The sequence below is a fragment of the Streptomyces sp. NPDC056503 genome (assembly GCF_042794995.1).
In the GTDB taxonomy this organism is placed as follows: Bacteria; Actinomycetota; Actinomycetes; order Streptomycetales; family Streptomycetaceae; genus Streptomyces.
This window is the reverse complement of sequence record NZ_JBHTST010000014.1, coordinates 1-57,671: the sequence shown is the minus strand read 5'-3', so window position 1 is coordinate 57,671 and position 57,671 is coordinate 1. Positions and strand designations below refer to the sequence as shown.

The 57,671-nt window shown below is 72.9% G+C and carries 41 protein-coding genes and 2 pseudogenes (1 of these 43 running past the window's edge); 20 read left to right on the top strand and 23 right to left on the bottom strand.

Features of this window, described 5'->3' with window-relative positions:
* Positions 1-244 carry the 3' end of an FG-GAP repeat domain-containing protein gene (locus ACFQ8C_RS06670; protein WP_383452943.1) on the top strand. 1,562 nt of this gene lie to the left of the window's left edge, so 244 of the gene's 1,806 nt are visible here — the last part of the coding sequence; its start codon lies beyond the left edge, outside the window; its stop codon occupies positions 242-244.
* A gap of 311 nt (positions 245-555) precedes the next feature.
* Here the strand turns inward: ACFQ8C_RS06670 and ACFQ8C_RS06665 are convergent, their stop codons facing one another.
* Complete coding sequence (locus ACFQ8C_RS06665; RefSeq protein WP_383452942.1) at positions 556-939, bottom strand: hypothetical protein; 384 nt, start codon at positions 937-939, stop codon at positions 556-558.
* 502 nt (positions 940-1,441) lie between these two features.
* Here ACFQ8C_RS06665 and ACFQ8C_RS06660 point away from each other — a divergent pair.
* From ACFQ8C_RS06660 to ACFQ8C_RS06650, 3 genes are all read left to right on the top strand, one after another.
* Complete coding sequence (locus ACFQ8C_RS06660; protein ID WP_383452940.1) at positions 1,442-1,876, top strand: ATP-binding protein; 435 nt, start codon at positions 1,442-1,444, stop codon at positions 1,874-1,876.
* A 161-nt stretch (positions 1,877-2,037) separates the two neighbouring features.
* Complete coding sequence (gene sigK / locus ACFQ8C_RS06655; protein ID WP_383452938.1) at positions 2,038-2,604, top strand: ECF RNA polymerase sigma factor SigK; 567 nt, start codon at positions 2,038-2,040, stop codon at positions 2,602-2,604.
* Entirely contained in the window at positions 2,601-3,362 is a 762-nt protein-coding gene (locus tag ACFQ8C_RS06650) for an anti-sigma factor domain-containing protein (RefSeq protein ID WP_383452936.1), read from the top strand. The genes sigK and ACFQ8C_RS06650 overlap by 4 nt, the downstream gene beginning before the upstream one ends.
* Before the next feature lie 252 nt (positions 3,363-3,614).
* Here the strand turns inward: ACFQ8C_RS06650 and ACFQ8C_RS06645 are convergent, their stop codons facing one another.
* Positions 3,615-4,760, bottom strand: a complete 1,146-nt coding sequence (locus tag ACFQ8C_RS06645; RefSeq protein ID WP_383452934.1) for a ricin-type beta-trefoil lectin domain protein — start codon at positions 4,758-4,760, stop codon at positions 3,615-3,617.
* A 497-nt stretch (positions 4,761-5,257) separates the two neighbouring features.
* Between ACFQ8C_RS06645 and ACFQ8C_RS06640 the strand changes: the two are divergent.
* Positions 5,258-5,993: pseudogene (locus ACFQ8C_RS06640) on the top strand (PP2C family protein-serine/threonine phosphatase).
* A 14-nt stretch (positions 5,994-6,007) separates the two neighbouring features.
* On the opposite strand, the gene ACFQ8C_RS06635 reads toward ACFQ8C_RS06640, so the two are convergent.
* Positions 6,008-6,196 (bottom strand): LapA family protein, encoded by a 189-nt coding sequence (locus ACFQ8C_RS06635; RefSeq protein ID WP_383452932.1) that lies wholly within the window; start codon positions 6,194-6,196, stop codon positions 6,008-6,010.
* Positions 6,197-7,022: 826 nt separating this feature from the next.
* Here ACFQ8C_RS06635 and ACFQ8C_RS06630 point away from each other — a divergent pair.
* From ACFQ8C_RS06630 to ACFQ8C_RS06620, 3 genes are all read left to right on the top strand, one after another.
* Positions 7,023-7,889: a thermonuclease family protein gene (locus ACFQ8C_RS06630; RefSeq protein ID WP_383452930.1), complete on the top strand. Its 867-nt coding sequence runs from the start codon at positions 7,023-7,025 to the stop codon at positions 7,887-7,889.
* Positions 7,890-8,605: 716 nt separating this feature from the next.
* A complete protein-coding gene (locus tag ACFQ8C_RS06625) occupies positions 8,606-9,037 on the top strand; it encodes an HIT family protein (RefSeq protein WP_383452928.1) in 432 nt (143 codons plus the stop codon).
* Between the two features lie 130 nt (positions 9,038-9,167).
* A complete protein-coding gene (locus ACFQ8C_RS06620) occupies positions 9,168-9,773 on the top strand; it encodes a dihydrofolate reductase family protein (RefSeq protein WP_383452926.1) in 606 nt (201 codons plus the stop codon).
* On the opposite strand, the pseudogene ACFQ8C_RS06615 reads toward ACFQ8C_RS06620, so the two are convergent.
* The 4 genes and pseudogenes from ACFQ8C_RS06615 to ACFQ8C_RS06600 form a co-directional block, all read right to left on the bottom strand.
* Positions 9,754-10,175: pseudogene (locus ACFQ8C_RS06615) on the bottom strand (aldo/keto reductase); the annotation flags it as partial. The gene ACFQ8C_RS06620 and the pseudogene ACFQ8C_RS06615 overlap by 20 nt on opposite strands.
* Before the next feature lie 61 nt (positions 10,176-10,236).
* A complete protein-coding gene (locus ACFQ8C_RS06610; RefSeq protein WP_383452924.1) occupies positions 10,237-11,895 on the bottom strand; it encodes a multicopper oxidase family protein in 1,659 nt (552 codons plus the stop codon).
* Between the two features lie 314 nt (positions 11,896-12,209).
* A complete protein-coding gene (locus tag ACFQ8C_RS06605; protein WP_383452923.1) occupies positions 12,210-13,247 on the bottom strand; it encodes a hypothetical protein in 1,038 nt (345 codons plus the stop codon).
* 222 nt (positions 13,248-13,469) lie between these two features.
* Positions 13,470-14,258 (bottom strand): ArsR/SmtB family transcription factor, encoded by a 789-nt coding sequence (locus ACFQ8C_RS06600; protein WP_383452922.1) that lies wholly within the window; start codon positions 14,256-14,258, stop codon positions 13,470-13,472.
* A 65-nt stretch (positions 14,259-14,323) separates the two neighbouring features.
* Between ACFQ8C_RS06600 and ACFQ8C_RS06595 the strand changes: the two genes are divergently transcribed.
* Positions 14,324-15,796, top strand: coding sequence for an MFS transporter (locus ACFQ8C_RS06595; protein WP_383452920.1), 1,473 nt, complete (start codon positions 14,324-14,326; stop codon positions 15,794-15,796).
* A 58-nt stretch (positions 15,797-15,854) separates the two neighbouring features.
* On the opposite strand, the gene ACFQ8C_RS06590 is transcribed toward ACFQ8C_RS06595, so the two are convergent.
* A complete protein-coding gene (locus ACFQ8C_RS06590) occupies positions 15,855-16,787 on the bottom strand; it encodes a hypothetical protein (RefSeq protein ID WP_383452918.1) in 933 nt (310 codons plus the stop codon).
* A gap of 514 nt (positions 16,788-17,301) precedes the next feature.
* Between ACFQ8C_RS06590 and ACFQ8C_RS06585 the strand changes: the two genes are divergently transcribed.
* Positions 17,302-17,787 (top strand): DUF1269 domain-containing protein, encoded by a 486-nt coding sequence (locus tag ACFQ8C_RS06585; RefSeq protein ID WP_383452916.1) that lies wholly within the window; start codon positions 17,302-17,304, stop codon positions 17,785-17,787.
* 436 nt (positions 17,788-18,223) lie between these two features.
* A complete protein-coding gene (locus ACFQ8C_RS06580; protein WP_383452914.1) occupies positions 18,224-20,065 on the top strand; it encodes an alkyl/aryl-sulfatase in 1,842 nt (613 codons plus the stop codon).
* 191 nt (positions 20,066-20,256) lie between these two features.
* Here ACFQ8C_RS06580 and ACFQ8C_RS06575 read toward each other — a convergent pair whose 3' ends face one another.
* Together ACFQ8C_RS06575 and ACFQ8C_RS06570 are read right to left on the bottom strand one after the other, a co-directional pair.
* The gene (locus ACFQ8C_RS06575; RefSeq protein WP_383452912.1) at positions 20,257-21,573 is read right to left on the bottom strand and encodes a TerD family protein; all 1,317 of its coding nucleotides are present in this window, start codon (positions 21,571-21,573) and stop codon (positions 20,257-20,259) included.
* 265 nt (positions 21,574-21,838) lie between these two features.
* On the bottom strand, positions 21,839-22,507 hold the full coding sequence (locus ACFQ8C_RS06570) for a hypothetical protein (protein ID WP_383452910.1): 669 nt from the start codon (positions 22,505-22,507) through the stop codon (positions 21,839-21,841).
* A 562-nt stretch (positions 22,508-23,069) separates the two neighbouring features.
* On the opposite strand from ACFQ8C_RS06570, the gene ACFQ8C_RS06565 reads away from it, so the two are divergent.
* Both ACFQ8C_RS06565 and ACFQ8C_RS06560 read left to right on the top strand, forming a co-directional pair.
* Complete coding sequence (locus ACFQ8C_RS06565; RefSeq protein ID WP_383452908.1) at positions 23,070-23,666, top strand: sugar O-acetyltransferase; 597 nt, start codon at positions 23,070-23,072, stop codon at positions 23,664-23,666.
* Complete coding sequence (locus ACFQ8C_RS06560) at positions 23,666-24,211, top strand: TetR/AcrR family transcriptional regulator (protein ID WP_383452906.1); 546 nt, start codon at positions 23,666-23,668, stop codon at positions 24,209-24,211. Before ACFQ8C_RS06565 ends, ACFQ8C_RS06560 begins: the two co-directional genes overlap by 1 nt.
* Before the next feature lie 468 nt (positions 24,212-24,679).
* On the opposite strand, the gene ACFQ8C_RS06555 is transcribed toward ACFQ8C_RS06560, so the two are convergent.
* Positions 24,680-26,248, bottom strand: coding sequence for a long-chain fatty acid--CoA ligase (locus ACFQ8C_RS06555; protein ID WP_383452905.1), 1,569 nt, complete (start codon positions 26,246-26,248; stop codon positions 24,680-24,682).
* A gap of 334 nt (positions 26,249-26,582) precedes the next feature.
* Between ACFQ8C_RS06555 and ACFQ8C_RS06550 the strand changes: the two genes are divergently transcribed.
* The gene (locus ACFQ8C_RS06550) at positions 26,583-27,980 is read left to right on the top strand and encodes a sulfatase (RefSeq protein WP_383452904.1); all 1,398 of its coding nucleotides are present in this window, start codon (positions 26,583-26,585) and stop codon (positions 27,978-27,980) included.
* Positions 27,981-28,191: 211 nt separating this feature from the next.
* Positions 28,192-28,986 carry a formylglycine-generating enzyme family protein gene (locus ACFQ8C_RS06545; protein ID WP_383452902.1) on the top strand — a complete coding sequence of 265 codons (795 nt, stop codon included), beginning with the start codon at positions 28,192-28,194 and terminating at the stop codon, positions 28,984-28,986.
* 189 nt (positions 28,987-29,175) lie between these two features.
* Here the strand turns inward: ACFQ8C_RS06545 and ACFQ8C_RS06540 are convergent, their stop codons facing one another.
* From ACFQ8C_RS06540 to ACFQ8C_RS06505, 8 genes are all read right to left on the bottom strand, one after another.
* Positions 29,176-31,017, bottom strand: a complete 1,842-nt coding sequence (locus tag ACFQ8C_RS06540) for a N,N-dimethylformamidase beta subunit family domain-containing protein (RefSeq protein ID WP_383452991.1) — start codon at positions 31,015-31,017, stop codon at positions 29,176-29,178.
* Positions 31,018-31,082: 65 nt separating this feature from the next.
* Entirely contained in the window at positions 31,083-32,483 is a 1,401-nt protein-coding gene (locus tag ACFQ8C_RS06535) for a condensation domain-containing protein (protein ID WP_383452989.1), read from the bottom strand.
* 71 nt (positions 32,484-32,554) lie between these two features.
* Positions 32,555-32,860, bottom strand: coding sequence for a phosphopantetheine-binding protein (locus ACFQ8C_RS06530; RefSeq protein ID WP_383452900.1), 306 nt, complete (start codon positions 32,858-32,860; stop codon positions 32,555-32,557).
* Positions 32,857-33,081 carry an MbtH family protein gene (locus tag ACFQ8C_RS06525; protein WP_383452899.1) on the bottom strand — a complete coding sequence of 75 codons (225 nt, stop codon included), beginning with the start codon at positions 33,079-33,081 and terminating at the stop codon, positions 32,857-32,859. Before ACFQ8C_RS06525 ends, ACFQ8C_RS06530 begins: the two co-directional genes overlap by 4 nt.
* Positions 33,078-36,167, bottom strand: coding sequence for an amino acid adenylation domain-containing protein (locus ACFQ8C_RS06520; RefSeq protein WP_383452897.1), 3,090 nt, complete (start codon positions 36,165-36,167; stop codon positions 33,078-33,080). Before ACFQ8C_RS06520 ends, ACFQ8C_RS06525 begins: the two co-directional genes overlap by 4 nt.
* Positions 36,164-37,741 carry a class I adenylate-forming enzyme family protein gene (locus ACFQ8C_RS06515; protein WP_383452895.1) on the bottom strand — a complete coding sequence of 526 codons (1,578 nt, stop codon included), beginning with the start codon at positions 37,739-37,741 and terminating at the stop codon, positions 36,164-36,166. Before ACFQ8C_RS06515 ends, ACFQ8C_RS06520 begins: the two co-directional genes overlap by 4 nt.
* Positions 37,738-43,401: an amino acid adenylation domain-containing protein gene (locus ACFQ8C_RS06510; protein WP_383452893.1), complete on the bottom strand. Its 5,664-nt coding sequence runs from the start codon at positions 43,399-43,401 to the stop codon at positions 37,738-37,740. Before ACFQ8C_RS06510 ends, ACFQ8C_RS06515 begins: the two co-directional genes overlap by 4 nt.
* A complete protein-coding gene (locus ACFQ8C_RS06505) occupies positions 43,398-46,655 on the bottom strand; it encodes an amino acid adenylation domain-containing protein (protein WP_383452891.1) in 3,258 nt (1,085 codons plus the stop codon). Before ACFQ8C_RS06505 ends, ACFQ8C_RS06510 begins: the two co-directional genes overlap by 4 nt.
* A gap of 872 nt (positions 46,656-47,527) precedes the next feature.
* Here ACFQ8C_RS06505 and ACFQ8C_RS06500 point away from each other — a divergent pair.
* Positions 47,528-48,931 carry a hypothetical protein gene (locus ACFQ8C_RS06500; protein WP_383452889.1) on the top strand — a complete coding sequence of 468 codons (1,404 nt, stop codon included), beginning with the start codon at positions 47,528-47,530 and terminating at the stop codon, positions 48,929-48,931.
* 244 nt (positions 48,932-49,175) lie between these two features.
* On the opposite strand, the gene ACFQ8C_RS06495 is transcribed toward ACFQ8C_RS06500, so the two are convergent.
* A complete protein-coding gene (locus tag ACFQ8C_RS06495; RefSeq protein WP_383452887.1) occupies positions 49,176-50,105 on the bottom strand; it encodes an AraC family transcriptional regulator in 930 nt (309 codons plus the stop codon).
* Between the two features lie 110 nt (positions 50,106-50,215).
* Here ACFQ8C_RS06495 and ACFQ8C_RS06490 point away from each other — a divergent pair, with 110 nt between their 5' ends.
* Positions 50,216-50,896: an NAD(P)H oxidoreductase gene (locus ACFQ8C_RS06490; protein WP_383452885.1), complete on the top strand. Its 681-nt coding sequence runs from the start codon at positions 50,216-50,218 to the stop codon at positions 50,894-50,896.
* A 111-nt stretch (positions 50,897-51,007) separates the two neighbouring features.
* Here the strand turns inward: ACFQ8C_RS06490 and ACFQ8C_RS06485 are convergent, their stop codons facing one another.
* Together ACFQ8C_RS06485 and ACFQ8C_RS06480 are read right to left on the bottom strand one after the other, a co-directional pair.
* Positions 51,008-52,627: a sulfatase-like hydrolase/transferase gene (locus ACFQ8C_RS06485; protein WP_383452883.1), complete on the bottom strand. Its 1,620-nt coding sequence runs from the start codon at positions 52,625-52,627 to the stop codon at positions 51,008-51,010.
* 307 nt (positions 52,628-52,934) lie between these two features.
* Positions 52,935-54,302, bottom strand: coding sequence for a glycosyl hydrolase family 28-related protein (locus ACFQ8C_RS06480; RefSeq protein ID WP_383452882.1), 1,368 nt, complete (start codon positions 54,300-54,302; stop codon positions 52,935-52,937).
* 422 nt (positions 54,303-54,724) lie between these two features.
* On the opposite strand from ACFQ8C_RS06480, the gene ACFQ8C_RS06475 reads away from it, so the two are divergent.
* Together ACFQ8C_RS06475 and ACFQ8C_RS06470 are read left to right on the top strand one after the other, a co-directional pair.
* Complete coding sequence (locus ACFQ8C_RS06475; protein WP_383452880.1) at positions 54,725-55,090, top strand: DUF1330 domain-containing protein; 366 nt, start codon at positions 54,725-54,727, stop codon at positions 55,088-55,090.
* A 363-nt stretch (positions 55,091-55,453) separates the two neighbouring features.
* Entirely contained in the window at positions 55,454-55,759 is a 306-nt protein-coding gene (locus ACFQ8C_RS06470) for a hypothetical protein (RefSeq protein ID WP_383452878.1), read from the top strand.
* A gap of 25 nt (positions 55,760-55,784) precedes the next feature.
* Here ACFQ8C_RS06470 and ACFQ8C_RS06465 read toward each other — a convergent pair whose 3' ends face one another.
* Positions 55,785-55,922, bottom strand: coding sequence for a hypothetical protein (locus ACFQ8C_RS06465; RefSeq protein ID WP_383452876.1), 138 nt, complete (start codon positions 55,920-55,922; stop codon positions 55,785-55,787).
* A gap of 383 nt (positions 55,923-56,305) precedes the next feature.
* Here ACFQ8C_RS06465 and ACFQ8C_RS06460 point away from each other — a divergent pair, with 383 nt between their 5' ends.
* Positions 56,306-57,403: a M23 family metallopeptidase gene (locus ACFQ8C_RS06460; RefSeq protein ID WP_383452874.1), complete on the top strand. Its 1,098-nt coding sequence runs from the start codon at positions 56,306-56,308 to the stop codon at positions 57,401-57,403.
* Positions 57,404-57,671 lie beyond the last annotated feature (268 nt).

Here is a 57,671-nt window from a genome sequence, read left to right as displayed (position 1 = left end):
CTACCTCGGCAAGGGCGACGGCACCTTCGCGGCCCGCAAGCTCATCGGGGGCGGCTGGCAGGTCTACGGCCAGCTCACCGGCGCCGGGGACGTGAACCACGACGGCCGGGTCGACCTCCTCGCCCACGACCCGGTCGCCCACCGGGTCTACCTCTACACCGGGACCGGCGACTGGCACACCCCCTTCGCCAAGAGAGCCCTCACGGACCTCCACGCGGGGTCTGCGTACGACCACATCGCCTGAACGACCCGGACGGCGGCGCAGTGAGGTGAGGCGCGACGCGCCGGAGGCGACGCGGTACCCCCGGCCTCCGGCTCACCGCCCACGGGGACGGGGCCGAGCACCAGGGCGTCCAGTACGTCGCGGGTGGGCCTCTGTCCTGGCGGTGGGCGCGATCACGTTCCGGTCCGGGGCCACGTCCGCGACGGCCGGCGCACCGTCGACGTGAGCGCCGCCCCGCGCCAGGGCGATGCGGTCCCCCTCCGCTCGCGGGCCGCAGTGAGGACCAGGCCCGGGGGCCTGGTCCTCAGCGGTAGGGATCCCGGGTCCGCCGTTCACCGGTGATGGCAGTCCCAATGGCCCTTCACCCAGTGGTGATCCCAGTGAGCGGGGACGTACACCCACTTGTACTGGCGGTCGTGACTCCAGTGGCCCTTGTGCCAGTCACCGTGCTTGTCGTGGTGGCCGGGGTGCCACGTCTTGTGGTGGGTCCACTTCTTCTCCCAGTGGCCCTTCACCCACTTCTTCTCCCAGTGCCCCTTCTTCCACTCGCACCGGTCGTGACGGTCGTGGTGGTCACCAGCCACGACGGTCGAGACGGATGTGGGCGCGGGTGCCGCGGTGGCCGTGCCGGACATGCCGAGCGCGGTGCCGCCGGCCAGCAGTCCCGTCGCGGCGGCGCTTGCCACCAGACGACGGACGCGCATGGACGCGGTCATCGGACGCACCTCCCTCGATTGATCGATTTCCGTGAGCACGTCGAGCGATGCCGTGCGGTTCGGACGGCTGCTTCGCCGTGCGGGGTCATGAGGGATTCGGAGCCGACCCATCGGCAGATGAAAAGCGCCGGAAATCGTCTTCATCCGATGCGAGTAGTCGCAGGGTGGACGAAACCCGCGGGGAGTCGGACCGCAGATCCGAGCCCGAGAAGGGGTGGGTCTGAGAAGGGCGGGCCGAGAAGGGTGCAGCCGAGAAGGGTGCAGCCGAGAAGGGTGCAGCCGAGAAGGGACGGGCCTGAGAAGGGGCGCGGCCGAGAAGGGGCGCGGCCGGCGGGTGGTGGCACGGTGACGGGCCGGGCGGGCGAAGACCCCGCTGCCGGGCACCGCCGAGTTCGGGACGAACGGGCTCTGACGCGGGGCACACCCCTGACCGGTCCGTCATCCGTGCTCGGAGCGGCTACGAATCCCTCACACAGGAAGCCCTCGTCTCCAGGGAGTGGCCATGACCATCACCACATCGCCTTCGACGTCGAGCGCGGCGTGCCTTGTCGTGGCGCTGCCCGGGCGGCTGCGGAGCCCGGCTGCCGCCCGCCGCATCGCCGCCGGATGGCTGGAAGCGGCCGAATGCGCCCGAACGGCCGACGCCGTCCTGATCGTGTCCGAGCTCGTCACCAACGCCATCCGCCACACCCGCGGCCCATGCCTCCTGACCTTGGCCGAACACGCCGGGTCCTTGGACATCGCGGTCACCGACCGCAGTGAGGAGATGCCCGATCTCCACCGGCCCGCGGGTGGCGACCACAGAGGCGGATTCGGCCTGGAGATCGTGCACCACCTAGGAGATTCCGTCAGGGTGGCCCCCCGGATCGGCGGCAAGACCGTGCACGTCGCACTGCGGCTCCACGCACCGGCACACGACCGCCGGAGGCCACCGTGAGGGACCCCGGCCCCGGCCCCGGACTCACCCGGCTGGCACGGCCACGCGGCACGACCCCGCCAAAGACGGCAGAGTCGAACAAGTCGCGCCGCCTGAGCAGGGCGACTCTCTCGTACGCCCGGGCTGCCGACCACCAGAGGCACGATGATGGGGGACGACCCTTGCCTCACCCATCCGAACCGAACACCCGCATCGACACGCTCCTGCTTCGGGCGGCCAACGGCGACCGGGAGGCGTTCGCCCGCGTCTACGACGCACTGGTCCAGCCGGTGATGGGGCTTGCCTGCCGGATCCTGCGGGACGCCAGCCAGGCAGAAGAGGTGACACAGGACGTCATGATCGAGGTGTGGCGGACAGCGGACCGCTTCCGGCCCGACCTCGGAACGGCGAAGGCGTGGGTGCTCACCCTCGCCCACCGGCGCGCCGTGGACCGGGTGCGTGCCGTACAGGCGAGCAAGGACCGCGAGGTGCGTGCCGGGATGCTGTCGCCGGACCGGGACTTCGACCAGGTCTTCGAGGCCGTCGAAAGCAGCGACGAACGACGCCGTGTCCACCACTGCCTGGCGTCCCTGGAACGCCTCCAGCGCGTGCCCCTGGTGCTCGCCTACTACCAGGGCATGACCTGCCTGGAGGTGGCACGCTCCCTGTCCACGCCCGAGGGAACGGTGAAGTCCCGCATGCGCAAAGGCCTCGATCAACTGCGCGCTTGCCTGGAGGCCGGATCATGACGACGTCAGAGGATCCGCACCTCAGCGCCGCGGCGTACGTTCTGCACGCCCTGCCGCCCGCGGAGGAGGCCGCCTTCGAGAATCATCTCGCCGGCTGCGAGACCTGCCGCCAGGACGCCGCCGAGTTCGGGAGGACCGCCGCCCGACTCGCCTCCGCCGAGACCGCTCCGGTATCCGAGGAGCTGCGGACGCGTGTCATGGAGCAGGTCTTCCGCACTCCGCAGGACCGGAGCCCTCACACCGCCCGGCCCCGTGGCGGTTCCCGCGGCGGGACCGTCTTGCGTCTCGCGCTCGCCGCGAGTGTCGCGGCGGTGGCCGTGCTGGGTACGGTCGCGGCCCGGGAGCACGCGGACGCCGAGGAGGCACGCGCCCAGGCGGCACAGGCCCAGGAGCAGGCCCGCACAGCGGGGGGAACCTTCGCGGACGTCCTCACCGCCCCCGACGCCACCGTGCACGCCGGTGAACTCGCCGACGGAGCCAAGGCGGCGGTCGTCGTCTCGCGCGAGCAGGCCCAGGCCGTCTTCACCGCCCGCGACCTCCCGAAGCTGCCGAGCGACAAGGCGTACGAACTCTGGTACGCCGACAAGGCCGGCGACCTGCGCCCCGCAGGCCTTCTGGACGACACCGGCGACCGGGCGACACGCGTCCTCGCCGGTCCGCTGGGCAACGCGGTCGCCGTCGGCATCACCGTCGAACCCGCCGGCGGATCCGCCCAGCCGACCACCGAACCCCTCGGCATCATCCCCATCGGCGCGTGACCCGCGAGCGAACCGCGCACACCTCGGCCCCGTACGAGGAGGGGCCAGGCGGCCGGACCACGACGTCGCGCCCCCGTGCGTGCGTACGCACCGCGTCGCCCTCGCGGACCAGGCGGCTTCGAAGGCGTCGGATCCGATCGGCCGCGCCTTCACCGCTGCCGCGGTGGACACGGAGACCGACATCGGCGGCTCGATCCGGCCGCGCGTCACATCGGGTACCGGGAACGCCTGACCGTTCCCGGAGGACCGGTCTCAGGCGACCGGCAGAGCGGTCCACTGCTGGTTGGCACTGCCGCTGCAGTCCCACAGGATCAGTTGGGTGCCGTCGGTGGTCGACGCGCCGGGGTCGTCGAGGCATCGGCCGGAGACCGGGTTGCGGTAGCCGCCGTTGTACGCCTGCCACTGCTGGTTGGCGCCGCCGTTGCAGTCCCAGATCGCGACCCTGGTGCCGTTGGCGGTGCCGCCGTCCAACGCGTCCAGACACTTCCCGACCGCCCGCAGCGTGCCGTCGGAACGCGCGGACCACAACTGCGCGGCGGAACCGTTGCAGGACCAGATCTGGACGGCGGTCCCGTTGGCGCTGTCGGCACCGTTGACGTCCAGGCACTTTCCTGGCACCCCGGAACGCACCTGCTCGCCCAGGGAGACCGGCGGCTTGATCCAGCCTGCCGCGTTCGCGGCCTGGACGCCGGCGTCGAAGGCATCGGCCATCTTCTTGTAGCCGCTGTCGTTGGGGTGCAGGAAGTCGTCCAGGTCCGCCGTGGTCAGAGTGCTCATGTCCACGAGGCGCACGTGCTTGCCGGCGGCTTGCGCCGCTTGCACGATCCCGGGAAGTTCGGCGTTGAACGCCGCGCGGTGGGACTCCACGCTGGCGCTGGTGGAGACGATCACCGTACCGACGAGGACGGTCGCGTCGGGGGCGGCGAGGGTGATCCGGTCGATGAGCGCCTTGAGCCGGTCGGTCGCGGTCGGGATCTCGTAGTCGCGGTTCAGGTCGTTGGTCCCGATCTCCAGCGTGACCACGTTGGGCCGGTAACGCCCCAGGACGGAGTCCGCGATACCGGCTATCTCGTCGATCCGCCAGCCGGAGTGACCCTCGTTGTCCGGGTCGGACATGGTGCCGTTGCGGCCCGAACCCACGAAGTCCAGGGGATGCCCCTTGGCGGCGAGCCGGTTCCACAGGGGGTCCCGGTAGCCGTTCCCCGACGAGCTTCCGACCCCCCAGGTGATCGAGTCGCCCAGGGGCATCACCCGCAGGGCGGGTGACGCGGCCGGCCGTGCAGCGGAGAGCCTGGCCTCGCTGACGGCGGCGGTGGCGGTGGCGGTGGCGGGCAGAGCCGGGAGCACGCCGAGCGCGATCGCCAGCGATGCCGCCGAAAGTGCCACGTACTTCTTCATCGACACTCCTCTATTGAGGTGGGATGTTTCCGGCCCGAGTGTGGCGCGCGACACGGCTTTACGGCAAGCATGTGGCGTATTCTCGCTGACTGTTGATGCGCGCATCCCTCGATACATCCCATGTCGCTCGACGGAGAGTCGACGGAGAAGGGGTCAGGAGCTGGTTCTCGCACGCAACTCCTGGTCGGATCACCACGACCCGCCGGCCGTACGGGCCCGTCGAGCGCGGCACCCGCGAGGGGGCGACGCGCCGGTCGTGGAGAGAGCGGTGGCGTCACGTCAGGCGCGGCTGCGGCGGCGCGTCCGCCATGCTGCCGCCGCCAACCGGGCGGCCCCACTCCGCCCAGGCTCCACCCCGCCCAGGGGGGACGCGACCTCTCCTTGCTCGTCGGCGTCTTTGACGGTCCGCTGTCGGCGAAGGCAGGGACGAGTTGTCCGCACCGGGCCGCGCCTTCGACGGTCTGGAGGGAGACGTCGATGACGTCGTCGGGCGGACGGTGACCGTGGGGGACCCGGCGAGATCTCCGGCGAGTACGCCGTACCGGTTCGGGTTCGCGGCTGGCGGGACGGCCACGGACCCGCCGCACGCGAAGACCTGGTCCCCACGTGGCCGGACCACCCCGTACGGCGTACGGCTCGTTATCGGTGACGTCCGGGGCAAGGGCCTGGGCGCCATCGAGACGGTCTCCGTCATCCTGGGCGCCTTCCGGGAGGCGGCGGACCGGTACACCATCCTCACCGGCCTCGCGGGCAGCCTGGAGCACGCGCTCGCCCGAGAGGCGGTACGCCACATCGGGCTCGCCGACGCGGAAGCCTTCACCACCTGCGCGCTCGTGGAGATCCCCCGGGACCGGTGTGCTGCGCACACTCAACCTGGGGCACCCTCCGCCGCTGCTCCTCGTGCCCGACGGTGACGTGGTCACCCTCACCCCCGGACGTTCGGAGTGCCCCTCGGGCTGTCGGATCCCACTCCGTCTCCCCCCGGCGCCGGACGAGTGGGAGTTTCCCGCCGGATCGACCGTACCGCCGTACACGGACGGCCTGTCCGAGGTGCGTGACGCCGGTGGCACCTTCTGCGACCCCGTCAGCCGTCTCAACGGCCTGGCCCACTGCTCGCCCGCGCGTCTGCTCGGCGCGCTCGTCAGGGACGTGAAGCGCTGCACCGGCGGCCTGACCACGGACGGCATGGCCCCGCTCGCCGCGCATCGGCCCCGGGGTCGATCGCCTCACTAGGGGAACCGGATCGGTCAGCGGCGGGCGCGCCTGCGGGCGATGAACATGCCCAGGGCCATGCCGACGAGAAGCGTGACCGTCAGCACGATCCACAGGGGGAGGGTGACCTTGGGGATCCACAGGCGGACGGTGACCGACCCGGTGTTGGCGGCGATGAACCAGATGGCGAGGAACGCGAGCACCGCGAACCCGATGGTTTTCAACCGGACGTTCTGCCCCTTCACCGTCACCGTCGAGGGGCCGTGTGTCTTATCGGTGTTATGCGCCATAATGACCAGTATCAGCTGATTACTCCATCCGGGCGATCCTGAATCCGGGACCCGGCAGAGGGTCTTCCGTGCCGCGCCGTCGTCCCTGTCTCCTCGGTCGTCGAGTGCGGCGCGTATCGGGCGGTCCACCACCGGGCACGTGTGGTGACCAAGGTCCTTCAGCGTGTACCGGGGGGCATGTGCCCCTCCGGGAGGAGGGCCGCCGTGGAGTCGCTCCTGTACTCGAGCGGCAGGCGAGCGCAATCGTCTCCGGTGCGTGGTGCGCGACCCCCGCAGGCCCATGCCGTCCAGCCGGGACTCGCCAGGGACATGCTCGCGGAAGGAGTCGAGAAGTGCGGTTCCGAGCCCCGCGGTTCCGAGCCCTCTGCCCTAAGCGTCGCCGATCAGGGCGCGTACACCGGTGCTGATCGGCGGCACTTCGCAGAAATCGCCGCCGATCGTGGCCCGGGAGTGGCGGAGGTGTGGGAGGAGGCGATGCGGGCCGGGCCCTCCGTGCGTGGCAGGGGCGGCGCGATCGCCCGCCGGTCCGCCTGCGCCACGACCAGGGCCTGCCCTGGTCGCACCCCGCCCACCAGGCCGTTTCGCCCTCCCGGCGCAGGAAGGAAGGGGTCCGGTGAGAGTCCGGGGCCGGGGAGGGCTGAACGAGCGAACACCTTGCGTGGTTTCACTCTCTGTACAACAGGCGCCCCTATTCTGTAACGCTGAGCGAGTATTTGTTCGGTCTTCGTACCCACTGTCAGGGAGTCGTACGGTCATGCCCATGTTGCTGATCAAGGGTTCGTACCACCTCGTCAACAGCCGGGCGGACGGGGACACCATCCCCTTCAAGCCGGACAAGAAAGAGGAGTGGGAGCTGGTCCCCGGCCCCCACAAGGTCGAGCACAACACCTCCGGCAAGGCGAAGCTGCGGCTGGACGCCATCGACACGCTGGAGACCCACTACTCACGCGGCGGCAACCCCGAGGTCCACCAGCCGTGGCTCCACGCCCGTGCCGCCCGGGACGCGTTGACGGACTGGCTCGGCTTCACCACCGTCGACCGCTTGCCGGACGAGACCGTCACCGCGGCAACTCCCCTGACCCGGCCGGGCTGGATCCTCACCCGCGGCGCGGGCCGCGACAAGCGCTGTATCGCCCTCGCCGGCAAGGGCACGCCGCCGGGCACCAGCGGCACGCAGATCAACGTCGACGAGGCGCTGCTGCGCACCACGTTCAACCACCACATCCTCCAAGAGGGCCTGGCCTACCCGACGTACTACACCAACCTCTTCCCCGACCTGCGCGACGAGCTGACCGCCGCTGTGCGCCGGGCGAAGGCGGACAAGAAGGGCCTGTGGAAGGACGACGACACGCTCGACGGCGCGACCGTCACCGACATCGACTCCCTCCAGGACGACGTCGTGATCCTGCCCAAACTGTTCCGGCGGCTGGTGGACTACGTGTACCTCGGCGACCCCGACCACGCGGACCTGACCGGCTTCCCCGCCTTCCTCGACCAGGCCGCGGACGAGTTCTGGATCATCTCCGCCGGTCATGCCACCACCGGACTCGACGCCATCGTGGAAGTCGTCGACAGCAAGGTGAGGATGACCCGTCCGCCCGAGGACCTCGTCTTCGTCGAGAACTGAACGAGGAGCGCCATGACCCCCGCTGCGGAATTCCGCGCCCCGTCCGAACTCCTGAGCGGCGAGACGCCTCTGGACCAGGCCACCGCCGATGCGCACCGCACCCGCCTCGAAGCCCACTACGCGCCGGCACTCACTCGCCTGATCGACACCCACCGCAGCGTCTCCGGCGAGCCCGATCCGGGAGCGGCGCTGTTCGAGGCGGTCAACGCCGACCCCGAGCCGGCCCGTGTCGCCCGCGAGACCCTCGCCCTCTGGTACACCGCCCAGTTCACCCGCCCCGACAACCCCCAGGGCGACTCCGGCTGCATCCCCGTCTGCCCCTCCGGGGCGAAGTGCGACGCCTCCGTCCGCGTCCGCAGGGCACGCGACGAGCTCGGCGTCGAGGTACGCACCGGCTGCACCGTCACCCGCCTCACGGGTCTCCTCGAACGCCACTACGGTCAGCACGTCCTGCTGGCCGTACACGGCGAATCCCCGTATGCGGCCTGCCGTCTCCTCCTCGGCATCCCGGTCGACCGGAGCCCGGCGATCGGCTTCGGCACCTCCCCCCGTAGGCCTCACGCGCTTCGAACGACGCCAGGACGACCACCACAACACCCGCTGGATTCTCGCCTCCCTCACCGCTGTTGCGCACCTGAACGAGTCCGCCTGACGCCAGGGCCGGGTACCGACCCCGCACCGCCGTGCCCTCGTACCGACCTGTCAGGGTGGAGCGCATGGACTGCACCTTCTGCCGGCTCATCCACGAAGACACCGCACACTGGGTGGTCCGCGAGGCGGAGGTGTGCGCCTTCACCCCGCTGAACCCGCTCGCGCCGGGGCACACGCTGGTCGTCCCCACCCGTCACCACACCGACCTGTTCGACACTCCGCCCGATGTGCTGAGCGCGTCGATGTCGCTGGTACAGCGCCTGGCAGCCTCCATGAGGACCGCGCTGGACGCCTCGGGCGTCAACATCCTGAGCGCCAGCGGGCCCGGATCGGAACAGTCGGTACCTCACCTGCACTTCCACGTCGTTCCCCGCTGGGTGGGCGACGGAATCTCCACGTGGCCGACCGGACGGTCCCGCCACCACCTCACCGGCGACCCGGCCACCCGAATCGCCCACGCGCTCGGCCAAGGCCACGAGGCCCACCACGGAAGGTGAGCCGGAACCCGAGTTCCGCCGACCTGACCGGTTGCGGCGTCACGGGTTTTCTCGTCACTCCACGGCGCGGCCGACGAGTTCGTGGCTCCCGGCCGGTCCAAGCTGGTGACATCCTAGGAAGGACACCGCCATGTCGGAGCTTCTCGTCGATTTCATCACCTCCCTGGACGGCTACGCATCGGGGGAGGGGTGGCCCGGGTTCTGGGGTCTGGAGGGTCCGGAGTACCTCGCGTGGCTCGGGGAGCAGCCGGAGGTCACCTACCTGATGGGAGCGAACACCTACCGCCTGATGTCGGGCTTCGCCGCGGGTGAGGTCCCGAAGGGCCAGGACGAGTTCAGGCCCGAGGAGGAGGCGTCCGTCGACGGGCTCACGCAAGCCTCCAAGGTGGTGTTCTCCTCCTCGCTCCAGGAGCCGCTGACGTGGGCCAACTCCACGCTCGTCCGCGGCGACGCGGTCGAGGCGGTCCGTGCCATGAAGTCGGGCGGTTCGGGGCTCCTCAGTACGATCGGCAGCCTCAGCCTGTGCCGGTCCCTGCTGCGTGCCGGACTCGTCGACCGCTTCCGGGTCGTGATGTTCCCGGTGATCACCGGGGCCACGGGCGAAGAACGCATCTACGACGGCTATCCGGACGTCGCCCTCGAGATGCTCGGGCACCGCACCTTCGACGGCCGCATCCAGCTGGTCGAGTACAAGCCCCGCGTGCTCGAACACCCGCCGCTCGCCGTCCCTGAGTGACGGTGACCTCGGACAGTCCGATCCGTCCGGCCTTGCCCTCGGTCTGGAGTTCCCGCAGCGCCCCGAGCCGATCCGCCAGGAGCACCTCCGGATCGATGCGGTCCGGCTGGAGCAGCTCGATCCGCTCGACGCGCAGCCGACGGAGGGCGCGTTCGACCTGACCGCGCAGGGCGTCCGGCCGTGCGTCGAGCTTCCACCCGGCCGAGGAGGCCGATCGTGCGACACCGACCTTGGTGGTGAGGATCAGCCCCTCCGGGTAGGGGTACAAGGCCTCGGCGAGGAGCTCCTCGTTGGCCCCCAGCCGTACATGTGGGCTGTGTCGATCAGCGTGACACCCCGTTCGACCAGCGCAGTTGGCCTTGGGGCGATCCGAGGGGAATCGACCACCGCTCTCACGGAAATCGAGCCGGGACCCGTTCTTCCGGCAGCATTCACACGTCTCGTGGTCTCGTTTCGGCGGAGGCTACGACGTTCCGAGTCCTGAGGCGAGGTCCGTCCGGGCAGGGCTCTGAGGGTCGACATACTGGACGGTCTGCATCATGCCGAGGTCTTCGTGGTGGAGCTGGTGGCAGTGGGCGATGGCGCGGCCGGTGAAGTCCTCGTACGTGACCAGGAAGGTGGCCGAGTCTCCGGGTTTGCCGCCGGCCAGCCCGATGGTGTCGTGCCAGACCGGTGGGTCGAGCCGTTGGCCGTTGCGGTGGGTGAGGAGGACCTGGTTGGTGTGCAGGTGGAAGGGATGGCTGTGCGCCGGCACGGTTTCGTCGGTACGGATGCTCCAGCGCTCGATGGTGCCGAGGGGCAGGGTGTGGTTGGTGTAGTCGGGGTCGAACAGGCCGTAGGCGGGGTCGTGGGTGAGATCACCGTGGGGGTCGGCCGCCGGGGTGGCGCCGGTGCCCAGGACGCGGAAGGCATTCGGGAACGCCCCGGTGAAGACGCGCGCGTCGGCGTGGAAGATCACCTCCCGGTCCGCGTGGGGGTTGGCGATGTCCCTCTCGTCGAGGAACGGCTTGCCCGGCGGAAGCGAGGTCGGCAGTTCCATCGGCGGCCGGCAGGGCTCTCCCGCGACCTCGATCGTCATCAGCGGCCCGGGCACCCCTTCGGCCCGCAGTTCGTACCGGCCGGGGTCGCCGCCGCGGATCAGGACATCGGCACGGTTGCCCATGGACAGGTCCAGCATGTTCTGGACGACGGGCTTGGCGAAGGTGACGCCGTCCTGCGCGATCTGGTGCATCGGCAGGCCGTCGCGGTCTCCGGCGACCCGGAGCCGCAGGGCGGTGAACGCGGTCGCGGCGACCAGCCGCCAACGCTGGACCTCCCCGGGACGCAGCCGGAGGGTGGGGTTGACCGTGCCGTTGACGGTGAAGGTCGAAGGGACGCCGGCCACCCAGGCGCCCGAGGTGAAGGCGGGGATCTTGCCGTCCTTGACCTTGAGTTCGTTGACGCACACGACGAGGTCGTCGGCCGCCTTGATCTCGGGGACCTCGTCGACGTCGCCCTCGACGATGATCACCCCGGTCATGCCGCCGACGATCTGCTCGGCGATGGCACCGTGCAGATGCGGGTGGTACCAGTAGGTCCCGGCGGGGTGGTCGGCCGGCACCTGGACGGTCGTCACGTACCGCGGCTCCGGGGCGCCGGAGGTAGCCTCTTCCGGGGTGCGCGGCGCGAACTCTCGCAGGACGTTGTCGGCGAGCCCTGACGGGGAGACGTGCATCCCGTGGGTGTGCAGGTTGAAGCTGTTGGGGTGGTGCGGTGTGTTGTGGCCGCCGGTGTGGGGCGGGTTGGGCGGAAGACCGTTGACGTGGGTCAGACGCAGAGTCTGCCCGCCGCGCACGCGCACGGTCGGGCCCGGGATCGTCCCGTTGTAGGTGCGGGTGGTGATCCTGCCGTATCCCGGCACCGAGACCTCCGTGAACCGGACGTCGAGCGTCTGCTCCAGCACCGCCGATGCCGAATCGGGCGCCGGCCGCGCGGTCGACACGGCAGGCTGCGGGAAGGAGGTCGAGGTCGAGGCCGCGGCCTCGCGCCGCCAGCCCAGAGACCCGCTGGCCGCCGCGGCCAGACCCGCGACGGGGATGGCCTTCAGCATCGACCGACGGGTGATTCCGCTGTTTTCTCCCATAGTCGGGCAATTTAGATCATCACGATCATAGGATGCGGGTAACGCACCGTGGGTACTGCGGGTACTGCGGGCCGGCGCGGACGAGCAACCCCAGATGTTCGATTCGGACCTCGGCGGGGGCTCTGCCGACACCGTGCCGGCGGACGGTCGGAGTCGTCCTGATGTTGTCCACGGGTACCGATTCATGCTCAGACAGGTTGACCGCGGCGGGTACCGGACCTTCTTCGGACGGGCCATCGGGTCCTGCCGCCGGCCCGCCCCGCCAGGGCGAGCCCCAGCCGTTTCCTCGACGTCTCACGCTGGTGCTCGGTCGGTCACGTGCCGGCGAGGACCTGCTGGACACGTTCGGCGGCCATGCGGGTGAGTTCTCGGATCTGCCCCTCGTGTGCCGACAGCGAACCCACCGGCCGGTAGTTCAGCAAGACCACGACGCTCCCCACCCGGACCACGGAGACGGCGCCGTGGCCGGTGAACACGGCTGAGCTGCTGTCTCCGAGGGGCGGCAGCGCGACAGGGGTCGGAGCGGTCCGGCCGGCCTCCCCGTCCACGGTTTCCTGGTACTTGGCGGCTGCCGCGGTCGACGAAGGGCAGGAGTAGAACCGGAACCAGGCCACCAGGAACTGGTTCGTATCCGCAGGGACATCCTTCGGCCGGTCGTTCTCGAACTGAACACCATCCGCATGACACTCGGTGGGTGGTTCGACGGAGGAAAGCACGTCGTTGTCGAAGAGCGTCCAACCGGCCGGCATGCTCTGCACCGTGGGCAGGGCGGTCTGGGTCTCCTCCTGTGTCAGCACTCCCGTAGGACCGCGGCCGGGATCACCGTTCTCGCTCCCGCCCCTCCCCTCCGGTGCCGGCGGCCGGGTATCGCCCGGGCTGCCCGACGCACCGGCGTGACCGCCATCGGGAGCGTCGTCAGACGTGAGGATCTGCACTCCCCCGTACGCCCCGAGCGTGAGCAGGACCAGCAGGAGCGCCGCTGTCACGGCGAGGAAGGCCCGGGAGCCGGGTGTGTTGTCGATCGTCAGAGGCCCCAGAACAATGTGACTGCGAGAGATCCGGCTGCTCGTGATGACCACCGCGTCGCGGTTGTACCTCACAGTGGTGTGAAGCCGTGACGCCAGCTGGCGCCCCCACTCCGAGTCCGCCTCGATCTCCTCCCTCAGGACCTCTCGCACCTCCGACCGAGCCGCTGTGCTGCCCGGGTCGGCATCCAGCGCTTCCAGCGCCCCCCGCCCCCGCTCCGTCCCGGTCAGGCGGTCACGCACCACCTCGGTCACCGCAGTGCCGACAGCATCCCCCACAGCATTCGCCGCCCCTAAGGACACCGCGGAGACAACCCCCACCGCCATGGCCGCAAGTTCCGTCGCTTCCCTTCACTTCCCCCAAGAGAACGCCGCGTACCGGGAAATTCATGGTGATGCACCAGGCATCTGGGGAACATCCCTGCAGAGTTGCCTCCGTGTTGCCACTCCGCACCAGCACGACGTACGCGGACGCGCTCGTCGTGGCCGACGGCTCGACGGCGGACCGGGCCTGGCACCTCCTGCGTGACCAGCACGGCGTCAACCGGGTCAGTCCACCGGCAGCAGGCCGAAGGCGTCTGCCAGGCCGTCGGCGCCGTCCTCGGTCACGTGGACGACACGGGGGCTGGAGCCGTAACGCAGCCAGTTCAGCTCGAAGAGTCGTGTGGTGAGCGCGGCACCGACCGCGCCGGCGAGGTGGTGTCGCTGTTCGCTCCAGTCCACGCAGTAGCGGATCGGGGGGCGGCGGGTGGGCAGCCGGTGCAGGTCGACTCCGAGGCGGGCCAGGGTGTCCCGGCCGGTGTCGGTGAGGCTGTAGTCGACGTCGTGCCCGTATCCGGACGCGCCGTCGCGCACCGCTTCCTCGGGGCGGTGGCTGCCGTCGTGCCCGGTGAGGAGCCCGTCCTCGAGCATGCGTTCCAGGAGGTGCACGCCGAGCCGGCCGGCGAGGTGGTCGTAACAGGTGCGGGAGCGGCGCAGGGCGCCGGCGATGCCGCTCTCGCGCAGCGAGGTGACCGGGAGGGGCGGTGCGATGACGGCCAGCGCCTCCAGGGCGAGGCTGACATCGGGGCCGGCCAGACGGTAGTAGCGGCAGCGGCCGACACTCTCCATGACGACCAGGCGCGCGTCGGCGAGCTTGCCCAGATGGACGCTGGCCGTCGCCGCGCTCACTCCGGCCTCGGTGGCGAGCACGCCGGCGGCCACGGCGCGACCGTCGCCGAGCGCCTTGAGGATCCTGGCGCGGGAGGGGTCGGCGATCAGACGCGCGGTCCGCGCGATGTCGGGCTGGTGGTGTACCTGGTCCTGGTTCCGGGGCCCGCCGGGCGTCGTCCTTGCCATGCGACCAGCGTAGTCCGACCACACTTTGACGGCCGACTAAAGGTTGTGAACCGAGACTGGACCGCATGACGTTCACGGATCCCCCGTCCTCTCCCGCGCTCGCGGTCGGCGCGTCGGCCGGCCCGCCGGCCGACCGTCCTTCCCTCTCGCTTCCGCCGCTCATCGCGCTGAGCCTCGGCTACTTCCTGGTGATGCTGGACGTCACGGTCGTGAACACGGCCGTGCCCTCCGTCCAGGACTCGCTCGACGCCGGTCCGTCGGACCTGCAGTGGATCGTCGACGGGTACAGCGCCTTCTTCGCCGGGCTGCTCCTGGTCGGCGGCGGACTCGGCGACCGCTTCGGACACCGGACGCTGTTCCTTTCCGGTCTCGCAGCCTTCGCCGCCGCGTCCGTGGTCTGCGCGCTGGCGCCTTCGGCGGGGGTCCTGATCGGTGCCCGGCTGGCTCAGGGCGCGGGGGCCGCACTTCTGGTTCCGGCGTCGTTCGCCCTGTTGCAGGCGGCCTACCCCGACCGGGCCCAGCGTGCCCGGGCGGTCGGCTACTGGGGACTCGTCTCGGCGGTCGCCTTCGGCGCCGGACCCGCGGTCGGCGGGCTGCTGGTCGCGGGGCTCGACTGGCGTGCGGTGTTCTGGGTGAACCTGCCCGTGGCCGCGGTGGCGGTGCTGCTCACCCTGCGCCACGTACCCGCCCCGGGCCGGACGGACCGGACGGACCGGCCGGGCCGGATGGATCCGGCCGGTCTGCTGCTGGGTGTGCTCGGCCTGCTCGGCGTGACCGGTGCGCTCAACGAGGCGGGGTCCACGGGCTGGACCTCGTCGGGGGTACTGACGATGTTCGCGGGTGGAGCCGTGTGCCTGGGGGCCTTCGTCGCCGTCGAACTGCGCCTGGAGAGGAACGCGTCGGTGCGGCCGGAGAGCAGGAGGCCGCTGCTGCCGATGTTGCTCTTCCGTGAGGAGAGGCTCATGGCGACGAACCTCATCGGTCTGCTGCTCAGCTTCGGCTACTACGGGCTGCTCTTCGTCGCCACGCTGTACTTCCAGCAGGAGCGTGAACTCGGTCCGCTGAGCGCGGGCTTCGCCCTGCTCCCGTCGGTCTGCATGGGCTTCCTCGCGGCGCCGCTGGCGAGCCGCCTGACGGCCCGCAGCGGACCGTACACGCCCATGGCCGGCGCGCTGCTGCTCGGGAGCATCGGCTTCCTGGGCTGGCTTGCCGCCGATCCCCACACTCCTTACGCCGTCCTGCTCTTCGCGCTCATGGCGACGGGACTCGCGACCCCGCTCACCGTCGTGGCGGCGACCGTGGCCGTCATGGAGGCGAGCCCCGCGGAGAAGGCCGGCACGGCGTCGGCGGTGTTCAACATGTCCCGTCAGATGGGCAGCGCGATGGGCGTGGCTCTCTTCGGCACGCTCGTCGGCACCACGGACGGGATGATCGCCGGACTGCACACGTCGGCGGTCATCGCCGCGGTGGCGTTCCTGGCGGCTTCGTCACTGGCAGTGGCCATCGGACGCCGTGCCGACGCCCCCAGGGCCGGGTGACGTCGCCAGAACCCGACACGGCCGGACGTGATGGCCGGCGGGAGCGATGGGGCAGGGCTCAGGTACGGAGCCAGTCCTTGCCGGTGGTCACCTCGCGTGCGATCCGATGCCACTGGCTCTCTCCGCCGGGGAGGGGCCAGGACCAGGTCGGCCGTACCGCGGTGTCCAGGTCGTGGAGGCGGCGGAGCAGCTGGGGGCCGGCCGTGGCGGCGCCGTCCGGGACCGTCGGACCGTGGACGGCGCGGAGTTCGGCGAAGCGTGCCAGTTCGTACGCGTAGAAGCCCACGGCGGCATCGACACCCGCGGCCAGGTCATCGCGCGGCACGGTGCGGTGCAACTGCAGCAGCGGAGGCTCGACGGACTCGGCGATCGCCGCGGCGAGCCGTGCGTGACCGTCCAGGACCAGATGACAGTCCAGACCACTGACCCACCACAACAGGACGGGTGGGAGAGTCCCCTCGCGGACCTGTTTGCGGTACGCCTTGACCCGGCTGTCGTCCGGACCGGGCAAGGGCCGCAACGGCAGCACCTCCCACGCCGTGGAGTGGAGGTACCAGTCGACGTACCCGTCCGGGTGGCCCTCGACGAGCATCGAGCTCCAGTGCTCGGCATGCGAGGTGCTGGCGTGGCGCCAACGGTGGAGCGGGCTCTCGCACGTGAGCAGCCATCGGCCCTCGTGCAACGGGCTGCCCGGCGAGTCGCCGAGGTACTGCGCGAAGCGGTGAGCCCACCGTTGCGGGCTGCCCGACAGGGCGCGCCCCGTGTCGGCGCGCAGCGGCGGGACAAAGGAGCGGTATGCGTCGGTACGCCAGAAGTCCACGCCCTGGAGGGGCTCTTCGACGGCGCCGAGCAGCACAGGCCGTGACAGCTGGGAGACCAGCAGCCGCGGCCCGGCGCCGAAGACGCACAGGTCCGGCCGGGGGCGGTCCCGTACGTCCAACGAGAGGCCCACCCACGTGCCGTCGTGCCGCATGACGTCGCTGCGCTGCATGCCGAGAGCGTAGACGGCGACCAGGGGACGCCGATGACGCCCTTCGTCGGTCGCCCCGATCCGCGCGCTCCCCACGTGCCGGCCCCGGCCGGGAACATGCGAGGCACCGGTCGACGTCTCCCGCTCCGCGGTCGGACCGGCGCCGACGAGACCGCGGCAGCCCTGGCGATCCGCGGCAGCCCTGGCGATCCGCGGCAGCGGACCGAGGGCGATGCCGACGGCCGAGGTCGGCATCTGCCCGATCGCGTCGCCCAGGGCCACGTCCCGTCCCGCGCGCCGGAAACCGCCCCCGGCGGCGCGCCTCTCGATCCCGCGCCCGGCGCCCGTCGGGCCATGAGGTGATCCTCCCGGGGGCTGCGTGCGAAGGGCCCGCCGGTGCGGGTCGAACGGGTGAAGTACCACGCGGCCTGCCCCCACCCAGCGAAGTCCATTTCGCGAAAGATGCGCGATTGGTTCGTTTCATCTTGAATGGTCGCGTCCGACATCCCCGTACATCCACGTCCACGGAGGACCGATGGCCACGCTGACCGTCTGGAAGTTCGACTCGCCCGAGGGCGCCGCCGGCGTCGAGAGCGCGCTCCTGGATCTGCAGAAACAGGAGCTGATCAAGGTGGTCGACGCCGCCACGGTCAGCTGGCCCGCGGACGCGGCGAAGCCGAAGACGAAGCAGCTGCACAACCTGGCCGGCGTCGGCGCCCTCTCGGGCACCTTCTGGGGCATGCTCTTCGGACTCCTCTTCTTCGTGCCGCTGCTCGGCGCCGCGATCGGTGCCGCGGCCGGCGCGCTCGGCGGCAAGCTGTCCGACGTGGGCATCGACGACGACTTCATCGACTCGGTGAAGTCGAAGGTCACCCCCGGCACCTCGGCGCTCTTCCTGCTGTCCCGGGACGTCGTCGTCGACCGGGTCCGCGCCGCGTTCCCCGGCGGCCACTCCGAGCTGATCCAGTCGAACCTGGACACGGAGAAGGAGGCCAGGCTCCGCGAGGTCTTCGCCGACTGACCCGCACGTCCACGAGCCGGCGCGCACCCGACCGCGCGCCGGCTCGTCGCGCGCGGAAGGGGCGGCGCATGTCCGTGCGCAAGGGGGCGGCGCATGTTCGTGCGCCAGGCGGGCCCCGTCCGCGTATCCCGCCTGGCGGGCCCGCGTCGGCGGACGTCACCCCGGGCGCGGTGACGGGGCTGTTCTCGATCCCGGAGGGGGTGGCGCACGCGGCGATCGCCATGGTCACGGTGAGCGCGGCCGCCGCCCTCCTGTCCACCGGCGTGGAGCTCGGGGGTCACCGTCCTCGGCTGCGCGGGCTCGTCCTTCTTCGCGAACCGCCCCGCGTCGAGGTCCGACCACCCCACCCGAAGTCCGATATGCAAGAGTTCGCGGCGAATGTTCAGATGAATCGACAGAGAGAACGAGTGCGCGTGCGGAACGGAGTACCGGCCACATGACCGAGACCCTGCCCTCCTTCGAGGACACGACCGACTTCGACAACGCCGACCGGGGCTTCCTCGGCGCGCTGGTCCCAGGGGTCGTGAAGGCCGACGGCGGTCGGGTGATCTGGGACAACGACGCCTACGCCTTCCTCAAGGCCGACTGCCCGGACACCGCGCACCCCAGTCTGTGGCGGCAGGGCCAACTCGCCTCCCGTCAAGGCCTGTACGAGGTCACCGAGGGCATCTACCAGGTCCGGGGCCTGGACCTCTCCAACATGACGCTCGTCGAGGGCGAGCGCGGTGTCGTCGTCATCGACCCCCTGATCTCCACCGAGACCGCGGCCGCCGCCCTCGCCCTCTACAAGGAGCACCGCGGCGACCGCCCCGTCACCGGGGTGATCTACACCCACTCGCACGGCGACCACTTCGGCGGCGTCCGCGGCGTCCTCCCGCACGGCACCGAGGAGGGCGTCCCGGTCCTCGCCCCCGTCGGCTTCCTGGAGCACGCGGTCAGCGAGAACGTGTACGCCGGCAACGCGATGGGACGCCGCGCCAGCTACATGTACGGCGTCGGCCTCCCCATCGCCCCCGACGGGCAGATCGGCGTGGGACTCGGCCAGGCCACCTCCACCGGCACCATCAGCCTGATCCCGCCGACCGTGGACATCACGCGGACCGGACAGGAGGAGACGGTCGACGGCGTACGGATCGTCTTCCAGCTCACCCCGGGCACCGAGGCCCCGGCGGAGATGAACTTCCTCTTCCCCGACCACCGCGCCCTGTGCCTGGCCGAGAACGCCACCCACAACATGCACAACGTGCTCACCCTGCGCGGTGCCGTCGTCCGCGACTCCCGGATCTGGGCGCACTACCTCGACGAGGCCGTCGAGTACTTCCACGGGCAGTACGACGTCGGCTTCGCCTCCCACCACTGGCCCACCTGGGGCCACGACAACGTGGTCCGCTTCCTCGAAGAACAGCGTGACCTCTACACCTACATGCACGACCAGACCCTCCGCCTGCTGAACGAGGGGTACACCGGCGTCGAAATCGCCGAGCGGATCGCACTGCCGCCCGCCCTGGAGAAGGCCTGGCACGCCCGCGGCTACTACGGCTCGCTCAGCCACAACGTGAAGGCGATCTACCAGCGGTACCTCGGCTGGTACGACGGCAACCCGGCCCATCTGTGGGAACTTCCGCCCGTGGAGCTGGCGCGGAGGTACGTGGAGCTGGCGGGCGGCCCCGCCGACGCCCTCGCCAAGGCGCGCGCGTACGCCGAGGACGGCGACCTCCGCTTCGCCGCCACCCTGCTGAACCACCTCGTCTTCACCGACCCGGCCAATCAGGAGGTGAAGGACGCGCTCGCCGGGGTGTACCAGCGGCTCGGGTACGGCGCCGAGAACGCGACCTGGCGCAACTTCTACCTGCGCGGCGCCCAGGAGCTGCGCGGGGGCGTCACCGGAGAGGTCGTCGACCTGGCCAACCCCGAGATGGTGATGGCGCTCACCGTCCCCATGCTGATCGACTCGGTTGCCATCGCGATCGACGGCCCGCGGGCCTGGGACGACGAGCTCGTCATCGACCTGGTCCTGACCGACGGCCCCACGGGCGCGGGCACCCGGCACCGGCTCACCCTGCACCACGGCGCCCTCACGCACCGGGAGGCCGTCGCCCCGCCCCGCACTCCCGCCGGGCTCACCCTCACCCTCGCCAAGACGCAGCTCCTCGGCCTGCTCGCCGGGAAGGGCCTCGACGAGCTCGGCATCGGAACCGAGGGCGACCCGGTCCTCATCACCCGGCTCCTCGCCTATCGGACGAAGCCCGACCGGGACTTCCCGATCGTCACCCCCTGACGGTCCCCGAGCACCCCGACCTCCGGGCCGCCGGTCAGGAGCGCTCGGTTCGGACAACGACGAAGCCCCGGGTCGCCGACCCGGGGCTTCGCTCACCACGGAGTCCATCGCCCTCGCACGGCTCCTGAAAAGCTCTGCGGGCCGCCGGCCACCTCAGGGCCGACGGGATCGTCCCCGCCGTCGCCGGGTTCTCAGCGCGCTGCCCGGCGCCAGAACCTGCCGGAACCCTTCTCCTTCGGCGGGCGGACCTCCAGGGTCCAGTCGCCCTCGGCGCTCCTGACCTGCACGAGCAGGGGCCCCTCGGGCAGCTCCCTCGTGTCCTTGGGACGCCTGCTCGCCACGTTGGCCAGCAGGTGGTCGCGGCCGCCCGGCTCCTCGCCGTGTACGTGGAAGTACGCGTGGCTGTAGGTGTGGAGCCGGGAGGTGAGCCGGCCGGCGGGCCCCGTGTGGAGCAGCACGTTCGCTCCTCGGCCCTTCGCACCCCGGCCGAGTTCCTCCACGACGCTCACCGGACGGACGGCGATCGTCCACTCGCGCTCCCAGGCGCTCACGCGCAGGCGCAGTGGCCTCCGGCCGCGGTGGCGCAGCACGGCCCGGCCCTCGAAGTCCTCCAGGGTCGTGTTCGCGAGGAGGGCGTCGTCCTGGCCGTTCTTGTCCACGCTGTGCACGCTGAAGTAGCCGTCGCCCCTCCGGGCGGAGTCGACCACCACGTAGCCGGCCGGGATCGGCACGTCGACCGTGAAGCTCTTGCGGCCCTTGCCGCTGCGGACGAACTCGGGGAAGTCCTCACCGAAGACGCCGACGTCCGACGTCGGGCCGGTCCGCACGGGGTCCTGAACGGGAACCTGCGCCGGGACGGCGGCCTCGGCTTCCCGGACCTTCGCCAGGAGCTCCTCGGGGACGTCCTCCGGCGGGGCGTCGGCGAGGTCGGGCCCATCGCCCGGAGCTGGCTCGCCGGGAGCGGGCTCGTCGGGGTCCCTGCCCTGGATGCCGAAGTCCTCCGCCAGGCCGACGAGGCCGGAGTCCCACCCCTGGCCCACGGCGCGGAACTTCCACGCCCCGTCGCGCCGGTAGAACTCGCCGAGGACGAAGGCCGTCTCCGTGCTCGCGTCGTCGACCTCGTACAGCGCCAGCTGCTCCCCCGTACCGGCGCTGATCGTCCGTATGTGGAGGCCTGGCACTCGGCCGAACGTCCCCGCGTCGGTCGAGGCGCTGATGACGATGCGGTGGACGGCGGGCTCCACCAGCGCGGTGTCGACCTCCAGCCAGTCGGCGACGCGGTGCTGCTCGTCGCGCACCTGCCCGATATGGCGCACGGCGCCGGACGGGTGGGCCAGCTGGTTGTAGAAGACGAGATCGCCGTCGCCCCTGACCCTGCCCGTGGCGTCGAGCAGGAGCGCCGAGGCGTCGACCTCCGGCACTCCGTCCCCGGCCGCCCGCCGGACGACCGCGATCCGCCACACCTGCCCGGGGATCGGCAGGTTTCCCCCCTTGACGATCTTTGTCACGCCGTCATGCTGGCACGCGACCGCCCCGCCTGCCTAGGCCCGCAGGTCAGGTCCGGGATGCCGGGTCCGGCATCGGGTGGGGAGAGCGGGCCGAAGCGGGCGCACGGGGACGGGACCGGCTGCGTGGGGCGATGTGGCGGGTGCGTAGGGGGGCGTACCGGCCTTTGCCGTGCAGGGTGGTGGCGTCCGGGCTGGAGGGACCGGCGCCATCGCCGCCCAGGCGGTGTCCTGGCGACCGGCAGCGGGAACCTCTTGGGCCGAGCGATCACGCAGCCGTCGCGGCGCCGAGGTAGGGCGCGAAATGCTCGGCGACCTCTGCCGCCACGGCCGCCGCGTCGAGCGTCCCGTCGACTTCGATGACGCGGATGCCGAGGCGGCGGGCGTTCTGTGCCGCGTCCGCGGCGACCAGTCGGTCACGGGCGAGACGGTTGGCCTGGGCGCGGGCCGGGTCGGTGACGGGGACGGGGAGAGTTCCCGCGCGCGGGAGGGTCCGGAGCTGGTGCTGACGGAAGTCCTCGGTGGGGACGAGGACGACCATCCGCCGGAGCGAGTCGAGCAGCGGCGCGACCAGCTCCGGTCGCAGCCCCCATCCCTCGGCGATCGCCGGCCGGCCGGTGAACAGGGCGCGCAGGTCGTCCAACGCCCACTCGAAGCGGACCGGGAAGCCGGCCAGCGTCTCGGCGGCCATCTCCTCCGGGCCCTGGTCCGACCAGACATGGTCGGGGGTGGGATCTCCCACGGGCTCACCCAGGGCCACACGACGCGCGATCCGGCGATCCTGGTGGCCGCGGGCGTCGTGGTAGTCGTAGTGGTACACCGTCAATCCGTACGTCCCGGCGATGAGTTCGGCAACGGTGGTCTTGCCGGACCACTGCGCGCCGCCGATCCACAGCGCGCGCCGCAGGCTGCCATGCGGGTCCCAGACGTCTGACATGAGTGGCCTCCTGTTCCCGAGCGGTGCGGACCCTCCGCTCGGGAACGAGTTTCCTGGTGTGACGGAAAAAATTGCAGTCTTGTCTTCGCTGGGGGGTTGGCAGAGAGTGGAAAGGGAGGGGGATCGTTCCCCTCGGGCTCCTGGCCGTGGCCGCTGTTCGCCGGCGCTCGGCACGCTCCGCCGCCCGCCCTCGAAGGGGGCTCCGCCCGGACGGCCGCTGCCGGGTGCGCTCGCTGGTCGTCACGCCTGGGCGGCGCGCCGACCGCATCCCGTTCGAGCCGGTGGCGGACGACATGCGCGTGCCGAGGCCGACCTGCGGCAGGCCGCGTACCAAGCCGAACAGCGGCAGCGCCGATTGCCTCGCCGGGCCCGGTCGCGGAGTCCCTCTTCAGGCCCCGGAGATCGTCCAGCCGCTTCCGCCCCCGCGACGACTCGGGCAGTAACGGCCTGACGAATGCCCGGAGGCGGTCCGCACGGTACGTGCGGCATGACCACCACCGTCGCACCGGTCTCCCGGCGGCCGAGTGTACGAACGTACCTTTTGAGGTGTACGATCGTACGCATGACGGCGGAATACTTTGCCGGGGACCCGCGCACCCATCTGGAGCGCATGCTCGCCGGCGACCTCTACATCGCGGACGATCCCGAGATCGCGGACAGGCAGCGGCGAGCCATGCGGCTCGCCGCTCGCTACCAGACCGCCTTTCCGGACGATCCGGCCGCCGCGCGGGCGATCCTCGACGAGTTGCTCGGCTTCGCCGGCGAGGAGATCGAGGTGCGGCCGCCGCTGTACGTGGACTACGGAAGCAACATCTCCATCGGGGCCCGGACCTTCGTCAACTACCACCTGACCGCCCTGGACGTCGCGGCGATCACCATCGGCGAGGACTGCCAGATCGGTCCCAACGTCCAACTCCTCACCCCTACGCACCCGTTGGAGCCGAAACCCCGGCGCGACAAGCTGGAGGCCGCACGCCCCATCACCATCGGCGACAACGTCTGGCTCGGCGGCGGCGTCATCGTGTGCCCGGGGGTCAGCATCGGTGACAACAGCGTCATCGGCGCGGGTTCGGTCGTCACCAAGGACATCCCCGCGAACGTCGTGGCCGTGGGCAGTCCCGCCCGGCCCGTCCGGGACCTCGAGGACGGCCGGCCGTGATGGCCACCGGACACACCGACCCCCAGCGCCGCGAGCGCATCCTCGCCGCCACCCTGGACCACATCGCCGACGAAGGCGTCGTGGGCGTCTCCCACCGGAAGATCGCCGCCCGTGCCGGAGTGCCGCTGGGCTCGATGACGTATCACTTCAAAGGCATCGACGAACTGCTCCACGAGGCCTTCACCCGCTTCGCCGACCACGGCGTCGCCCTCTTCGAGCGGCACCTGAACGCGGCCGACGACGCCGAGCAGGCCCGGGAAGCGGTCACCGATCTCATCCACGAGCTTTCCGACGGGCCGCAGCGCGACCTGATCCTCACCCACGAGCTCTACACCCTCGCGGCCCGGCGCCCGGAATACCGGGAGCTGACACGGATGTGGATGAGCCGGAGCCGACAGCTCCTGGAACGCCACTTCGACGCCGAAACGGCCCGCCAGCTCGACGCGCTCATCGAGGGGCTCACTCTCCACCGTGCCCTCGACACGGCACCGCACGACCGCCGGCTCACGCGCGAAGCCGTCAAGCGCGTCACCACCACCGCCTAGAGCCGCGCCCCTCAGCCGGCCTGCGGGGCCCTGACCTGACACCAGGGCCCCGCAGGCCCCCACCGGGGACGCTCCCCAGGCGGGGATCCCGAGGAGGGACGATTCCTCTCCTCTCCTCTCCTCTCTGTGGCACGTGCAGATCCGGCGGACGCACGGTGATGCGCATGTCGCGGGCGGTTGCCCGCGAGCCCGAACGGAAGGGCGCCGGAACGGTGGACGCGGCTACTCGCCGGCGTGGGCCACGAGGAGCGGCTGGAAGAAGCCCGTCTCCGGGGGCAGCCGCCAACCGAGGTCGACGAACCCGGCCTCGGCCGCGAGGCGGGCCAGCCGGTCCCGGCCGAGGGCCCAGTAGGTGGTCCGGCGGACCCGGACGCGGCATTCTCCGCCTGCCGGGAGGAGCTGGAAGTGTTCCAGGTCGTAGTGCTCGCCGTCGTCGTGCCAGTGCCAGAGCCGGAAGGTGACCGTCCGCTACCCGGCGTCGGCGCTCGTCGCCATGTGGCCGTAAAGGCGCCGGAGTTCCCGCTTGAGTACCTTGTGGCTCGGGCCGAGCGGCAGGGAGTCCGCCCGCAGCACGATCCGGGGGTACTTGTGGCGGCCCAGCCGCTCCCGGCCCCACTCCCGCAGCGCGTCGGCGTCGAACTCCCCGCCCTCCTCGGCAGGTACGACGACCGCGCAGACCTCCTCTCCGTGCACGGGATGCGGAAGGCCGATCACCGCCACCTGGCCGACCGTCAGATGGCCCATCAGGACCTCCTCGACCTCCCGGGGAGAGATGTTGAACCCGCCCCGGATCACGAGGTCCTTCTTGCGGTCGACGACCAGGACGAATCCGTCGGCGTCCTTGACCCCCAGATCACCGGTCCGGAACCAGCCCTCCACCAGAGCTCTCGAGGTCTCCTCCGGCAGCCCGAAGTAGCCGGCGAACACGTTGTGCCCCCGGATGACGATCTCCCCGCGCACGTCCACGGGCACCGGCACGACGGCGTCCTCGATGTCCGGGTCCGCGATCTCGACCTCGACGCCCCAGACGGGATGCCCCACCGTTCCGGGTCGCACCTCGAACGCGGCGTGGTGAACGCTCGCGGTGGGAGACGTCTCCGACAGACCGTAGCCCTCGTGCACCCGGGCGCCGAGCACCTCCTCGACCGCCTGGTGGACGGCGACGGGAAGCGCGGCGCCGCCCGAGACGCAGTAGCGCAGCTCCGGCAGGAGCTCCGGCCGGCGCGTCCGGGCAGCGGCCAGGAGGGACACGTACATCGTCGGCACGCCGTGGAAGACGGAGACGCCCTCGTCGAGCATCAGGTCGAGAGCCTGGTGCGGTTCGAAGCGGCGCTGCATCACGAGGGTGCCGCCGAGGCGGAAGGTGGCGTTCATGGACACCGACTGCCCGAAGGTGTGGAACAGCGGAAGGCAGCACAGGGTGACGTCGTCGCGGCTGATGTCCAGGACGTCGAAGGCGTTGACCGTCGCGTTCATGACCAGGTTGAGGTGGGTGAGGACCGCGCCCTTGGGCCGGCTGGTGGTCCCACTGGTGTAGAAGATCACCGCGGGATCGGACGGATCGGTGCTCACGTACGAGGACAGGGGCGGGGTGGAGCCGGCGACGGACTCCAGGGTGTCCACCCACGAGTCCGCCGTCCTCTCGACCGCGCTCGCGCCGATGACGGGCACCCCGGTCTCCGAGGCGGCCTTGGCGGCGGTCTCCATCAGGTCGTCCGCGCAGACCAGCATCCGGACCTGGCTGTCGCGGAGCACGTAGGCGATCTCCTCGGCGGTCAGGAGCAGATGGATCGGTACGACGACGGCCCCGGCGGCCAGAATCGCGAAGTAACTCCGGGGGAAGCCGACGCAGTTCGGCATCATCAGCGCCACCCGGTCGCCCGGCGCGACGCCCAGGGCGCGCAGGGAACCCGCCTGCGCCAGGGACTCGGCCCACAACCGCCCGTAGGTGGTCCGGGTCGCGCCGTCCACGACCGCGACACGGTCGCGGTGGCGGTGGGCGGACTCGGCCAGGACTGCGGCGAGCGACAGCATCATGAGGGCTCTCCAGACGTACGGCGGGGACGACCGGGCCTCGCCGACCGCCGTCGACGGTGGGCAGGGCGCCGGTTCCACGACACATCGGCCGTTCGCGGTCGACAAGGTTTCCCGGCCATCCCGGGACGCGCACACAAGGAGGGCGGCCGGGTGTTGGGCGCCGTCACAATCCGTGTGATCGCCCGTCCTCGGGACTGTCGGCGCGGCAACATCCCGGCAACGAACCCTTAGCGCCGTGTGCATGGAACCCGCCCCGGCTCGCCCCTAGCCTCCTTTGCGGAGCCGATCCCGCCGATCCCGCCGATCCCACCCTCAGACGAGAGGTCTGTCTGTCATGAGCATGTCCAGATTATCCGGTCCCAGCCGCCGTGGGGTCCTGGGCACCGCCGCGGCCGTCGCCGCCGGCGCCGTCCTGCCCGCGGTCGCCGCCTCGCCCGCCCGTTCCGCCGGCGCGGCGCGGCCCAACGTGCTGCTGATCGTCACCGACGACCAGCCGAAGCAGACCGAGTGGGCCACTCCCAAGACGGTCGCCTGGCTGGCCGGCCAGGGCGTGCGCTTCACCAACGGGCACGTCACCACCCCGCTGTGCGCCCCGTCGCGCTCCTCGGTCTTCTCCGGTCGCTTCGCCCACAACCACGGCGTGCGCAACAACAGCGCGTCGCACGCGCTCGACCAGAACTCCACCCTCCAGCGCCACCTGCAGCAGGCCGGCTACCGGACGGGACTGTTCGGCAAGTACCTCAACGCCTGGGACGTCGCCGACAACCCGCCGCACTTCGAGGACTTCGCGCTGCTGCGGCCCTCGTACACGGACGGCACGTTCAACGTGAACGGCACCGTGCGGACGCTCCCGGGCTACACCACCACCGTGATCAAGAACCGCGCCCTGGCCTTTCTCGACAAGTCCCGCACCGACGACCGCCCCTGGTTCGCCTACGTCACGCCGTACGCCTCGCACGGCCCCTTCACGCCGGAACCCCAGTACGCCGGCACCGAGGTGCCCGCCTGGGACGGCCGCCCCTCCGTTCCCGAGGGCGATCGCAGCGACAAGCCCGCCTACGTCCGCAACGCCACCAAGACGCTGGAGGACGGCCGCCTGGTGCGCGCCAAGCAACTGCGGACCCTGCGCTCGGTGGACGACGCGGTCCAGTCCTTCCGCGACAAGCTGGCGGAGCTGGGGCAGCTCGACAACACCCTGGTCGTCTACATCGGCGACAACGGGTTCAACTGGGCCGACCACGGCCTGACCGGCAAGGCCGTCCCCTACCGTCCCGCCCACGAGGTCCCGTTCTACCTCTCCTGGCCCGCCGGCGGACTCGGAGGCGGCACCACCGACAACCGCATCGTCGCGAACATCGACATCGCCCCCACCGTCCTGGACGCCGCGGGGATAGCCCCGGACACCCCGCACGACGGCCACTCGCTGCTCGGCCCCCACTCCCGCGACCACCTGCTCATCGAGTGGTGGAGGCAGGGCACGGGGACGGCCGAGAAGAACACCTGGTCGTCGTACGTCACCAAGGACCGCCAGTACACCGAGTACTACGACCTGCACACCGACGCCGCCGGCACGGTGAGCGGCACCGGCCAGGTGAGGTTCCGGGAGTACTACGACCTGCGGGCGGACCCGTACCAGCTGCGCAACAGCCTCCACCAGGCCACACCCGCGGACGAGCAGGCCCTCGGGATTCCCGGCCTCGCGGCCGCCCTGGCCGCCGACCGGAACTCCTGACGACGCCCCGGGGGAGGAGCCACCGATGAGCCGCGACTGCTGTACCCCCGGACGCTCCGCGGCACGGGGACGTGGCGCGCTCCCGTCGCCCGACCCGGGTGCCGGGAGGCAGCGCGGCGGGACTGCCTCCGGGGAGCGGGAGGCGGGCGCCTTCGCGCCGCTGCTGACCCTCCCCGGAGGCGCGTTCCGGATGGGGACGCGGGACGGCGACGTGTTTCCCGAAGACGGCGAGGGACCGGTGCGCACGGTGGAGGTGGCGCCCTTCCGGATCGCCGCCACCGCCGTCAGCCACGCGGAGTTCCGCGCCTTCGCCGACGCCACCGGCTACCGGACCGACGCCGAACGCTTCGGCTCCTCCTTCGTGTTCCGCGGCAGCGCCACCGCCGAAGCGCGCGAGCGGGCCGAGTCCGTGCCCGGCGCGGACTGGTGGCTGGCGGTGCCGGGCGCCTGGCACCGGGCCCCGGAAGGCCCCGGATCCCACTCGGACGACCGCCTCGACCACCCCGTGACCCATGTCTCCTGGCGCGACGCCCAGGCGTACTGCGCCTGGTCCGGCACCCGCCTGCCCACCGAGGCGGAGTGGGAGTACGCCGCCCGCGGCGGCCTCGACCAGGCCCGCCACCCGTGGGGCGACGAACCGCCGACCCCGGACCGCGTGGTGATCTTCCGCGGCGGGTTCCCGGACCACCCGACGGCGCCGGTCGGAACCGCCCCCGTGCGTTCGCTCACGCCCAACGGCCACGGGCTGTACCACGCCGTCGGCAACGTCTGGGAGTGGACGGCCGACCGCTTCGCGCCGGGCTCCGCCGCCAGAGCCCTGCGCGGCGGTTCGCACCTGTGCCACGCCTCGTACTGCAACCGCTACCGCTGCTCGGCCAGGACGGGCAACACCCCGGACTCCTCGACGGGCCACACCGGCTTCCGGGTGACGGCGGACGTCCGGAGACCACCGGCCGGGCCGCCCACCCCCGAAGTCGTCGACGCACGACCCCGACAGGGCGGTTGAGCGTGTCCGGCGGCTCCCGCGATCAGCGGGTCGACGCGCGGAAGGGGGAGAAGGGAACCGCACGTCCTCGGGCGGTCGACAGCCCGTACCGATCCGCGGGGCGGTCGACGGTCGGTACGGATCCGCGGGGCGGCCGACGGTCGGTACGGATCCGCGGGGCTGCCGACGGCCGGTACCGATCCGCCCCCCTCACACCCCCGGATGGCTGATCAGCCGGTCGTCCTCCGTCGCCGCCAGCAGGCGTCCCGCGTACGCCGCCAGGGCCCTCGTCGGAGGGAAGGGGACCGGGGGCGTGGCGGGTGTGAACGGAGCCTCGGCGAGGACGGGCGGGCGGGAGAGGAGGCCGTCGGGGGTCACCGCATGGAGGCGGGCGCCGAGGACGGTCAGCGCGGAGGCCTTGCCGGCCGGACCCAGGGGCCGCCACGGCGCGTCGAAGTCCCCGGCCGGGCGCTGGTGGAGGGTGTCGTCGTGCGGCGTCACCGCGAACAGGCTGTTGTCGCACATGGCCAGGGCCGTCGTTCCCGCCGGCACCCGCCCCGCCGGGAGCCACGGAGCGGGACCCGGCACCGGCGCCCGGTGCACCAGCCGGTCGTCGGCGGTCACCGCCAGCAGCGCCAGCGGCATCGGGTGGGAGGCCTCGCGCGGCGCGGTCAGGCAGCGCAGCTCGGGCGACGGCGTGCCCTCGACGGGCGGGCACGGTGTCCACGGGAGGTTCTGCTCGGACGGTTCGCGGTGGAGCAGCGTCCTGCCGTCCTCGGCCACGGCGAAGAGCAGCCCCTCGCACGCGGCGAGCGCCCGCAGGCGGGGCGCCGGGCCGATCGTGTGCCAGCTCGGAGCCGGGCCGGTGCCCGAGAGCCGGTCGAGGACGTTGCGGGTGACGCGGGCGACCGCCGGATCGTCCAGCGCGCGGCCCCAGTTGATGGTGGCGGCGTTGAAGACGGTGCCCGCCCCGGAGCGGAACACGCCCATGGTCGCCCAGCCGCCCTGCCCGTACGTCCGCCAGTGCCGCAGGTCGGCGGTGGCGAGGACGGCGAACGACCGGGGCGTCCCGTCGCGGCCCGTGGCCCGCGGCACCCCGGCCGACCAGTCCAGCTCCGCCGCGTCCGTCTCGTAGCCGAGCGCCCCGCGCGCGAAGGCGTCCCCGTCGCGCAGCCCGGTGCCCTCGAAGACCCAGTGGTCGGCGAAGCGGACCGTGTACGCGTCACGGCCGATCGACGCCATACCCTCGCCCCACGCCCCCGCGCCCTGCCGGAAGCTGACGCCGGTCATGGTGTTCTCGGGCCGGTCCACCGGGGAGCCGGACCACTCGACCGTCGCCCGAGCCGGATCCGTGGCCGTGACCGGGTCGGCGCCGGCGTCGCGGTGACAGACCAGCGTGCGGCCCCCGTCCTCCAGCCGGATCTGCCACCAGGCCGTGTTGCCGGCGAAGACCGCGAGGTTCCCGCCGCGCCGCACGAACCCCTCGACGGAGTCGCGCATCTCCGCCGTCCAGTACTCGTCGTGCCCGTTCACCACCAGCAGCCGGTACGGCGCGAGCAGGGCGGCCCCCTCGTGCAGGTCGAAGCCGGAGCAGTACTCGACGGGGCGCCCGGTCCGGTGCAGCCAGCGCAGCAGAGGCTCCTCCCACCGCTCCGGCGGCGGCCCGCCGCCCGGCGCGGCGAGGGACACCCGGGCCGCCCGCGTGGGCTGCTCCGCGTAGTAGATGCTCCGTCCGGGCTCGCCGGCCCGGTGGTAGGCCCGCCATGTCGGGAAGGGGACGGAGACGAGCACGGGCGAGGAGCCGCCCGGGCGTGCCGCCCGCACGACGAACCACACCTCGTGTTCCGCGTCCCGCTCCGGCGCGGGCTGCTCCGGACGGGTGTCGTGGAAGGAGGCGAGGTACAGCGAACTCGGCCACGTCCCCGGCACGTCGAGGGTCCAGCCCGGGCCCTCCACGTCGGCCTCGGCCACGACCCGCTCCGCCACCACGTCCGTGACCACCACCCGGCCCGCGAACCGGCCGCCGTCGCCCGCCGCCACATGGAAACGCATCCGCCCGCCCTGCGCGCAGGACGTCGTGTCGGCGTGGGCGAGCGGCCGGGGCACGCACCCGCCGCTCACCGGCGGGCCTCCGCCCCCGCGAGGAGCCCCGCCAGCCGGGAGAGCGGCGGCGGGGTCCCCGCGGCGGAGGCGACCACGACCTCCTCGATGCCCCGCAGGTGGGCGTGGATGGCCTCCGGCGGCAGATAGGCGGTGTCGGCGGTGAGCGTGACGGTCAGCGCGGCGGCGTCGCCGGTCAGATGGAGGCAGTAGCGGCAGGCCACCCGCTCCTGCGTCGCCGGGAAGTCGAGGATCGTGCGGCGGCGCAGTTCCGCGAGTTCCGCGGCGCCGGGCGCCGGACCGGTCGCCGCGCCCCGCTCCACCAGGCGCATGTCGTTGAAGCAGCAGTACGGGTGGACCTCGGTGCCCCGGTCACGGGCCGCCCGCTCCAGCAGCGCGTCCCAGCCGACCGGATCGTAGGCGGCGGCCCGGTACCCGGCCAGCGCGGCGGGCCACGCCGCGGCCAGCAGGTCCGTGAAGACCGTCTCCCCGGACGGGTCCTCGGGCAGCTCCAGGACGAACAGCGCGTCCTGGGACAGCGTGCTGACCAGGGTCCGGCGCCCCTCCGCCGCCCGGTTGCCGGCGATCGGCATCACCGCGGCGGCCCGGTGCCCCTGTCCTGCCGCGACCAGGGCCGCCGCCGCGGTCAGCAGCACCGTGGAGCCGCTCACCCGGTGGGCGACCGCCACCGCGTCCACGGCACGCGGCAGGGCCGTCGAGACCAGCCGGCCGGTCCAGAAGCGTGGCCGGAGCGGCTCCGCCACCCGCTCGGCGAACATCGTCGGCGGCACCTGCGCCAGTCCGCGTTCCCAGTGCGCCAGCGCCGCCTCGCTCGCCCGGCGCCCGGCCGGACCGTGCTGGTGCCGGGCGAGGGCCAGCGGGGTCTCCGGACTGGCCGGCCCGGCCGCCCCGCGCCGCACCAGCAGCCGGAGGTCCCGGACCAGGACCTCGGCGGCGTGCCCGTCCGCCGCGAGGTGGCACAGGGCGAGCACCGCGTGGGTGATCCGCCCGCCGCTGCGGACCGCGCCCAGCCGTACCGGCCACTCCTCCGCGTACGCGAACCGGTGCCCGGACAGCTCCGCCAGCAGCGCCGCCGCCGTCTCCGCGGCCCGGTCCGGATCGGGTGCGTCCCGGACGACGAGCGGAGCCCGGCCCTCCGCGAACAGCCGCTGCGCCGGCTCGCCGTCCTCGGCCACCACCCGCGTGCGCAGCGCCTCGTGCCGCACCAGCAGGGCGGAGAGCGCCGTGCGGAGGCGGTCGGTGTCCACCGGCGCGCCCCGGTCGGCGAGGGGCAGGACCCGGCCGAGGTTGAAGTAGTGGTCGTTGGGGGCGGTCCGTCCGATCGCGTGCCAGAGGGCGCGCTGGCCCCAGGTGAGGGGCGCGTCGCCCGACCGTCCGGCGGCGAAGGAGACGTCCAGGACCTCGTCCGGCGGTCGGCCGTCCCCCGAGGGGGCCTCTTCCTCCGCAGGGGCGCCGGGGCCGCCGGGGCTCACGGCGTGGCCTCCGCCCCGAGCCGGACCAGCCGCTCCGTGAGCCCGCGCAGGCTCTCGGTGTGCAGGGTCCGGTCGCCGAGGTCGACGAAGACGCCGTACGTCTCCTCCACGGCGTCGACCAGGCGCAGCAGGGAGAGCGAGCTGACGCCGAGGGCGGCCAGCGGCTCGGTGGAGTCGAGGAGCTCCCGCACGCCGAGCAGCCCGTCGGTGGACCGCGACACGAGCGCGGCCACCTGGGGGCGGAGCGCCTCCACCCCGTCGGGGGACGTCGCGTCCCCCGGCAGGCCCACCGGCGTGCTCATCGGGTCTCCGCCGGGCCGCCGGAGCGCTCCGCGGCCAGCCGGCGACGCAGGCTGAGCGGGCGGATGTCGGACCAGACACGGTCGACGTGGGCGACGCACTCCTCCTCGGTCCCGGCGAAGCCCTCGGGCCGCCAGCCGTCGGGCAGCGGGGCGCCCTCCGGCCAGACGGCGTGCTGCTCCTCGTCGTTGACGACGACGGCGTAGCGGGTCTCGTTGCTCATGACTGCTCCTCGCGCAGGGCACGGACGACGGCGGCGACGTCGCGTGCGGTGGGTGTGTCGAAGAAGACGTCCAGCGGGACGACGGCGCCGAGGCGCTCGTGGATCCGGGCGGCGATGGCCGTGATGATCAGCGAATGGCCGCCGAGATCGAAGAGGTCCTCGTCCGGTGTGAGGTCGTCGAGTTCCAGCACCTCGCGCCAGATGGCGAGCACGGCGGCTCCGACCGGGTCGAGCGTCTCGTCCGGCGCCGCCGCCGCGGACGGCTCGGCGCGGGCGGGCTCGGGCTCCGGCAGGGCCGCGCGGTCCAGCTTCCCGTTGGGCGTCAGCGGGAAGGCCTCCAGGACGACGTACGCCCCCGGGAGCACGGCCGCGGGCAGGGAACCGGCGAGGAAGGCGCGCAACGCGTCGGGGTGCGGGGCCGCGCCGGACGGGACGACGTAGGCGGTGAGGCGGCGGTCGGCCTCCGGTCCGTGCAGGGCCGCGGCCGCCTGGGCGACCGCCGGGTGCCGGGCCAGCCGGGCCTCGATCTCGCCCAGCTCGATCCGGTGGCCGCGCAGCTTCACCTGGCTGTCCGAGCGCCCGAGGAACTCCAGCGCCCCGTCCGGACCGCGCCGGACCAGATCGCCGGTGCGGTACATGCGGCTGCCGGGAGGCCCGTACGGGTCGGGCAGGAAGCGGGTGGCGGTGAGGCCCGGCCGCCCCCGGTAGCCGTGCGCGACCCCGGCGCCGCCGAGGTACAGCTCGCCGGTGATCCCGTACGGCACCGGTCTGGCGCCGGAATCGAGCACGTAGGCGCGGGTGTTGGCGAGCGGGGAGCCGAGGGGGACGGAGCCTTCGGGGGTGAGGGCGGGTTCGGCGAGCGTGGACCAGATGGTGGTCTCGGTGGGGCCGTAGACGTTGACCAGCCGTGCGGACGCGGCCGTCAGCCGGGCGGCGAGCGGGGCGGGCAGGGCCTCGCCCCCGGTGAGCGCGGTCGGGACGGGGGCGGTGCCGTCGAGTCCGGCGTCGAGGAGCATCCGCCAGCCGCTGGGGGTGGCCTGCACGTGGGTGACGCCCTCGCGGCGGATCAGGTCGAGCAGCGCGGGCCCGTCGCGGTGCGCGCCCTCGGGGACGAGGACGACGCGCCCGCCGGTCGTCAGGGGCAGAAGCAGCTCGACGGCGGAGATGTCGAACGACAGCGAGGTCAGTGCCAGCCAGCGGTCCTCGGGGCGGGAGCCGAGGCGGTCGGCGAGGCTGCCGAGGACGTTGGCGAGGCCGGAGTGCGGCACCTCGACGCCCTTGGGCAGTCCGGTGGAGCCCGAGGTGTAGAGCACGTACGCGGGGAGGGACGGATCGGGGAGCGGGAGGGACGGCACCGCGGCACCGGCCGGCGGGGCGAGGTCCGCCGGGGTGAGGTCGCCGGTCTCCTCCGGGGCGTGGGTGACGCGGAGGGCGAGGGCGGCGTCCTCACGGACGAAGGCCAGCCGCTCCGCCGGGTAGCCGGGATCGAGCGGCAGGTGGGCGGCACCCGCGGCCAGCGTGCCGAGGACGGCGACGAGCTGGTCGAGGCCCCGCGGCAACCCGATGCCCACGAGGGTGCCGGGTCCGGCGCCGTGCCGCGCGAGCGCCGCCGCGGCGTGCGCGACCCGCCGGGTCAGCTCGGCGTACGTGACGTGCTCGCCGTCCGCGACGACGGCGACCGCGTCCGGACGTTCCCCGGCCCGGGCGGCGAGCAGCGCGGGCACGGTGCGCGCGGCGAGTTCCGGGCGCGGCGCGGGGACGGCGAGCTGGTCGCGCAGCTCGTCCGGGTCGAGCAGCGGCAGTTCGCCGAGGGGCGTCGTGGGGTCGGCGAGGGCTCCGTCGAGCAGCCGCGTCCAATGACCGACGATCCGGCGGACGGCGTCGGCGGTGAGGCATCCGGCTCCGCCGTCCGCGTCCGGTCCGGCCTCTTCGGCCGCGCGGCCGAAGGGCGGTGCCGTCCGGAACTGCGCGCTGCCGTGGATCTCGTCCCCGTCGTCCACGAGCTGGAGGTGCAGGAGGTTGCGGACGGTGCCGGCGAAGCCGATCCAGCGCACCCCGGCGGTCACCGCCCCGAAGTCCGGCGCGGGCGCCGCGGGCCGCCGCCGGTAGCTGACCGAGAGCGGGGTGAGCGCCGTCCGGGGGGCGAGGCCGCGGACGGCCTGCCCGAGCGGGACGGCCCGGTGCGGGTACAGCGCGCGCAGCTCGCCCCGTACCGCGCGCACCCAGTCCTCGAACGGCAGGCGGACCGGATGCCTGCCTTCGGCGGGTCCGACGCGCAGCGGGAGTTCGTTGACGGCGAGGCCGACGCCCACCGGTGCGCCGGGCGTCCGCAGGGACAGCTCGATCGCCGTGGCGGGGGCGGGATCTCCGTAGCGGACGAGGACCGCGTGCCAGGCGGAGAGGAGGAGTTCGAAGCGGGTGACGCCGAGCTTCAGAGCGGTCTCCGCGAGCGCGGCGCAGCGCCCGACGCCGAGCCGGAACGGCACCTCGGCTCCGGGCGCCGCCACCAGGCCGCCGTCCGCCGGCGGCACGAGGCCCGGCAGCGCGGGCGCGCCCGGCGCGTACCCGCGCTCCGCCCAGTACGCGCGGGCGGCGGCGAGCGCCTCCGGCGAGGGCGGGCCCGCCGGGGTCCCCGGGGCGGACGGCAGGGGGTCGCCCCGGTAGGCGGCGGCGAGATCGGCGACGAGCCGGTCCTTCGACTCGCCGTCGAGGACGAGGTGGTGGGCGGTGACCAGGAGGACGTGCTGCTCGGGGCCGGTGCGGAACAGGGTGAAGCGGCAGAGGGGGCCGGCCTCGGCGTCGAACGGCGCCGCCCGCTCCCCGGCCAGGAGGGCGTCGAGCTCCTCGGGCGCGCAGTCGGCGTGCCGGGGGGCCGGGATCTCGCACGGGTGGACGGAGCCGTCCGGTCCCGGACGGCTCGCGAGCGCGGGGTGGTGGGCCGTCACCGTCCGGCAGGCGCGGTCGAGGGCCTCGGTGTCGAGCGGGCCGGTGAGATCGAGGGTCACGGCCAGGTGGTAGGCGCCGCCGGTGTCGAGCGTGCGCCCGGTGAGCCAGATGCCGTGCTGGGCCGGACTGAGCTGGGTCATGGAGTGGCCTCGCGGGGGTCGTGGGTGAGGATCCGGCGCAGCTCCCGCTTGAGGACCTTGCCGCCCTCGTTGCGGGGGAGCGAGTCGAGGAAGAGGACGGTGGCGGGGAGTTCGTGGACGGACAGCAGGTCGAGCAGGAAGGCCCGGAGGGCGGTCGCGGTCAGGGCGTCCCGGTCGCCGCCGCTGCCCACCGGATCCGCGCCGCGCGGGACGACGGCGGCGGCGACGACGCTCCCGAGGACGGGGTGCGGCACGCCGACGGCGGCGGCGTCGGCGACGTCCGGGTGGGCGTGCAGGGCGTTCTCGACCTGGAGCGTGGAGACTTTGTGGGCACCGGACTTGACGACGTCGCGCTCGCGGTCGAGGAGGTGGAGGAAGCCGTCCTCGTCGACCCGCCCGAGGTCGCCCATCCGGGTCCAGCCGCCGTGGAACACCCCGTCGTCGCCGTCCCCGAGATAGGCGCGCGGGGCCGCGGGGGAGCGGAGCCACAGTTCGCCGGGCTCGCCGGGCGGCACCGGGCGGCCCGCGTCGTCGGTGACGCGCAGGTCGGCCAGCGACGCCGGCCGTCCGGGCGACTGCGGCCGGGCCGCGTCGAACAGCAGCGTGACCTGGGCGGGGGCGGCCTCCGTCGACGTGTAGTAGTTGACGATCTGGGCCGGTGGGAAGGCCCGGTCGAGACCGAGCGCCACCTGCTGCGGCAGGGCGGCCGCCGTCGAGCCGACGAGGCGGACGGTGTCGAGGCCGCCGGCCTCGGCGGCTGCCGTCAGGGCCGGCGAGCCGAGGAGTTCGATCGCCATGGCGGGGACCAGGAAGACGCTGCCGACACCGTGCTCGGCGACCGCCCGCAGGAACCGCGCCGGGGTGAACTGCGGCGCGGTGACGCAGGTCGCGTGCGCGTTCAGCGCGTTGACGAGCATGGTCTGGCCCGCGTTGCTGCCCACGGGGAAGGCGTGCAGGAAGGTACGGGAGTGCCGGAGCGGGCGGCGCCGCTCGTCGCGCGTGCAGCCGTGCGCCAGGTTGGCGTGCGCGGCCACCACCCCCTTGGGCGCCCCGGTGGTGCCCGAGGTGTAGAGGATCTGGGCCGGGGCCGCCGGGTCGGGTTCGGGCAGGCCCGGATCGGAGGGATGCCCGGCCGCGTCCTCCTCGGTGAGCCCCCGCACGCCCGGCGGCGTACCGGCCGGCAGCCCGGGGCCCGCGTGCACGAGGAGGCGGACCCCCGAGTCCGCCAGGGCGTACCCCAGGGCGGCGGGCGACGTCCGGTCGGAGAGCGGTACGGCGACGCCGCCGGCCCGCAGGACGGCGAGGAACGCCACGGCGTACTCCGTCCACCGGTCCGTGCCGAACCACAGGCCGACCCGGTCCCCGGCGGCGAGCCCGGCCGCGCGCAGGGCGGAGGCCAGGGCGCCGCTGCGGTCCTGCCAGTCGGCGAAGCCCAGCCGGGCCGGCCCGTTGACGAGCGCCGTACGGTCCCCGTGGGCGGCGGCCCGGTGCGCGAGCAGCGCCGGCAGGGTGGCCGGCGGGGTCGGGGCGGGCCCTGCCGGCGAGCGGCCGGTCCCGGGGCCGCGGCGGATCACGGGGCACCCGCCTTCGCCCGGCGGTCCGCGGCGGCCCGGGCCCGCTCCCGCAGACCCACCAGGTCGTCCGGCTCCGCGTCGGGGACGTCGCGGTCGAAGCGGGCCAGCGACGGAAGCCGCAGCCCGAGGACGACCAGCCCCGCCATCGCCAGCCCGAACAGCACGTACATCAGGGCGATGCCACGGCCCGGACCGGTGCCGATGAGCGGCCCGAAGACGGGGGCGAGGGCGCCGCCCGGCTCCATCAGCGGCCCGAAGAACCCGGAGCCGAGCGGGGCGACGACGCCGTGGCCCAGCGGCAGCGTGGACCAGGCGACCAGCGTGTTGAGGGCGAACACCCGCCCGTGGAACCGCTGCGCCACCTTGGTCTGGACGATCGTCGCGTAGATCCCGTTGACGAGGGCGAGGGCGAAGGACATCCCGAAGGCCCCGAGGGCGACCACCCACAGGTTCGCGCGCAGTCCCGTGACGGCGCCCGCCAGGGCCAGCAGCCCGGCGAGCGCGAGCATGCCGCGCATCCGGTGCCGGCGCGGACCGCCCCAGAAGCCCATGGCCACACCGCCGAGGAGCGCGCCGGCACCGCCCGCGACCGCGACCCGGGCCGCGCCGCCGAGGCCGTCGAAGGAGAGGACCAGGGGGGTGGTGAGCAGGAGGAGGGGCGAGAGGAAGACGTTGAGCCCGGCGAACCACAGCAGCATGGAGCGGAAGCCGCGGTGCCGCCAGGCGTGGGCGAAGCCGTTGCGGATCTCCGCGACGAGGGACTCGCGCCGGGTCCAGGGCAGCGCCCGCGGGAACCGGACGAGGAGCAGGGTCCCGATGGCGACGGCGTAGCTGATCACGTCGATGACGAGGATGCCGCGCAGCCCGATCGCCGCCAGCAGCGCGACGGCGACCAGCGGGACGACGAACTGCGCCGTGCCGAAGGCGAGTTGGACGATGCCGTTGGCGTGGCCCAGATAGCGCTTGGGCACGAGCTGGGGGACGGCCGAGGCGTAGGCGAGCCGTTGGAAGGTCAGGGCGACGGAGAGCACGCCGAGCAGGACGTACACCTCCCACGACCGCAGCTGGCCGGTGAGGAGCAGGACGAGCAGCCCGGCCTGGGTGGCGCCGGCGGCGACGTCGCCCGCGAGCATCACCCTGCGCCGGTCCATCCGGTCGACGAGCGCCCCGGCGAGCGGGCCGACGAGGATGCCGGGCAGCATGGCGACGACCGCGTACAGCGCGAACCGGGCCATCGACCCGGTCTCCAGGAGGATCCAGACCGGCAGGGCGAACTCGGTGAGCGCGGAGCCGGTGAGGGAGGCGAGCTGACCGCCCGCCACCAGCAGGAAGCGCCCCATGCCGGGCTCCGGGCCGGCGTCCGGCTCCGGGCCGGGGACCGGACCGTCGCCGGTCCCGGCGGGCGGGGGGCCCTCCGGTCCCGGGTCCGCGGCGACCCGGCCGGTCTCGCCGTGGAACCACCAGGAGTTCTCCGGGGCCGCCGCGGGCAGCGCGTCGGTCGTGCCGTCCAGGACGGCCCGGTGCACGCTCGTGACGGCCTCCGCGACCTCGGCGGCCCGGTAGGTGATGAAGAAGTGCCCGCCCTCGTCCAGTACGGCCACGGCGGAACGCTCGGCCAGCAGCAGCCACTCCCGGTAGCGCTCCTGGTAGAAGTCGGCGGCCGGATCCCGGTCGCCGACCAGGGAGACGAGCGGCGCCCGCAGCCGGGGCGCGCCGTCGGCGACCTCCTCGATGGCCCGGGTGAACCAGTCCTCGGCCGCCCTGGTGTCCCGGCGCATGTTGCCGATGACGAACCGGACCTGCTCCTCGTCGAGTTCGGACGTGTCGACGCCCATGCCGGTCAGCCAGTTGGCGTACGTCCGGTCGCCGACCAGCGAGTCCAGCGAGGCGATCTTCCCGAGGGCGGTGAGAACGCGGCCGGGCGGCTTCGCGAAGGGGTACTGGGCACCGGCGTACACGCCTTCCAGCTCCCGGCCGGACGCCTCCAGCGAGCGCGCGACGGCGACGGCGAGGGCCGTGCCCACGGCGCAGTGGCCGTAGACGACGAGCGGGCCCTCCACGCGTTCCCGGACCTCGGCCGCGATGCCGGCCGCGAGGTCGTCGAAGGACAGCCGCTCCTCGGTCACGCCGAGGTCGTGCCCGGGGATGGCGACGGCCCACAGCTCGGTGTCGGCCGGCAGCGCGTCGGCGACGGGCTGGTAGACGACGGCGCTGCCGCCCCCGTACGGGACGCAGACGAGCGTGAGGCGGCGCCGTTCGGCGGGGACGGCACGGGTGAGCCGGTGCAGCAGGGACCGCGGACCGCGGTCCCGCTCGTCCCGGGCGGCGACGCCGGCGAGCTCGCGGACGGTGCGGTGGGTGAACAGGTCCATCACGCTGATCGGGCGGGCCCCGGCCTCCGTCAGCCGCTTGCGGGCCTTGGCCACGACCTGGGTGGCCAGCAGCGAGTGGCCCCCGAGGTCGAAGAAGTTCTCGTCGGCACCCACCTGGGAAACCCCCAGGACCTCGGCCCAGATCTCGGCGAGCACCCGCTCCGCCGGTGTCTCCGGCTCGGCCGCCCCGGCCGCGCGGGCGACGGACGGGACCGGCAGGGCCCGCCTGTCCAGCTTGCCGTTCGGGGTGAGCGGCAGGGCGGGCACGACGGTGAACGCGGTCGGCACCTGGTGGTCGGGCAGACTCCGCCGCAGCGTGGCGCGGAGCGCGGCCGGGTCGGGGTCCTCGGCGCCCGGGGCGGCCACGAGGTAGCCGACGAGGCGTTTGTCGCCGGGCCTGTCCTCGCGCAGCACGACGGCGGCGTCGGCGATGCCCGGCTGGGCGCGGAGCGCGGCCTCGGTCTCACCGGGCTCGATCCGCAGGCCGCGGAGCTTGACCTGCTGGTCGATCCGCCCGAGGTGTTCGAGGGTGCCGTCCGGGCGCCGCCGCGCCAGGTCCCCGGTGCGGTAGAGCCGGGAGCCGGGCGGGCCGTACGGGTCGGGGACGAAGCGGGCGGCGGTGAGGCCCGGGCGCCGGTGGTAGCCGAGCGCGACGGCCGTCCCGCCGATGTGGAGCTCCCCGGGGGCGCCGGGCGGCACGGGCCGCAGCCGCTCGTCGAGCACGTACAGGCGCGTGTTGTCGATGGGGAGACCGATCGGGACGGTCTCCATCGGGCCCACGCACTCCCACGCGGAGACGTCCACCGCGGCCTCGGTCGGCCCGTACAGGTTGGCCAGGGACAGGCCGGGCAGCCGCGAGGTCAGCTCCCGTGCGGCGTCGGGAGGCAGCGCCTCGCCGCTGCACACCACGCGCCGCAGACTCGTGCAGCGCTCCACGCCCTCCTCGGTCAGGAACGTGGTGAGCATGGCGGGCACGAAGTGGGCGACGGTGACCCCGGCGGAGGCGATGAGGTCCCGCAGGTACCCGCTGTCCTTCTGGCCGCCGGGCTTGGCGAGCACGATCCGGGCGCCGGTGGCCAGGGGCCAGAAGAACTCCCAGACCGACACGTCGAAGCCGGTGGGGGTCTTCTGCAGGACGGCGTCGTCGGGCCCGATCCGGTACGCCTCCTGCATCCACTGGACGCGGTTGGCGATGGCCCGGTGGGTGTTGGGCACGCCCTTGGGGCGGCCGGTGGAGCCGGAGGTGTAGATGAGGTACGCGGTGTCGTCCGGCCGCGGACCGGCGGGAACGCTTCGGGCGCGCGGCCACTCGGCGGGGTCGTCGAGCAGGAGGACGCGGGCGGTGCAGCCGTCGGGGGTGGCGAGGCCGCGCTGCGTGAGCAGGATCGGGGCGTCGCTGTCGGCGAGCAGGAAGGCCAGGCGCTCGGCCGGGTAGTCCGGTTCGAGGGGGGTGTACGCGGCTCCGGCGCGCAGCACCCCGAGGAGCCCGGCGACGAGTTCCGGGGAACGCTCGGCGCTCACGGCGACCAGGTCGCCGGGGCCGACGCCCTCCGCGGCGAGGCGAGCGGCGATCCGGTCGGCCAGGGAGTCGAGGGCGCGGTACGTCAGGGCGGGCCGGTCCTCGACGGCGACCGCGACGGCGTCCGGGGTGCGGGCGACCTGCTCGGCGAAGAGCGCGGTCAGGGTGGTGGCCGGCCGGTCGACGGCGGTGTCGTTGAACCGCTCGGTCTCGAACGCCCGCTCCTCGTCGGTGAGTGCGTCGAGGCCCGAGAGGGGCACGTCGGGGGCGGTGGCCACGGCGTCGAGCAGACGTCCGAGGTGGGACGCGAGGAGGGCGACGTCCTCCTCGGCGAACAGGTCGGTGTTGTAGTTGAAGGAGCCGTACAGGCCCTCCGGCCACTCCTGGAGGAAGAGTTCGACGTCGAACCGGGTGCCGCTCGCCCGCACGCCGAACGGCTCCACCACGAGGGGGAGTTCGAGCGCGGTGTCGTCACGCTGGACGGCGTAGTTCTGCACGGCGAGGACGGCCTGGAAGACCGGGGGCCGCGAGACGTCCCGGGGCACGTTCAGCTCGCTGACCAGCTGGGCGAAGGGCAGCTCCTGATGGGCGTACGCGTCGAGGCAGGTCTCGCGGGTGCGACGGACCAGCTCGGTGAAGGTCGGATCGCCCTCCAGCCGCGCGGGCAGCGCGAGCACGTTCACGAACATGCCGACCAGCGGCTCCAGTTCGGGTTCCGGACGGCCGGCGACGGGCGAGCCGACGGCGAAGTCCCGCCGCCCGCCGTACCGGGACAACAGGACCTGGAACGCGGCCAGGAGCACCATGTGGAGGGTGGCGTCGTGCCGGTCGCCCAGAGCGGCCAGCCGGTCGAGCAGCGGCCGGTCCACGGCGAAGGCGTAGCCGGCGCCCTCGAAGGTCTGCCGGGGCGGCCGGGGCCGCGAGAAGGCCAGCTCCAGGGGCTCGACCCCGCCGAGCTCACGTCTCCAGTGCGCGACTTCGGCGGCCAGCCGCTCGCCGCTCAGGCGCTCGCGCTGCCAGAGCGCGAAGTCACCGTACTGCACCGCGAGTTCCGGAAGCGGATCCGGCGCCCCCGCCACCCGGGCCGCGTAGCTCCGCAGGATCTCCCCGAGGAGCACCTCGCTCGACCAGCCGTCGCTCACGCTGTGGTGGACGAGCAGCAGGAGGACGTGGTCGTCGTCGGCGAGCCGCACCAGCAGCGACCGGAACAGCGGCCCGTCCTCCAGGTCGAAGGGGACCGCGGCGGCCTCGTCCACGAGCCGTTCGGCGGCGTCCTCGTCGGCCGCCTCCACCAGGGCGAAGGCGGCCGGTCCCGGCGGATCGACGACGAGCAGCGGACGCCCGTCCTCGGTCGCCGGGTAGCGGGAGCGCAGCGTCTCGTGGCGGGCCACGCCGGCGTCGAGCGCGGCTCGGAGGGCGTCGGTGTCCAGGCGGCCGCGCAGCCGCCGCACGACGGGGATGTTGTACGCGGAGGTCCCCGGCGCGAACTGCTCCATGAACCAGAGGCGTTCCTGGGCGTAGGAGAGGGGAACGGGCGCTCCCGGAGCCCGGCGCGGAATGACGGCCCCGGGCTTCGCCCGCGACGCCAGCCGTCGCCGGAGCAGCTCGCGCTTGGCGTCGGAGAGGGCGGGCGCGGCGGCGCCGGGTGACGGGGCCGGACCGGTCGGGGGCGTGGAGTCCGCGGGGAGGCCGGTGGGCGGGACGGGCGAGGGCGCGGGCCCGGATTCCGGGGGCACAGCGGCCGGAGTCGTGGTGTCGGCGGTGCTCATGACGTCGGTCGGCTTCCTTCCAGGGCGTCCTGGGCGGCCAGGAGTTCGACGGCGGCGGCCTCGGACAGGGTGTCTATCTCGGCGGCCAGGGCGGCTTCGACGGCCTCGGCGAAGGCGGCCACCGTGCGGTGGGTGAAGAGCGCGCGGAGCGGTACGGCCAGGTCGACGGCGGCGCGGAGGCGGGCGACGACCCGGGTGGCGAGCAGGGAGTGCCCGCCCAGGGCGAAGAAGTCGTCGTGCGCGCCGATCCCGTCGACGCCCAGCACCTCGCCCCAGACGTCGGCGACGAGCTCCTCCGCCTCCGTGCGCGGCGGTACGTGCGCGGCCCGGGGCGCGGCCCCGGCGTCGGGGGCCGGCAGGGCGGCGCGGTCGAGTTTCCCGTTCGGGGTGAGGGGCAGCGCGTCCAGGAGGACGAAGGCGTGGGGGACCGCGTGCGGTGGCAGGACGGCGGCGAGCCCGCCGCCCAGGGAGTCCGCGTCCGGTACGGGACCGCCCGGCGCGGGGACCACGTGGGCGACGAGGACGTCCCCGCGCGCGGTCACCGCGGCCCGTGCGACGCCGGGGAGGGCGAGGAGCGCGGCCTCCACCTCCCCGGGCTCCACCCGGTAGCCCCGCACCTTGACCTGGTCGTCGATGCGTCCGAGGAACTCCAGAGCCCCGTCGGCCCGGCGCCGCACGAGGTCGCCGGTCCGGTAGCGCCGGGCGCCCGGCGGACCGTCGGGGTCGGGGACGAAGGCACGGGCGGTCGCGCCGGGTCGGCCCAGGTAGCCGTCGGTCACCCCGGCACCGCCGATGACGAGCTCGCCCGGGGTGCCGGGCGGCACCGGGCCGCCGTGCCGGTCGAGGACCGAGACGGTGGTCGCGCCGATCGGGCGCCCGATCGGCGGACGCGCGCTGCCGTCCTGCTCGCCCAGGACCGCCGTGGTCGCGATGATCGTCGTCTCGGTGGGCCCGTACGAGTTGACCAGCCGGACCCGGTCGCCGAACCGTGCCCGCCAGGCCGCCACGGCGTGCGACCGGACCTGGTCGGCGCCGAGGATCAGCAGGCGCAGCCGGTCCGGCCAGGGGGTCTCGTCCAGGTCGGCGACGAGGTGGTGCCAGTAGGGCGTGGGCAGGTCGAGCACGGTGACGCCGGCGGCGTACGGCTCGGCCAGCTGCTCGGGGAGCGTGGTGTCGGGCCGGGCGGTGACGAGGACGGCGCCCGCGGCCAGCGCGGGGAACAACTCCTCGGCGCTGGTGTCGAAGGAGAGCGTGGCGAACTGCAGCACGCGGTCGTCGCCGGTGAGGCCGTACCCCTCGCGCATCCACGCGACCCGCGCGGCGAGCGCCCGGTGCGGCACGAGCACGCCCTTGGGCGTTCCCGTCGACCCGGACGTGTAGATGAGGTAGGCCGGGTCCCCGGGGCCGGCTCCGGCGGGCTGCTCCGGCGATCCCTCGGGTACGGGCTCCGCCGGGTCGGGAAGCAGGGGCAGGAGCGGGAGCCCGCCGGGGACACGGTCGGCGACGCCGTCGGGCACGGTTCCGTCGGGGGTGACGAGCAGCGCGGCACCGCTGTCGGCGAGCATGAAGGCGAGCCGGGAGGCGGGGTACGCGGGGTCGAGCGGGAGGTAGCCCGCGCCGAGGCGCCAGGCCGCGAGCATGGCGACGACGGCCCGCGGGCCGCGGGGGAGGCAGAGCGCGACCAGGTCGCCGCGGGTGACGCCGCGCGCGGCCATCCGGGCGGCGAGCACCCGGGAGGCGTCGGCGAGCGCGCCGCGCGTCAGGGTCTCGTCGGGCCCGACGACGGCGAGGGCGTCGGGCCGCTCGGCCGCCGCCAGGTCGACGGCGTCGAGCACGGTCGAAGGCCTCGGCTCGGCGAGGTCCGGGCCGCGGGCCCCGTCCGCCAGGAGCCGGAGCTCGTCCTGGTCGAGAAGGGGCAGCCGGTGCACCGGTGTCTCCGGGTCGGCGAGCGCGGCCCGCAGGAGGGTCTCGAAGCGTGACGCGAACGCGGCGGCGGTGCGCGCGTGCAGCAGGTCGGTGCGGTAGCCGAACACCGCGTGGAGGTCGTCCCCGTCAGGCCGTACGTCCAGGCCGAGTTCGAACTTGGCGGCGGTGTGTCCGCCGTCGGTCTCGGTGCACACCAGATCGGCGAAGGTCTGCTCGCCGAGCGCGCCGCCCTCATGGGTGTGCACGGCGAGCAGGGTCTGGAAGACGGGCGTTCGTCCCGCGTCCCGCTCGGGCCTGAGCTCCTCGGTGAGGCGCTCGAAGGGGATGCGCCGGTGGGTGAGCGCGCGCAGCCAGTCGGATCGGGTCCTGCGCAGAGCCGCGGTGAAGGTGGGGGCTTCGGCGAAGTCGGCGCGCAGGACCAGGGCCGAGGAGAAGTAGCCGATCGTCCGCTCGCTGTCGACGGTGTCGCGCGCGGCGGTGGGGACGCCGACGCAGAAGTCGTCCTGTCCGGTGCTCCGGTGGAGCAGACTCGCGTAGGCGGTGGCCAGGACCATGAACGGCGTGACGCGATGGGTGCGCGCGAACGCGTTCAGAACGGGCCCGATCCCGCGCAGCACCCGCGTGTGGTAGGCGCCGGAACTGCTCGGCGCGGCGGTCCGGGGCCGGTCGAGCGGCAGCTCCAACGCGGGCGCGCCGGCGAGGTGTCCGCGCCAGTAGGCCAGTGCTCCGGCGGCCTCGGGGCCGTCCAGCCAGGAGCGTTCGGCGGCGGCGTGGGCCCGGTAGGAGGGCACGGTGGGAAGGCCGGGCTCGCGCCCCTCCTTGTAGGCCGCGTAGTGGTCGGCGAGTTCGGCCCGGAGCAGCCCCAGCGACCAGCCGTCCGCCACGATGTGGTGGAGGACGAGACAGAGCAGGTGCTCGTCGTCGGCGATGCGCAGCAGCGCCGCCCGCAGGAGTGGTCCGGCGGCCAGGTCGAAGCCCGCGTTCGTCAGCGACGCCAGCACGTCCGCGGTCTCCCGCGCGGTGTGGCCGCGCAGGTCGCGCAGGTCGAGGAAGCCCGGCGCGGGATCCTCCACGACCGCCGACGGCCGCCCGTCCGCGGCGGGAAACCGGCTGCGCAGGGCCTCGTGCCGGGCGACGACGCTGTCGAGCGCCCGACCCAGCGCCCCGGCGTCGAGATCTCCGCTGAGCCGCAGCACGTACGGAATGTTGTACGCGGGGTCGCCTGGTTCCAACTGGTCGAGGAACCACAGTCGTTCCTGCCCCACGGACAGCAGCCCGGCGTTCCCGCCCACGGCACCGGCCGGCGGCTCGGCTCCCGAGGTCACCACATGGACTCCTGTTCGACGTGCGGGACGCGGCGCCCGCGAGGGCGCCGTGCGGGAAGAGACCGGGCGCACCTGAAAGGAACGATTCCGGACATGAAGAGAGGGTGTCTGAGGGGGAAGGGGAGCCCTCGTGGGGCGGCCGCCGCGACGGCACCGATGCTAGGGAGTGGCCCGACGCGAGGTCAATGGTCTGGACCATCTGATCGTGCCGATCTCAGGCGGGGAAGAGGAGTCGTCGCAGTTGAGGGCGGTGTCGATGCCGGTGGGTTAGAAGGCCGCCCCCTCGGCCGCGACGGTCTTGCCGCCACCTGGGGTTCGGACCGCGAACGCCTTGCCGGGGTCGGGGGGTGGGCGTCGGACGGCGGAGGCCGAGGGCAAATCATGGCCGGAACCGCGTGCCGGCGAACGCGAAAGGCGGCCGTGGCGCGCTCGGCCGGCACCTCGCCGCCACGCGTCGCGGCGGTGGCGAAACCGAGGGCGGGCCCGTCCGGAGCGCATCGCCGGGACCCGCTTCCCGAACGCCCCGATACGTCAACCTGGCGGCCCCGGATTCAGTCCTGCGGGTGGCGCGTGGGCGCCAGGCAGCGACGTCATCGGGTCAGCACGGAAGGGACGCGCGCGGGCCGTGCTCCGGGCGTGACCCGAGGGGTGCCGTGGTCGGCCCCGCGGGGGCGACAGTGCCGTGGCCGACCGTGTCGACAGGAGTAAACCCACCGGTCGGCGCTGGCCAGGACCTCTCCACCCCGGCTGTACCGGGCGCCGCGGAGACGGTGAGCTACGGAGCGTTCCGGATCCCTCCTCCCGCCCCGTCGGCAACCCGGCGTCCGGGAAGAGCGGGGCCGGGCCGCAGCCGTCGACCGATTGGAGACGTCAGCATGAGTACACCTCCTTCCGTCCCGCTCCGGGTCGCCCTCGTCAACGGGAGCTTCGAGCAACCTCCCGTCAGCGACATGGCCTTCCTGCCGGACGCCTCCCAGACCCAGGCCCCGCGGCACGTCCCGGGCTGGCTCACCACCGCCACCGATCACATGGTCGAGTTGTGGCACTCCGGCTTCAACGGCGTGCCCTCCGCGGAGGGCGAGCAGTTCGCCGAGCTCAACGCCAACCAGGTCTCCACCCTCTTCCAGGACCTGCCCACCACACCCGGCTCCCGGCTGTACTGGCGGCTCTACCACCGCGGCCGGCAGGGGCAGGACACCATGGCCCTGGACATCGGCGCCCCGGGCAGCGTGGTCGAGCAGCGCACCTTCACCGACGGCAACACGGAATGGGGGTACCACACCGGCACCTACACCGTCCCGGCCGGACAGACCACCACCCGTTTCGCCTTCCGGTCCGTCTCGGCCGCGGGCGGCAACCGCGGAATCGGCAACTTCCTCGACGGCGTGTTCTTCGGCACCGCCCCGTACGTGGTGCTGACCAAGTCCGCCGTACCGGACGGTCCGTTGGACGTCGGCGAGGTGGTCACGTATCGGATCACCGTCAGGAACGAGGGAGGCGGCGCCGCCGAGCGGCTCACCCTCACCGACGTCCTGCCCGCGGGGACCACGTACGTGCCCGGGTCGCTGCGGATCGTCGACGGTCCCCACACGGGAGCGAAAACCGATCAGGCGGGTGACGACCAGGCCTCCTACGACCCGGCGACCGGCACGGTCGTCTTCCGGCTCGGCACCGGCGCCTCCGCCTCCCAGGGCGGCAGCCTCGCCAACACCGCGACCCTGCCGGGAGGCAGCACCGTCGAGTACCGGGTCACGCTCGGTCTGGAGACGGCGGGCACCCGTGTCACCAACACCGCTGTCGCCACGTACGAGAACCGTCTCGGTTCCACCCCGGAGCCACTGTCGGCCACGTCCGACGAGGCCGTGACCGAGGTCAGGCCCGCCGCGGACCTGGACGTCGCGAAGTCGGCCGACGCGACCACGGTGACCGTCGGGCAGACCGTGACGTACCGCCTGACCGTCCACAACGCCGGCCCCAACCCGGCGACCGGCGTCACGGTCACCGACCGGCTCCCGGACGGACTCGTCTTCCTGTCCGCCGCCGCCGACCTCGGCTCCTACGCCCCCGGGACCGGCCAGTGGGCCGTCGGCGCGCTGGCCGTGGGAGCCCGCGCGACCCTCACCCTGCGGGCGAAGGCCACCAGGCCCCGACGAGTGACGAACACCGCCACCGTCACCGCCGTCGAGAAGGACCCCGACCCGACCGACAACACCGACTCCGTCACCGTGTGCGTCGAACCCGCACCGGCCTGCTGCACCCCCTGCGTGCCCCGGACCTGAGCCGGCCCGGAGCTCCGGGCGCCCGCTTCCGCGGGACACGGGCGACCCCTCCGCCCCGTACGGCCGACCGTACGGGGCGGAGGGGGATCGAGGGGGAGGAGGATCAGGTGTGGGGCGAGCGCACCGTGGGGTCGCCCCCCCGGGGCCGCGGTCGGCCGACGCCGATGGCCGATGTCGACCGTGCGAGCGGGCAGGTACCGGAGCGGATCGGCCGCGGGGTGTCTTCGTGGCCGCGCGCCGTGGCTTACGCCGCCGTGGTGCGCAGCAGGCTGGGGCTGAGGCCCTTGTGGCGTTTGAAGGCGGCGCTGAAGCCGAAGGCGTCGGCGTAGCCGACGGTCTTGGCGATCTGGGCGATGCTGAGGTCGGTGTCGGCCAGGAGCGCCTCGGCGTCGTCCATGCGGCACTCGGTGAGGTAGGTGCGGGGCGGACGGCCCATCAGCTCGGTGAAGCGCCGGGCGAACAGCGCCCGGGAGACGCCGGCTTGAGCGGCCAGCGACGCGACGGTCCAGCTCTCGGCGGGCCGCCCGTGGAAGGCGTGCAGGGCGGGGGCGAGGACCGGGTCGGCCAGTCCGCGGTACCAGGCGGGCGCGCCGGTGCCCGCCCGGTCGAACCAGGTACGCAGGGTGCAGACCAGGGCCCAGTCGAGGAGCCGGTCCATCAGCGCCTGCGAACCTGCGGAGAGCCGGGCGGCGTCGGCGGCGGAGTTCTCCAGCCAGGCGCAGACCTCGGCGTCCTCGGCGACGACCAGGACGGGTGGCAGGGCGCGCAGGAGCCGTTCGTGACGGTGCCCCGAGGCGCGGTAGGCGCCCACGATCAGCGCGGTCGCTCCCTCCGCGCCGGTGCCCCAGTGGATGCCGTCGAGTTCCTGGCCGGTGCACGCGGCGTCCGCGGTGAAGCAGTGGATCTCGTACGCGGTGTGGGGGCGGTGGACAGTGGCGGGTTCGTCGGCGAGGCGGAACCGTGCGGGGCCCCGGACGATGGCCGTGTCGCCCGCGCCGATCGCCCGCTCGGTCCCGTCGGACAGCAGCAGCGTGCCGCCCCCGCGCAGCACGCTGACCATGGTGAGCGGAGCGGCGTCGGCGAAGGTGATGCTCCAGGGCGCCGTCAGGACGGCGTGGCTGACGACCGAGCCCTCGGCCCGGATGCCGCTCAGCAGTGAACTCAGTGGATCCACGGCGCAATCGTAGACGATCTCCTATGCCCGGGAGAGTTTCTCCCATGGATCATCCACGGCGCCGCGGTTGTACTGGACTCATCGCACAGATCGAGCCCTCGGGAGACACCGTGCCGCAGCACAGCAGTGACACCAGGACAGCCCTCGTGGTCGTCGCGCACCACCGCAGCGATTCCCTCACCGCCCACACCGCCCGCCGCGCGGCTGCCCGGCTGGAGGCCGCCGGATACCGCATCGACCTGCTCGACCTGCACGCCGAGGGGTTCGACCCGCGGATGAACGTGGAGGACCAGCCGGACTGGGGCAACCGGGAGAAGTCGTACTCGGACGAGACGCACGCCCACATGCGGCGGATCCTCGACGCCGATGTCGTCGTGGCCGTCTTCCCGGTGTACTGGCAGAGCGTGCCCGCCGTCCTCAAGGGATGGATCGACCGCGTGTGGAACTACGGGTTCGCCTACGGCCGCAGCAAGCCGCGCCTGGCGGGCAAGCGCATGCTGTGGCTGGCCCTGGCCGGCGCCACCGCCGCCGACCCCCTCGCGGAGTCGATGCAGTCCGTCCTCGAGGCCAACCTGAGCGACGGTATCGCCTACTACTGCGGCTTCTCCCGCTCTACCGTAGGCCTGCTCCTGGACGCGGAGGACCGGCCGCAGCGCATCGACGCCGAGGGCAACCTGCTGGTCGGCGACGCGGTCGCCGGCGCCGAGCGGGAGGAGCAGTACACCGATTTCGACCGTCGGGCGCGGAAGTTCGTGGACGAGTTCCTCGCGGACGAACGCGTCGCGGCCTGACGGCCCGCGGATCCCGTGGGCTGACGCCGCGGCGGTACCTGCGGGACCTGGGGGCCCGGCTCGCACCCGCGGGCGCCTGGGCGTCCAGGTCCTCGAGGACCTGCCGTGGGGTCAGCTTCCCTGCCGCGCCAGGGATTCGGGTCGCGCGTCGTCGCCGTGCCAGGTGGGCCAGCCGAGCAGTCGAGGCCGTTCGGTGACCCAGGCGCGGGTGTCCGTGCCGATCTCGGCGTCGATGAGGTCCTCCAGCAGGGACCGGTAGCGCTCGACCAGGTCGCGGTGGGCGGGGTCTGCGGCGAGGTTGTGCATCTCGGCGGGGTCCTGGTCGCGGTCGTAGAGCACGACGTCGTTCTCCGCCAGGAGGGCTTCGACGCCGGTGGGGCGGTTGGGGTTCAGCGGCGAGAAGTAGCGGCCGAAGGTGTAGCGCTCGTCGGAGTAGCCGCGCAGGAAGCCGCGCTTGTTCCAGTCGGGGCGCAGGTCGCCGGCGGCGACGCGCTGCGGCGCTTCGGGGTCGGCGAACTCGAACCAGAACGAGGCGTCCAGCATCATGATCGACTCCACGGCGCTGAGGATCCCCTTGCGAACGGGGTGCCCGTGGAGCGTCGGCATCAGTGAGTGCCCCTTCAGGGCCGGGTGGCGGGTGGCCGTCGTGGCGGCGTCCAGCCCGGCGATCTCGAGCAGGGTGGGTGCGATGTCGACGGACGAGGCGAGCGCTTCGGTGCGGGCGCCGCCGGCCACATCGGGGTGGGAGACGATGAAGGGGACGTGGAAGTTCTCGTCGTAGACGAGGTTGCCCTTCTGCCGAAGGCCGTGGGACCCGGCCATCTCGCCGTGGTCGGAAGTGAAGACCACGACGGTGCGGTCGGCCTGGCCGGACGCCTCCAGAGCGTCGAGGACGAACTCCACGCTGCGGTCCACGTCGCGGATGGCGTTGAGGTAGAAGTTCAGGCCGTCGTACCAGTGCTGGTCGTCGGCGACCGGTCCGAAGACCGTGTCGAGCATCCTGGCGTACTCCTCCACGGCCGGTGCCGCGCCCCGGAGGTCGTCGTGCAGGCTGACGGGCGGGTCGAAGTCCCACCGGCGCCGGTAGACGGGGATGTCCGCCGCCGCACGGGTGACGACGGCGTGGGCGAGGCCGGGCGGGAGCCGGACCTGGGAGCGGGCGCCGTAGTCGAAGCTCATGATGTCGTGCGGGTTCACGAAGTTGACAGCCATGAACCACGGCTGGTCCTGGGAGACGACCGGCGCCCGGTTGCGCAGCCAGCGCACGGCCTGCCCGGCGATGACCGGGTCGAGCTTCAGGCCGGCCCACGCGCCGCCGTCGATGTCACCCCAGTCGTTGAACTCGCTGAACCCGTAGGGCTCCAGCGCGTCGGTCGTGGGCGCGGGGTTCTCCGCGGTGACGTAGCAGTTCGACAGGTGCCACTTGCCCTGGTAGGTCGTGTAGTAGCCGGCCGACCGCAGCATGGTGCCGAGCGTGCCCAGCCCGGGGTCGAGCGGGCGGATGTACGGCATGTTGTCGTTGTCGTAGATCTCGGTGATCGGCAGGTGCTGGCCCGTGTAGATCACCGATCGTGCCGAGCTGCACTGCGCCGAGGCGGTGTAGTAGCGCTCGAAGGTGGTCCCTCGCTCTGCGATCCGCTCCCGCGCGGGGAGGGAGAAGCCCGGCGGCCGGGGGAGGGCGGCACGCTCCTCGTCGGTGACGATCAGCAGGATGTTGGGGCGCTCGGTCATGACCTGCCCTTCGTTCGCCACGCGCCGACGGGGGAGGGGGCGGTTCGAGAACGCCCCGCGCGCGGACCGGTACGGATGCCTCCGAATCTAGGGCGGGTCGCCGACCGGAGCGGCTCAGGACGCGGCCGAGGAGGGCCGGACGAGTGACACCGCGACGTCTACGGCGGGCTCGGGAAGGTTCCCCGCTCCCCGCCCGCCCGGCCTGGCGCCCCGGCACCCGTGCCGCCGCCCTCGCCCGCGCGCATCGGCAGGCACCGCAGGAGGTCCGCCCACGCTGCCGCCGCCGGTTCCGCACGGTCCGATCCCGTCAGGCCTGGAGCGCGGTCCACCTCCAGGTGCCGCCGACCCGTACGTAGAGCCGCTTGTTGAGGGCGTCGACGGCCGTCGTCCCGTCGAGAGGCGGCCTGGTGAAGGAGGCGTCGGTGACCGGTCCTCCGACCAGGCGCATCGGTGTTCCCGGCTGGTTGGTGGTCGGGACGGTGCCGCTCACCTGTCCGCCGATGTTGCCGTAGCTGTTCTCCACCAGGAAGTCGCCCTTGCTGCTGGCTTCGTAGTAGAGGTGGGTGCCGGTCGGCTTGGTGCCGTACAGACCGACGACGTCACGCAGGACAGCGGTGGTCCCGGGCCCCGCGTACAGCAGGACGCCCGCGTTGATCGTGGAGGTGGTGCCGTTCGCGATGAGTACGTTCTGCAGAGAGCTGGCGATGCCGGCCCAGGTGATGATGTTCTGCGGAGTCGAGTAGCCCGGAGCGAAGTTGCCGGCGTAGGCGTAGATGTTGCTGGCGTGTACGTGCTTGCAGGAGGAGTCGACCTTGAGGTGAGGGCCACCCTGCATCTGCGAGGTCTCGAACTTGCAGTCCGTGATGTGGATGCCGTTGGGGTTGTTGGTGCCGGCGGGCCCCTGGGTGATCCACAGCGCGCCGGTGCCGAACGCCTCGATACGGCAGCCGACGAAGTGGATCTGGTTGGTGTTGTCCGTGCTGTACCCCCACGCGCCCGCCGTGGCCGTGGAGCTGTTGCGCAGCCAGATGTTGGGGTGGGCACTGCTGCCGGCGGGGCCGGTGCACGACTCGATCACGAGGTTGTAGAAACGCGAGTCCCAGAACTCGACACCGTCGATGCAGATGTCACGGTTGCTCGTCATGAAGACATCGCGAACGGTGCAGTTGTTCGCGTAGTAGAGCTCCAGGAGGAGTCCGGTCTTGCCGTTGCCGTTGAAGCCGATGTTGTCGACGGAGCAGTAGCGGCGGTGGGTCGATCCGGACGGGGCGCTGGGAGTTCCCGACATGCGCATCAGGATTCCGTCACCGCCCTTCACGAGCATGGCGGACTTGCTGCTCGCACCGGTCAGGCGGATGTTGTTCCCCGTGATCGTCAGGGCAGGGGTGGATCCTGTGGGCTTGACCAGATAGGAACCCGCGGGGAAGTACACGGTGCCGCCCTTGGCCGCCGCGGCGTCGATGGCCGCCTGGATCGCCGAGGTGTCGTCGGTGGAGCCGTTGCCGACCGCACCGTGCTGCGTGACGTCGAACCAGTCCGTGGTCTCGGCCGCCGCCGCGGCGGGGGTGGAGGTGCCGACCGCGAGTGCCGCGCCGGCGCTCGTCACTCCGGTAGCCGCCCCGATCAGGAACTTGCGACGTGCCGTGTTGTTGTTCGCGTGCGCTTCCGCGCTCATGGAATCCCCCACGTTAGTTGGTGTGTTGATCATATGTATTGCGGAAGGGGGGACCGCCAAGCCGACAGTGCCCAAGGCATGGGGGACGCGCCCGTGCGGTCGACCGTGTGCGGGAGCCGTGACGGAACGCGGCCGGTGTCGGAGGCGAGGGCTTCCGGTCGACCTGGCGAAGCCGCCCGCGGCCGGGGGCCGGGGAGCGCCGGGGCGCCAACGGCGACCACCGGTGACGCGAAGGGGGTCCGGCTTTCCTGCGTCCCGGGCTCGGTTCTGGCGCGTATTCCGTGAGAGGCGGCACGGTGGGCCTGCGTCAACCTCGGAGTGCTGCCTCGGCCCCGCGGCAATTACCGCCGGGGTAATCGCACCGCTCAAGGGCCCTCGGCTACGTTCGCGGCCATCACTCACACCCGGAACGAAGGAGCCCCGTGGTGCCCGCTTACGGTTTCGCTCATCTCCGCAGCCGCCGGAATCACTCCGACGTCATCGAGTACCTGGAGTGCATCCAGGCGACCCTCGACCCCTTCGCGGGCCGCTTCGTCATCCACGGTCCGCCGGCGGAAGTCGTGGAGGGCGATTGGCCTGGCAGCATGGTGCTGATCGAGTTCCCCAGCCTGGCCGAAGCCCGTGCCTGGTACGACTCTCCCGCCTACCAGGCCATCCTGCGCCTGCGTACCGACCACATCGAAGGCGACCTGCTGCTGATCGAAGGTGTCGGGCCGAACTACGACCCGGCCGAACGGGCTCGCACGCTACAAGAAGAAGCCGACCGGGCCAGCCGGTCGACCAGGTAGTCCAACAGCCGCAGACGACGCGCTGTCACGGAAGCCGAACCCCGTTGATCGCCTTCACGGAATGCGCACCAGAGCCCTGGACTCCCCGTTGCCGCCGTCTGACGCCCCGGCGGTCATCGCGGGCGTTGCGGCCCCAGTCGGACTGCACAAGGCGATGGGCGGCCTACCTCGACGAGGGACGGCCCGGGCACCCGGCTGTAGCCACCGGGTGTCCGATCCGGAGACAACGGCTCGATCCGCGCCCACCGGGCGTCAGGCGACGGCGCGCATCGACCGGCGATCGGATGATCCTGAGGAAACGGCCTGGGGCTTGTCGTCAAAAGATCCCGCTGAGAGGGTGTCGAGGTCGTGCATGATGCGTGCATGGAACATCTTTCTGTCGACGTGCGCGCTTCGCTTCGGCTGTTCGCCTTCTACTTGGCCAACGGCACCATCGACGTCGAGTTGCTCGATGGGTTCGACTATCGCTCGACCGTCTTCCACTCCGGCTCGTCGCTGGAACAGGTCTTCGCGATCTACGGCAATGTGCTGCGAGTCGACGCGGACGGCATGGTGCTGAATGACGGGGACGCGCAGTACCGGGTCGCGCAGTGGATTCGGGCGTGCTGCGACCCGGGCTATCGGGTCGAGCCGCCGTTCGAAGCCTGGGAGACCGAACTCCATCTTTGAGGGCCAGGCGCTCGTCGTCGGGGCGTCACGCCCCCATCGGGAGCGAGACGGGTGCGACCGCGGCTTGGCAGGACTCGATGGTCTTGTCGTGGCGGGTGGCGAGGCCGCGCCACTGTTTCAGCCGGTTGAACCACCGCTCCACCGCGTTGCGCCGCTTGTGCAAGTCCCGGCCGAACGTCGGCGGGCAGCCGTCGGCGTTTCCTCTTGCCCGGCACTCGGCGCACGCGCCCGGCGTGCGGGGCCGGTGCGGCCGTCCCCCTGAACAGCCGCCGCCCACGGCCCGTTGCCGTGCTGTGGCCCCGTACCGCTCCCGGACTGGCCGGAGGCGGGTGTGGGGCGGGATCCGGCATGCCCCCTCGGGCGGGCCGAGCCGTCGAAGGCGTTCGCTCCAGGGTGCTCGTGGTTGTCCAGTGCCGTACGGGCCGCCCCCATTCCCTCGCCATTGGGCCGACAAATGGCGGGACTCCGGCGTGGTTGACGCGCGTTGACAAGGGACAGCACACTCTCGCAGGTACATGACAACTCGCTCGCGAAAGGGCGTCGCCCATGTTCTCCCGACCGTCCGTCTCCGCGTACGTGAGATCCACCGTCACCGCCCTCGCCGTCACCGGACTGCTCGCTGCCGCGCCCCCGGCGCCGACGGACCTGCCGCCCCCGGCCGCCACGACCGTCACCGACTCCTCGTCCGCCGGGGTGACCGTGAAGATGCCGTCCGCCGTCGGCGACCGCCTCGGCGCCGACCGCGAGGCGCTGTTGGGCGCCGTCTCCGCGGACGTCCTCTCCCGGTCCCACGACGCCAAGGGGCTCGTGCCGAAGGCCGCCGTCCGGAAGCTCGCCGCCGAGGGCCGCAAGGTGGTCGTCGACGTGCGCGCCGTCTCGGGCGACTGGGCCCGCGGCGTCGCCTACGTCGAGGCGTCACGCCAGCGGCACGGCGCGCCGGAGGGCTGGCTCTACATCGCCCACCGCGAGGACGGGCAGTGGGTCTCGGGCCTCGAGGGCGACCGCGAGTTCGCCGACCACGTGGCTCGTTCCCCGCTGGTCGGCACGGCGGAGCGGCGAACCATGACGGCGTACGCCGAGCGCGGGACGGCCCCGGAGGCCCAGGCCTCGCCGGCCGGGGCCGTGGCCAACACCAACGGGCTGCTCCTGCCCTGGATGCCCGACTACTACATGTCCCTGACCGGCGGCCCCCATGCCCACGACGGCGCGACCGGCTACTGGAGCGCCCTCGACTTCGCCGGCGGCAACGCCAGTGGTCTGGTGCGTTCGTCTCGTGAGGGCACGGCCACCTCGATGTGCGGCGCCGGCGGCGGCTGGACCCGGGTGATCCACCCCGGCGGCTTCTCCACGGACTACTACCACATGCGGAACACGACCTACTACAACGGGACGACGATCGCGCGCAGCGCCCTGCTCGGCAGCATCGGCACCGACACCTGCGCCGGCGGTTCCGCGACCGGCGCCCACGTGCACTGGAGCCTGCGCACCTACGACGCCAACTACGTCGGCCAGTACACCTGGCTGAACGGCCGCACCATCGGCGGTTGGGCGTGGTGGAACGGATCCGGCCAGTACTCCGGCTGCGGCACCCGTCTCGGCGTGACGGCCTGCCCCGGCACGGCGATCTACAACCGCACCAGCTGACGGTCCGGGGACGGCTCGCAGCCGGGGGAGCGGGGCAGTCGCCGTAGCCCGGTCCGTCCGTGCGAGGCGGGCTGCCCCTCCGGCCCGGCCGGGCGCCACGATGACGCGACCGGGCCGCCACCGTCCGGTCGGGTTCGCCCCTGCGGCGCGCCCGGCGCCGATTACCCGGCTCGGACCGGGCGCGGGGGCGGCAGCGCGGCCTCCCTCTGTCCACATGGCCTGTTTACACGGCCTGTCCACACGGCACCGGTGGCGCGGTGTACCACGC

Bases quoted from the DNA above. Each gene is read 5' to 3' on its own strand.
- ACFQ8C_RS06665 (WP_383452942.1), bottom strand. From the start codon at position 939: ATGACCGCGTCCATGCGCGTCCGTCGTCTGGTGGCAAGCGCCGCCGCG.
- ACFQ8C_RS06660 (WP_383452940.1), top strand. From the start codon at position 1,442: ATGACCATCACCACATCGCCTTCGACGTCGAGCGCGGCGTGCCTTGTC.
- ACFQ8C_RS06650 (WP_383452936.1), top strand. From the start codon at position 2,601: ATGACGACGTCAGAGGATCCGCACCTCAGCGCCGCGGCGTACGTTCTG.
- ACFQ8C_RS06645 (WP_383452934.1), bottom strand. From the start codon at position 4,760: ATGAAGAAGTACGTGGCACTTTCGGCGGCATCGCTGGCGATCGCGCTC.
- ACFQ8C_RS06630 (WP_383452930.1), top strand. From the start codon at position 7,023: ATGTTGCTGATCAAGGGTTCGTACCACCTCGTCAACAGCCGGGCGGAC.
- ACFQ8C_RS06625 (WP_383452928.1), top strand. From the start codon at position 8,606: ATGGACTGCACCTTCTGCCGGCTCATCCACGAAGACACCGCACACTGG.
- ACFQ8C_RS06620 (WP_383452926.1), top strand. From the start codon at position 9,168: ATGTCGGAGCTTCTCGTCGATTTCATCACCTCCCTGGACGGCTACGCA.
- ACFQ8C_RS06610 (WP_383452924.1), bottom strand. From the start codon at position 11,895: ATGGGAGAAAACAGCGGAATCACCCGTCGGTCGATGCTGAAGGCCATC.
- ACFQ8C_RS06605 (WP_383452923.1), bottom strand. From the start codon at position 13,247: ATGGCGGTGGGGGTTGTCTCCGCGGTGTCCTTAGGGGCGGCGAATGCT.
- ACFQ8C_RS06600 (WP_383452922.1), bottom strand. From the start codon at position 14,258: ATGGCAAGGACGACGCCCGGCGGGCCCCGGAACCAGGACCAGGTACAC.
- ACFQ8C_RS06595 (WP_383452920.1), top strand. From the start codon at position 14,324: ATGACGTTCACGGATCCCCCGTCCTCTCCCGCGCTCGCGGTCGGCGCG.
- ACFQ8C_RS06590 (WP_383452918.1), bottom strand. From the start codon at position 16,787: ATGCAGCGCAGCGACGTCATGCGGCACGACGGCACGTGGGTGGGCCTC.
- ACFQ8C_RS06585 (WP_383452916.1), top strand. From the start codon at position 17,302: ATGGCCACGCTGACCGTCTGGAAGTTCGACTCGCCCGAGGGCGCCGCC.
- ACFQ8C_RS06580 (WP_383452914.1), top strand. From the start codon at position 18,224: ATGACCGAGACCCTGCCCTCCTTCGAGGACACGACCGACTTCGACAAC.
- ACFQ8C_RS06570 (WP_383452910.1), bottom strand. From the start codon at position 22,507: ATGTCAGACGTCTGGGACCCGCATGGCAGCCTGCGGCGCGCGCTGTGG.
- ACFQ8C_RS06565 (WP_383452908.1), top strand. From the start codon at position 23,070: ATGACGGCGGAATACTTTGCCGGGGACCCGCGCACCCATCTGGAGCGC.
- ACFQ8C_RS06560 (WP_383452906.1), top strand. From the start codon at position 23,666: ATGGCCACCGGACACACCGACCCCCAGCGCCGCGAGCGCATCCTCGCC.
- ACFQ8C_RS06555 (WP_383452905.1), bottom strand. From the start codon at position 26,248: ATGATGCTGTCGCTCGCCGCAGTCCTGGCCGAGTCCGCCCACCGCCAC.
- ACFQ8C_RS06550 (WP_383452904.1), top strand. From the start codon at position 26,583: ATGAGCATGTCCAGATTATCCGGTCCCAGCCGCCGTGGGGTCCTGGGC.
- ACFQ8C_RS06540 (WP_383452991.1), bottom strand. From the start codon at position 31,017: ATGCGTTTCCATGTGGCGGCGGGCGACGGCGGCCGGTTCGCGGGCCGG.
- ACFQ8C_RS06530 (WP_383452900.1), bottom strand. From the start codon at position 32,860: ATGAGCACGCCGGTGGGCCTGCCGGGGGACGCGACGTCCCCCGACGGG.
- ACFQ8C_RS06525 (WP_383452899.1), bottom strand. From the start codon at position 33,081: ATGAGCAACGAGACCCGCTACGCCGTCGTCGTCAACGACGAGGAGCAG.
- ACFQ8C_RS06520 (WP_383452897.1), bottom strand. From the start codon at position 36,167: ATGACCCAGCTCAGTCCGGCCCAGCACGGCATCTGGCTCACCGGGCGC.
- ACFQ8C_RS06510 (WP_383452893.1), bottom strand. From the start codon at position 43,401: ATGAGCACCGCCGACACCACGACTCCGGCCGCTGTGCCCCCGGAATCC.
- ACFQ8C_RS06500 (WP_383452889.1), top strand. From the start codon at position 47,528: ATGAGTACACCTCCTTCCGTCCCGCTCCGGGTCGCCCTCGTCAACGGG.
- ACFQ8C_RS06485 (WP_383452883.1), bottom strand. From the start codon at position 52,627: ATGACCGAGCGCCCCAACATCCTGCTGATCGTCACCGACGAGGAGCGT.
- ACFQ8C_RS06480 (WP_383452882.1), bottom strand. From the start codon at position 54,302: ATGAGCGCGGAAGCGCACGCGAACAACAACACGGCACGTCGCAAGTTC.
- ACFQ8C_RS06470 (WP_383452878.1), top strand. From the start codon at position 55,454: ATGGAACATCTTTCTGTCGACGTGCGCGCTTCGCTTCGGCTGTTCGCC.
- ACFQ8C_RS06460 (WP_383452874.1), top strand. From the start codon at position 56,306: ATGTTCTCCCGACCGTCCGTCTCCGCGTACGTGAGATCCACCGTCACC.